Annotated in this window: 55 protein-coding genes and 1 pseudogene (2 of these 56 cut by a window edge); 22 read left to right on the top strand and 34 right to left on the bottom strand. The window is 71.7% G+C overall.

What is annotated here, in order from left to right:
* Positions 1 to 572 carry the 5' end (the start) of a glycosyltransferase gene (locus tag ACWEN6_RS03310; RefSeq protein ID WP_452568738.1) on the bottom strand. It extends 580 nt beyond the left edge of the window, so 572 of the gene's 1,152 nt are visible here — the first part of the coding sequence; its start codon is at positions 570 to 572; its stop codon lies off the left edge, out of view.
* The gene (locus ACWEN6_RS03305; protein ID WP_452568737.1) at positions 569 to 1,822 is read right to left on the bottom strand and encodes a hypothetical protein; all 1,254 of its coding nucleotides are present in this window, start codon (positions 1,820 to 1,822) and stop codon (positions 569 to 571) included. Before ACWEN6_RS03305 ends, ACWEN6_RS03310 begins: the two co-directional genes overlap by 4 nt.
* A gap of 485 nt (positions 1,823 to 2,307) precedes the next feature.
* Between ACWEN6_RS03305 and ACWEN6_RS03300 the strand changes: the two genes are divergently transcribed.
* From ACWEN6_RS03300 to ACWEN6_RS03280, 5 genes are read left to right on the top strand one after another with little or no spacing between them, the layout of a single operon-like run.
* Complete coding sequence (locus tag ACWEN6_RS03300; protein WP_452568736.1) at positions 2,308 to 3,465, top strand: glycosyltransferase; 1,158 nt, start codon at positions 2,308 to 2,310, stop codon at positions 3,463 to 3,465.
* Positions 3,462 to 4,415, top strand: coding sequence for an NAD-dependent epimerase/dehydratase family protein (locus ACWEN6_RS03295; protein ID WP_354927173.1), 954 nt, complete (start codon positions 3,462 to 3,464; stop codon positions 4,413 to 4,415). Before ACWEN6_RS03300 ends, ACWEN6_RS03295 begins: the two co-directional genes overlap by 4 nt.
* Before the next feature lie 12 nt (positions 4,416 to 4,427).
* On the top strand, positions 4,428 to 5,417 hold the full coding sequence (locus tag ACWEN6_RS03290; RefSeq protein WP_452568735.1) for an NAD-dependent epimerase/dehydratase family protein: 990 nt from the start codon (positions 4,428 to 4,430) through the stop codon (positions 5,415 to 5,417).
* Positions 5,414 to 6,454 carry a glycosyltransferase family 4 protein gene (locus ACWEN6_RS03285; RefSeq protein ID WP_452568734.1) on the top strand — a complete coding sequence of 347 codons (1,041 nt, stop codon included), beginning with the start codon at positions 5,414 to 5,416 and terminating at the stop codon, positions 6,452 to 6,454. Before ACWEN6_RS03290 ends, ACWEN6_RS03285 begins: the two co-directional genes overlap by 4 nt.
* 4 nt (positions 6,455 to 6,458) lie before the next feature.
* Complete coding sequence (locus tag ACWEN6_RS03280; protein WP_452568733.1) at positions 6,459 to 7,838, top strand: polysaccharide biosynthesis tyrosine autokinase; 1,380 nt, start codon at positions 6,459 to 6,461, stop codon at positions 7,836 to 7,838.
* Here the strand turns inward: ACWEN6_RS03280 and ACWEN6_RS03275 are convergent.
* From ACWEN6_RS03275 to ACWEN6_RS03260, 4 genes are all read right to left on the bottom strand, one after another.
* On the bottom strand, positions 7,828 to 8,511 hold the full coding sequence (locus ACWEN6_RS03275; protein ID WP_452568732.1) for an arsenate reductase/protein-tyrosine-phosphatase family protein: 684 nt from the start codon (positions 8,509 to 8,511) through the stop codon (positions 7,828 to 7,830). The genes ACWEN6_RS03280 and ACWEN6_RS03275 overlap by 11 nt on opposite strands.
* Positions 8,512 to 8,697: 186 nt before the next feature.
* Positions 8,698 to 10,419 (bottom strand): DUF4012 domain-containing protein, encoded by a 1,722-nt coding sequence (locus tag ACWEN6_RS03270; protein ID WP_452568731.1) that lies wholly within the window; start codon positions 10,417 to 10,419, stop codon positions 8,698 to 8,700.
* 31 nt (positions 10,420 to 10,450) lie between these two features.
* Positions 10,451 to 11,344: a hypothetical protein gene (locus ACWEN6_RS03265; RefSeq protein WP_452568730.1), complete on the bottom strand. Its 894-nt coding sequence runs from the start codon at positions 11,342 to 11,344 to the stop codon at positions 10,451 to 10,453.
* Positions 11,345 to 11,650: 306 nt separating this feature from the next.
* Positions 11,651 to 12,871 carry an ABC transporter ATP-binding protein gene (locus tag ACWEN6_RS03260; RefSeq protein WP_354927185.1) on the bottom strand — a complete coding sequence of 407 codons (1,221 nt, stop codon included), beginning with the start codon at positions 12,869 to 12,871 and terminating at the stop codon, positions 11,651 to 11,653.
* A 167-nt stretch (positions 12,872 to 13,038) separates the two neighbouring features.
* On the opposite strand from ACWEN6_RS03260, the gene ACWEN6_RS03255 reads away from it, so the two are divergent.
* Positions 13,039 to 14,037 carry a LacI family DNA-binding transcriptional regulator gene (locus ACWEN6_RS03255; protein ID WP_452568729.1) on the top strand — a complete coding sequence of 333 codons (999 nt, stop codon included), beginning with the start codon at positions 13,039 to 13,041 and terminating at the stop codon, positions 14,035 to 14,037.
* Positions 14,038 to 14,514: 477 nt separating this feature from the next.
* Positions 14,515 to 15,339, top strand: a complete 825-nt coding sequence (locus tag ACWEN6_RS03250; protein WP_452568728.1) for an aggregation-promoting factor C-terminal-like domain-containing protein — start codon at positions 14,515 to 14,517, stop codon at positions 15,337 to 15,339.
* 48 nt (positions 15,340 to 15,387) lie between these two features.
* Here ACWEN6_RS03250 and ACWEN6_RS03245 read toward each other — a convergent pair whose 3' ends face one another.
* Positions 15,388 to 16,110, bottom strand: a complete 723-nt coding sequence (locus tag ACWEN6_RS03245; protein WP_452568727.1) for a TetR/AcrR family transcriptional regulator C-terminal domain-containing protein — start codon at positions 16,108 to 16,110, stop codon at positions 15,388 to 15,390.
* An 89-nt stretch (positions 16,111 to 16,199) separates the two neighbouring features.
* Between ACWEN6_RS03245 and ACWEN6_RS03240 the strand changes: the two genes are divergently transcribed.
* The gene (locus ACWEN6_RS03240) at positions 16,200 to 17,315 is read left to right on the top strand and encodes a ferritin-like domain-containing protein (RefSeq protein ID WP_354927191.1); all 1,116 of its coding nucleotides are present in this window, start codon (positions 16,200 to 16,202) and stop codon (positions 17,313 to 17,315) included.
* Between the two features lie 19 nt (positions 17,316 to 17,334).
* Here ACWEN6_RS03240 and ACWEN6_RS03235 read toward each other — a convergent pair whose 3' ends face one another.
* The 3 genes from ACWEN6_RS03235 to ACWEN6_RS03225 are packed head-to-tail and all read right to left on the bottom strand — an operon-like array spanning position 17,335 to position 18,607.
* Positions 17,335 to 17,817, bottom strand: a complete 483-nt coding sequence (locus ACWEN6_RS03235; RefSeq protein WP_452568726.1) for a DUF202 domain-containing protein — start codon at positions 17,815 to 17,817, stop codon at positions 17,335 to 17,337.
* A gap of 24 nt (positions 17,818 to 17,841) precedes the next feature.
* Positions 17,842 to 18,183, bottom strand: coding sequence for a YidH family protein (locus ACWEN6_RS03230; protein WP_354839219.1), 342 nt, complete (start codon positions 18,181 to 18,183; stop codon positions 17,842 to 17,844).
* Positions 18,184 to 18,238: 55 nt separating this feature from the next.
* On the bottom strand, positions 18,239 to 18,607 hold the full coding sequence (locus ACWEN6_RS03225; protein ID WP_354839216.1) for a hypothetical protein: 369 nt from the start codon (positions 18,605 to 18,607) through the stop codon (positions 18,239 to 18,241).
* Positions 18,608 to 18,785: 178 nt separating this feature from the next.
* Between ACWEN6_RS03225 and ACWEN6_RS03220 the strand changes: the two genes are divergently transcribed.
* Together ACWEN6_RS03220 and ACWEN6_RS03215 are read left to right on the top strand one after the other, a co-directional pair.
* Complete coding sequence (locus tag ACWEN6_RS03220) at positions 18,786 to 19,535, top strand: YqjF family protein (RefSeq protein ID WP_452568725.1); 750 nt, start codon at positions 18,786 to 18,788, stop codon at positions 19,533 to 19,535.
* 42 nt (positions 19,536 to 19,577) lie between these two features.
* A complete protein-coding gene (locus ACWEN6_RS03215) occupies positions 19,578 to 19,835 on the top strand; it encodes a UBP-type zinc finger domain-containing protein (RefSeq protein ID WP_452568724.1) in 258 nt (85 codons plus the stop codon).
* A 78-nt stretch (positions 19,836 to 19,913) separates the two neighbouring features.
* Here the strand turns inward: ACWEN6_RS03215 and ACWEN6_RS03210 are convergent, their stop codons facing one another.
* Complete coding sequence (locus ACWEN6_RS03210; protein ID WP_452568723.1) at positions 19,914 to 21,512, bottom strand: Na+/H+ antiporter; 1,599 nt, start codon at positions 21,510 to 21,512, stop codon at positions 19,914 to 19,916.
* A gap of 27 nt (positions 21,513 to 21,539) precedes the next feature.
* Positions 21,540 to 23,774, bottom strand: a complete 2,235-nt coding sequence (locus tag ACWEN6_RS03205) for a hypothetical protein (RefSeq protein ID WP_452568722.1) — start codon at positions 23,772 to 23,774, stop codon at positions 21,540 to 21,542.
* A gap of 294 nt (positions 23,775 to 24,068) precedes the next feature.
* On the opposite strand from ACWEN6_RS03205, the gene ACWEN6_RS03200 reads away from it, so the two are divergent.
* The gene (locus ACWEN6_RS03200; RefSeq protein WP_452568721.1) at positions 24,069 to 26,573 is read left to right on the top strand and encodes a helicase C-terminal domain-containing protein; all 2,505 of its coding nucleotides are present in this window, start codon (positions 24,069 to 24,071) and stop codon (positions 26,571 to 26,573) included.
* Between the two features lie 69 nt (positions 26,574 to 26,642).
* Here ACWEN6_RS03200 and ACWEN6_RS03195 read toward each other — a convergent pair whose 3' ends face one another.
* The 7 genes from ACWEN6_RS03195 to ACWEN6_RS03165 form a co-directional block, all read right to left on the bottom strand.
* Complete coding sequence (locus ACWEN6_RS03195) at positions 26,643 to 27,428, bottom strand: SGNH/GDSL hydrolase family protein (RefSeq protein WP_452568720.1); 786 nt, start codon at positions 27,426 to 27,428, stop codon at positions 26,643 to 26,645.
* The gene (gene aroQ, locus ACWEN6_RS03190) at positions 27,425 to 27,859 is read right to left on the bottom strand and encodes a type II 3-dehydroquinate dehydratase (RefSeq protein ID WP_452568719.1); all 435 of its coding nucleotides are present in this window, start codon (positions 27,857 to 27,859) and stop codon (positions 27,425 to 27,427) included. Before aroQ ends, ACWEN6_RS03195 begins: the two co-directional genes overlap by 4 nt.
* A 97-nt stretch (positions 27,860 to 27,956) precedes the next feature.
* Positions 27,957 to 29,033, bottom strand: coding sequence for a 3-dehydroquinate synthase (aroB, locus tag ACWEN6_RS03185; RefSeq protein ID WP_354925142.1), 1,077 nt, complete (start codon positions 29,031 to 29,033; stop codon positions 27,957 to 27,959).
* A complete protein-coding gene (locus ACWEN6_RS03180; RefSeq protein WP_354839189.1) occupies positions 29,030 to 29,536 on the bottom strand; it encodes a shikimate kinase in 507 nt (168 codons plus the stop codon). Before ACWEN6_RS03180 ends, aroB begins: the two co-directional genes overlap by 4 nt.
* Positions 29,533 to 30,711 (bottom strand): chorismate synthase, encoded by a 1,179-nt coding sequence (gene aroC, locus ACWEN6_RS03175; protein WP_354839186.1) that lies wholly within the window; start codon positions 30,709 to 30,711, stop codon positions 29,533 to 29,535. The genes ACWEN6_RS03180 and aroC overlap by 4 nt, the downstream gene beginning before the upstream one ends.
* A gap of 67 nt (positions 30,712 to 30,778) precedes the next feature.
* The gene (locus ACWEN6_RS03170) at positions 30,779 to 31,594 is read right to left on the bottom strand and encodes a prepilin peptidase (RefSeq protein WP_452568718.1); all 816 of its coding nucleotides are present in this window, start codon (positions 31,592 to 31,594) and stop codon (positions 30,779 to 30,781) included.
* Positions 31,595 to 31,641: 47 nt separating this feature from the next.
* The gene (locus ACWEN6_RS03165) at positions 31,642 to 32,217 is read right to left on the bottom strand and encodes an SseB family protein (RefSeq protein ID WP_452568717.1); all 576 of its coding nucleotides are present in this window, start codon (positions 32,215 to 32,217) and stop codon (positions 31,642 to 31,644) included.
* Between the two features lie 144 nt (positions 32,218 to 32,361).
* Here ACWEN6_RS03165 and ACWEN6_RS03160 point away from each other — a divergent pair, with 144 nt between their 5' ends.
* The 3 genes from ACWEN6_RS03160 (at position 32,362) to ACWEN6_RS03150 (ending at position 34,944) form a co-directional block, all read left to right on the top strand.
* Positions 32,362 to 33,270 carry a carbamate kinase gene (locus ACWEN6_RS03160; RefSeq protein WP_452568716.1) on the top strand — a complete coding sequence of 303 codons (909 nt, stop codon included), beginning with the start codon at positions 32,362 to 32,364 and terminating at the stop codon, positions 33,268 to 33,270.
* 76 nt (positions 33,271 to 33,346) lie between these two features.
* Entirely contained in the window at positions 33,347 to 34,459 is a 1,113-nt protein-coding gene (gene bar / locus ACWEN6_RS03155; RefSeq protein ID WP_452568715.1) for a barbiturase, read from the top strand.
* A gap of 146 nt (positions 34,460 to 34,605) precedes the next feature.
* Positions 34,606 to 34,944, top strand: coding sequence for a hypothetical protein (locus ACWEN6_RS03150; RefSeq protein WP_452568714.1), 339 nt, complete (start codon positions 34,606 to 34,608; stop codon positions 34,942 to 34,944).
* Between the two features lie 141 nt (positions 34,945 to 35,085).
* Here the strand turns inward: ACWEN6_RS03150 and ACWEN6_RS03145 are convergent, their stop codons facing one another.
* From ACWEN6_RS03145 to ACWEN6_RS03135, 3 genes are all read right to left on the bottom strand, one after another.
* The gene (locus ACWEN6_RS03145; protein WP_452568713.1) at positions 35,086 to 35,466 is read right to left on the bottom strand and encodes a type II toxin-antitoxin system death-on-curing family toxin; all 381 of its coding nucleotides are present in this window, start codon (positions 35,464 to 35,466) and stop codon (positions 35,086 to 35,088) included.
* 25 nt (positions 35,467 to 35,491) lie between these two features.
* On the bottom strand, positions 35,492 to 35,689 hold the full coding sequence (locus ACWEN6_RS03140) for a ribbon-helix-helix protein, CopG family (protein ID WP_354839165.1): 198 nt from the start codon (positions 35,687 to 35,689) through the stop codon (positions 35,492 to 35,494).
* Positions 35,690 to 35,777: 88 nt separating this feature from the next.
* Complete coding sequence (locus ACWEN6_RS03135; protein ID WP_452568712.1) at positions 35,778 to 36,950, bottom strand: pyridoxal phosphate-dependent aminotransferase; 1,173 nt, start codon at positions 36,948 to 36,950, stop codon at positions 35,778 to 35,780.
* A 266-nt stretch (positions 36,951 to 37,216) separates the two neighbouring features.
* Between ACWEN6_RS03135 and ACWEN6_RS03130 the strand changes: the two genes are divergently transcribed.
* From ACWEN6_RS03130 to ACWEN6_RS03105, 6 genes are read left to right on the top strand one after another with little or no spacing between them, the layout of a single operon-like run.
* Positions 37,217 to 38,236 carry a DUF418 domain-containing protein gene (locus ACWEN6_RS03130; protein WP_452568711.1) on the top strand — a complete coding sequence of 340 codons (1,020 nt, stop codon included), beginning with the start codon at positions 37,217 to 37,219 and terminating at the stop codon, positions 38,234 to 38,236.
* 9 nt (positions 38,237 to 38,245) lie between these two features.
* Positions 38,246 to 39,079 (top strand): carbon-nitrogen hydrolase family protein, encoded by an 834-nt coding sequence (locus ACWEN6_RS03125; RefSeq protein ID WP_452568710.1) that lies wholly within the window; start codon positions 38,246 to 38,248, stop codon positions 39,077 to 39,079.
* A gap of 10 nt (positions 39,080 to 39,089) precedes the next feature.
* Positions 39,090 to 39,548 carry a hypothetical protein gene (locus tag ACWEN6_RS03120; RefSeq protein ID WP_354839153.1) on the top strand — a complete coding sequence of 153 codons (459 nt, stop codon included), beginning with the start codon at positions 39,090 to 39,092 and terminating at the stop codon, positions 39,546 to 39,548.
* Positions 39,545 to 39,973, top strand: a complete 429-nt coding sequence (locus tag ACWEN6_RS03115; protein WP_452568709.1) for a hypothetical protein — start codon at positions 39,545 to 39,547, stop codon at positions 39,971 to 39,973. Before ACWEN6_RS03120 ends, ACWEN6_RS03115 begins: the two co-directional genes overlap by 4 nt.
* The gene (locus ACWEN6_RS03110) at positions 39,970 to 40,482 is read left to right on the top strand and encodes a SigE family RNA polymerase sigma factor (protein WP_452568708.1); all 513 of its coding nucleotides are present in this window, start codon (positions 39,970 to 39,972) and stop codon (positions 40,480 to 40,482) included. Before ACWEN6_RS03115 ends, ACWEN6_RS03110 begins: the two co-directional genes overlap by 4 nt.
* Positions 40,475 to 41,692 carry a hypothetical protein gene (locus tag ACWEN6_RS03105; RefSeq protein WP_452568707.1) on the top strand — a complete coding sequence of 406 codons (1,218 nt, stop codon included), beginning with the start codon at positions 40,475 to 40,477 and terminating at the stop codon, positions 41,690 to 41,692. The genes ACWEN6_RS03110 and ACWEN6_RS03105 overlap by 8 nt, the downstream gene beginning before the upstream one ends.
* Before the next feature lie 112 nt (positions 41,693 to 41,804).
* On the opposite strand, the gene ACWEN6_RS03100 is transcribed toward ACWEN6_RS03105, so the two are convergent.
* From ACWEN6_RS03100 to ACWEN6_RS03090, 3 genes and pseudogenes are all read right to left on the bottom strand, one after another.
* Positions 41,805 to 43,517: a carboxyl transferase domain-containing protein gene (locus ACWEN6_RS03100; RefSeq protein ID WP_452568706.1), complete on the bottom strand. Its 1,713-nt coding sequence runs from the start codon at positions 43,515 to 43,517 to the stop codon at positions 41,805 to 41,807.
* Positions 43,518 to 43,717: 200 nt separating this feature from the next.
* Positions 43,718 to 44,881: pseudogene (locus tag ACWEN6_RS03095) on the bottom strand (CaiB/BaiF CoA transferase family protein); the annotation flags it as partial.
* 418 nt (positions 44,882 to 45,299) lie between these two features.
* Complete coding sequence (locus ACWEN6_RS03090; RefSeq protein ID WP_354839138.1) at positions 45,300 to 45,455, bottom strand: hypothetical protein; 156 nt, start codon at positions 45,453 to 45,455, stop codon at positions 45,300 to 45,302.
* A 393-nt stretch (positions 45,456 to 45,848) separates the two neighbouring features.
* Here ACWEN6_RS03090 and ACWEN6_RS03085 point away from each other — a divergent pair, with 393 nt between their 5' ends.
* The gene (locus ACWEN6_RS03085; RefSeq protein WP_452568705.1) at positions 45,849 to 47,390 is read left to right on the top strand and encodes a recombinase family protein; all 1,542 of its coding nucleotides are present in this window, start codon (positions 45,849 to 45,851) and stop codon (positions 47,388 to 47,390) included.
* A gap of 422 nt (positions 47,391 to 47,812) precedes the next feature.
* Here the strand turns inward: ACWEN6_RS03085 and ACWEN6_RS03080 are convergent, their stop codons facing one another.
* The 4 genes from ACWEN6_RS03080 to ACWEN6_RS03065 form a co-directional block, all read right to left on the bottom strand.
* Complete coding sequence (locus ACWEN6_RS03080; RefSeq protein WP_452568704.1) at positions 47,813 to 49,459, bottom strand: replication initiator; 1,647 nt, start codon at positions 49,457 to 49,459, stop codon at positions 47,813 to 47,815.
* A 325-nt stretch (positions 49,460 to 49,784) separates the two neighbouring features.
* Entirely contained in the window at positions 49,785 to 49,982 is a 198-nt protein-coding gene (locus ACWEN6_RS03075; protein ID WP_452568703.1) for a hypothetical protein, read from the bottom strand.
* Entirely contained in the window at positions 49,979 to 51,415 is a 1,437-nt protein-coding gene (locus ACWEN6_RS03070) for an FtsK/SpoIIIE domain-containing protein (protein ID WP_452568702.1), read from the bottom strand. The genes ACWEN6_RS03075 and ACWEN6_RS03070 overlap by 4 nt, the downstream gene beginning before the upstream one ends.
* A 197-nt stretch (positions 51,416 to 51,612) precedes the next feature.
* On the bottom strand, positions 51,613 to 51,993 hold the full coding sequence (locus ACWEN6_RS03065; protein WP_452568701.1) for a plasmid replication, integration and excision activator: 381 nt from the start codon (positions 51,991 to 51,993) through the stop codon (positions 51,613 to 51,615).
* A 409-nt stretch (positions 51,994 to 52,402) separates the two neighbouring features.
* Here ACWEN6_RS03065 and ACWEN6_RS03060 point away from each other — a divergent pair, with 409 nt between their 5' ends.
* On the top strand, positions 52,403 to 52,822 hold the full coding sequence (locus ACWEN6_RS03060) for an STAS domain-containing protein (protein WP_452568700.1): 420 nt from the start codon (positions 52,403 to 52,405) through the stop codon (positions 52,820 to 52,822).
* Between the two features lie 203 nt (positions 52,823 to 53,025).
* On the opposite strand, the gene ACWEN6_RS03055 is transcribed toward ACWEN6_RS03060, so the two are convergent.
* The 5 genes from ACWEN6_RS03055 to hemC form a co-directional block, all read right to left on the bottom strand.
* Complete coding sequence (locus tag ACWEN6_RS03055) at positions 53,026 to 53,274, bottom strand: hypothetical protein (protein WP_452568699.1); 249 nt, start codon at positions 53,272 to 53,274, stop codon at positions 53,026 to 53,028.
* A gap of 149 nt (positions 53,275 to 53,423) precedes the next feature.
* Complete coding sequence (locus ACWEN6_RS03050; RefSeq protein ID WP_452568698.1) at positions 53,424 to 53,846, bottom strand: hypothetical protein; 423 nt, start codon at positions 53,844 to 53,846, stop codon at positions 53,424 to 53,426.
* Positions 53,847 to 54,300: 454 nt separating this feature from the next.
* Positions 54,301 to 54,642 (bottom strand): hypothetical protein, encoded by a 342-nt coding sequence (locus tag ACWEN6_RS03045; RefSeq protein WP_452568697.1) that lies wholly within the window; start codon positions 54,640 to 54,642, stop codon positions 54,301 to 54,303.
* 214 nt (positions 54,643 to 54,856) lie between these two features.
* Positions 54,857 to 55,303 carry an NUDIX domain-containing protein gene (locus ACWEN6_RS03040; protein WP_452568696.1) on the bottom strand — a complete coding sequence of 149 codons (447 nt, stop codon included), beginning with the start codon at positions 55,301 to 55,303 and terminating at the stop codon, positions 54,857 to 54,859.
* Positions 55,300 to 56,099 carry the 3' portion of a hydroxymethylbilane synthase gene (hemC, locus tag ACWEN6_RS03035; protein WP_452568695.1) on the bottom strand. Its footprint extends 199 nt past the window's final position, so 800 of the gene's 999 nt are visible here — the last part of the coding sequence; the start codon falls outside the window, past its right edge; its stop codon occupies positions 55,300 to 55,302. The genes ACWEN6_RS03040 and hemC overlap by 4 nt, the downstream gene beginning before the upstream one ends.

Below are 56,099 nucleotides of genomic sequence, written 5' to 3'. Positions count from 1 at the left end.
CGCCGCGCCGCCCAGTGCCGCAGCTCCTCCACGTCCACCCCGTGCAGGCGGGTCAGCACGCGTCTGGCGCCCCGCGTGGACGGCGAGCGCGCCACCTGCGAGGAGACCGCGACCGTCCCGTCGTCCAGCCACCGGGTCAGGCGGTCCAGCGCGGTGCTGACCGCCGAGGTGACGCGCTCGGCGAACACCGTGCCGGTCCGGCGGCTGTAGTGCACGGTGGACACCAGGATCGGCCGGCGGCGGCTGAGCCGCACGAACGGCCGCAGGACGACGGCGGGCATCGGCGAGTGGACGTTCAGCACGTCGGGGGCCAGGCGGCGCACCGTGACGACCAGGCGCGCGACGGCCAGCGGGCGCGGGCCGTGCCCGAGGTTCACCACGGGCACGCCGGCGTCGCGCAACTGGCCGATCAGCTCGGCGGTCGAGGCGCGCAGGCACACCACCGTGTAGGCGGTGCCGCCGCTCGCGGCGCGGCGGAGCCGTTCGACCAGGAGCGTCTCGACGCCGCCCACGTCCAGCGTCTTGACCACCTCGCACACGCGCAGGGCGCGCCGGGCGGGCCGCCCGCTCATCGCGGCGACCCTTCGGGCACCGGCCGGTGGGCGCCCGGGCCCGCCCCGGCCCGCGCGGCCTTGCGCGCGTCCCGCACATGCCCGGACCAGGCGACCGCGGCCAGCAGGCTGGTGACCATGACGATCGGCATGCGCTGGCGGAAGATCAGCCCCACGTTGGCCATCGTGGTCGCATAGACGATGGTGCTCGGCACGATGAACAGCAGCAGGAAGCAGGCGGTCGCCCGGTCCTCGCGCCACAGCCACACGACTCCGCGCACCGCCCAGAAGAGCAGGAAGTACCAGACCAGCACCTCGATCTTCCCGAGCTGCAGGGTCAGGCTGCCCCCGGTCCACGGGAAGGGGGACAGCAGCGTGTACATCAGCTTCGGCCCGAGCCGGTTCCACGGGTTGCCGCCGTCGTCGAAGATCACGCCCGAGCCGCCGACGGCGTTGCCGCGGCGCACCAGCTCCGACTGCCCGTAGTCGAGCTGCTCCTGCATCGCCTCGACCGGCGGGGTCTCGGCGAGATCGGCGAACGGCAGCACCATCAGCAGCGCGGCGACGATGAGCAGAGAGCGCACCGACAGCACCCTGCGCAGTCCCGCGAAACCCAGGGCGACCGGCATCGCGCACATGAACACCATGTACGGGCGCACATACCACAGGGCCCACAGCGCCACGGCGAGCAGCGCCACCTTGCGCATGTCGAACCGCCGCAGGTTCCAGGCGCCCAGGCCCAGGCAGGCGACGACGAGCAGGGCGTTGAAGCCGTCCTTGAACATGTCGGAGGTGTGCAGGACGAACGCCGGCATGAAGGCGGTCAGCACCATCAGCTGGAACGCGGCGCGGCGGTCGGCGCCCACGAGCAGGGCGAAGCGGTACATGACCAGGCACAGCGCGCAGGCCAGGAACGCGACCAGCGCCGTGCAGGCCAGCGGGGCGGGGCCGCCGCACACGTACAGCACCAGGGCGAAGGCGTTGCACGGGATGGCCGCCGCGTACAACGACGGGATGTCGTCGGAGGTGACGAACTGGAAGCCCTCGCGCTTCCAGAAGGCCACGACCTCGAGCGCCCTGGACTCGTAGGTGATGTTGTCGCCGCCGTAGGGGATGACGTGGTTCTGCATCACCAGGATCTGCACCGCCAGCCGGACGGCGAAGGCGAGGAGCAGCACCGGCAGCACCCGCCGGGCCGCCTCGGCATCGACGCTCGTCTGGATCGTGCCGATGAGCAGCAACGCCGCGGCGGCAACGATGACATATTCCATGGAAGGGCACCCTCAGTTCGAGATCACGCCGCGGCCGTCCGGTCGCCCGCGACGGGCCGCCGGGCACGGACTCCGCGAGGCGACGCTAGCCGCCGTGAATACGGGGCGCCGTGCCCGGCGGACGTCGGCGGTTCGACCATTACCTTGGTTTGCGGACTCTTTTCGCTCACCCTGGTGCGCCGAATTCGGGGCCGCGCCGCTTTCGACGGCCATGCATGGGATTTCCGGGGTCACGACCCGCTTTCGCGGTAATTCAGGGGATTCCCCGCGCCGCCCCGGGCCACCGTTCACCGCTGTCACCAGCGACAATGCGCCAACACGAGCCGCCACCCGCCGGCGCCCGCCACACGCATACGGTGCCGGGAATGCCGATCGATCATGCGCAGGTAGGGATAGGGAAAACATTTCGCCACCACCATGACGGTGTCGGCGAACAGAGCAAACGGCCAGCTAGCTTCTCGGAGGTGACCAGTCGGATACGTGTCATGGAAATCATCGCCCGGATGAACGTGGGCGGCCCGGCCACCCAGGTGTCGGGGCTGTGCAAGCTGCTGGACGCCGAGGAGTTCGACCACCGCCTGTACACCGGCCACGTCGACGACGGCGAGGGCGACCGCCTGGTCTTCGGCGACGCCGGCCTCGCCGTGCACCGCGTGCCCGGCCTCGGCAGGTCGGTCAACCCGGCCGGCGACCTGCGCGCCCTGTACCGGCTGGCCGGCACGATGCGGTCCTTCCGCCCGCACATCGTCCACACCCGCACCGCCAAGGCCGGCGCGCTCGGACGGCTCGCGGTCTCGCTGTCGGGGGTCGGCGCCGCGCGGGTGCACGTCTTCCACGGCCACCTGCTCGAGGGCTACTTCTCGCCGCCGAAGCGGGCCGTCTACGTAAACGCCGAGCGCTTCCTCGCCACCCTGTCGGACCGGCTGGTGACCGTCGGCGCGCGCGTCCGCGACGACCTGCTGCGCAACCGCATCGGCCGCCCGGAGCAGTACGTGGTGATCCCGCCCGGCGTGCGCCTCGGCCCGGTGCCCGACCGCGCCGCGGCGCGCACGGCGCTCGGGCTGCCGCCCGGCGCGCCCGTCGTCGCCTACGTCGGCCGGCTGACCAGGATCAAGCGTCCCGACCGGCTCCTCGAGGTCGCCCGCGAGGTGCTCGCCCGCGTGCCCGGCTGCCGGTTCGTCGTCTGCGGAGGCGGCGAGCTGCGCGAGCAGGTGGAGCGCGAGGCCCGCTCCCTGCCCGGCCCGGTGGACCTGCTGGGCTGGCGCCGCGACGTGGAGACGGTGTACGCCGCCGCCGACGTGGTGCTGCTGACCTCCGACAGCGAGGGCACCCCGCTGAGCCTGATCGAGGCGGGCATGACGGGCACGCCCGTCGTCGCGACGCGGGTCGGCAGCGTCGCCGAGGTCGTCCGCGACGGGCGCACCGGCCTGCTCGCCGCCCCGGACGCCGGGGAGCTGGCGGCGCACACCGTGCGGCTGCTGTCGGACCAGGAGCTGGCCCGCCGCATGGGCCGGGCGGCCCAGGCGTGGACGACCTCCGCGTTCGCCGTGGAGCGGCTGGTCGCCGACACCGAGACCCTGTACCGATCGCTGCACGGCGCGTCCGACCACCGCCGCTCGACCCCGGAGACGAGCACCCCATGAGAATCCTTGTGACCGGAGGCGCCGGCTTCGTCGGCGCCAATCTGTGCCGCGCGCTCACCGCCCTGCCCGAGGTGCGGCGCGTGACGGTGCTGGACGACCTGAGCACCGGCCGCCTGAGCAACCTCGCGGGCCTGGACGTCGACTTCGTCCAGGGCAGCATCCTGGACGCCGACCTGCTGGCCCCGCTGGCGGGCGAGGCCACGACCGTGGTCCACCTGGCCGCGCGGCCCTCGGTGCCGCGCTCCCTGGAGGACCCGCTGGCCTCGCACAACGTCAACGCCACCGGGACGCTGCAGGTGCTGGAGGCGTGCCGCGCGGCCAGGCCGCACGTGATCGTCGCCTCGTCCTCCTCGGTCTACGGCGACTGCCTGGAACCGCGCAAGCACGAGGACCTGCCGGCCCGCCCGCTCAGCCCGTACGGCGCGAGCAAGCTGGCCACCGAGGCGTACGCGCTGGCCTACGGACGCAGCTTCGGCCTGCCGGTGCTGCCGTTCCGCTTCTTCAACGTGTACGGCCCGCTGCAGGCGGCCGACCACGCCTACGCGGCGGTCATCCCCACGTTCGTGTCGGCCGCCCTGGACGGCAGGGCGGTGCCCGTGCACGGCGACGGCCGCCAGGCGCGGGACTTCACCTACGTGGGGTCGGTGACCGACGTCATCGTGCAGGCGACCCAGCGCCGCGTCACCAGCGCGACGCCGGTGAACCTCGCCTTCGGCACCCGGGTGTCGCTGCTGGAGCTGCGCGACATCCTGTCCGCGGTGCTCGGCGAGCCCGTCGAGACGGCCTTCCTCCCGGCGAGGACGGGCGACATCCGCGAGTCACAGGCCTCTCCCCGCCTGCTTCGCGACCTGTTCCCGGGCGTGCGTCCCATGTCGCTGGCCGACGGGCTCCGCATGACCGTGAGCTGGTTCGAACAAGCCATGAGATCCCAATCTGCGTCTCACATGTAATGGGAGAAGTCGGTGAGCACCCTGACAAGGAACACCTACTTGATCACCGGAGGCAGCGGTTTCGTCGGCTCGCATCTGGCCGACGCGCTGCTCGCCCGCGGCGACCGTGTCGTGATCTTGGACAACCTGTCCACCGGGCGGCTGGCGAACCTGCGCCCGCACCCCGACCTGCGCTTCGTCCAGGGCTCGGTCCTTGACGAGCTCGTGGTCGACGAGCTGGTCCACCAGTGCGACATCGTGGTACACCTGGCGGCCGCGGTCGGCGTCAAACTGATCGTCGAGCAGCCGTTGCGGTCACTGACCACCAACATCCGCGGCTCGGAGATCGTCATCGAGGCCGCGCACCGGTACCGCCGCAAGATCCTGGTCACCAGCACCAGCGAGATCTACGGCAAGAACTCCTACGGCCCGCTGCGGGAGGACTCCGACCGCATCCTGGGCAGTCCGGCCGTGGTCCGGTGGGCCTACAGCACCGCCAAGGCCGTCGACGAGATCCTGGCCAACGCCTACCACAAGGAGCGCGGCCTGCCGACGATCATCGTGCGGCTGTTCAACACCGTCGGACCCCGGCAGAGCCCGGCCTACGGCATGGTCATCCCGCGCCTGGTCCGCCAGGCGCTCAGCGGCGATCCGCTCACCGTCTACGGCGACGGCACCCAGACGCGCTGCTTCGCCCACGTGGCCGACGCGGTCGACGCGCTGCTGCGGCTGCTGGACCACGAGGCGGCGATCGGGCAGACCTTCAACGTCGGCTCCGCCGACGAGATCAGCATGCTGGAGCTGGCCAAGCTGATCATCGAGCACGTCGGCTCCACGTCGGGGATCGACCTGATCCCCTACCACGAGGCCTACGAGCAGGGCTTCGAGGACATGACGCGCCGCGTGCCCGACACCGGCAAGCTCCGCGCGCTCACCGGCTGGACGCCGCGCCGCGACCTGGACGAGATCCTCTCCGAGATCATCGCCGAGGCCCGCGAGGACCTCGCGGTGTCCGCGCGGTGAACGCGGCGATCGGCCTGGCCTCCATGGCGAGCGCCTGCGTGCTGAGCGCGGCGGCCACCCCGGCGCTGAGGCGGCTCGCGCTGCGCTGGAACCTCAGCGACCGTCCCGGCGGCCACAAGGCCCACGACCACCCGACCCCCTACCTGGGCGGCCCGGCGATCGTCCTCGGCACCGTCGTGCCGACGGCCGCCGCGCTCGGCCTGGCCGACCTGCGGATCACCGCGATCGTCCTGGCCGCGACGGCGATCGCCGCGCTCGGCCTGATCGACGACATCGCCTCGCTGCCCGTCGTGACCCGCCTGACGGTGGAGTCGGTCGCCGCGGGCGGCGTCGTGCTGTCCGGCGTGCACGTCACCGTGACCGGGCAATGGGTGGACGGGTTGATCACGGTGATGTGGATCGTCGTGATGACCAACTCCTTCAACCTGCTGGACAACATGGACGGCGCCCTCGGGACGGTCACCGCGGTCACCGCGGCCTTCCTGGCCGCGGCCGCCCTCATGAGCGACCGGCCGGCGTTCGCGGTGCTCCTCGGCGCGCTGGCGCTGTCGTGCCTGGGCTTCCTGGCGCACAACTGGCCGCCCGCGAGGATCTTCATGGGCGACTCGGGGTCGCTGTTCATCGGCTTCACCCTCACGTGCTCCTCGGTCGCCGTGGAGACCGGCCGGGCGGCCGGCACGACCGCCGCCGGGCTGCTGCTGTGGACCTTCGTCGCCGTGGTGGACACCGGCGTGGTGCTGGTGTCGCGGATCCGCGCGGGGCGCTCCCCGCTGTCGGGCGGCACCGACCACCTGTCCCACCGGCTGCGCCGCATGGGGCTCGGCTCCCGTGCCGTGCCCGCGGCCCTCGGCGCGGTCGCGGCGGTGCCCGGCGCGCTGTGCCTGGCGATCGCCGTGGGATGGGTGCCCGCGCTCGCCGCGGCCATCGTCACCGGCGGCGTCGCCACCCTCCTGATCGGCCTGCTGCAGGGCGTGCCCGCCTACGCGCCGGCCGGTCCTGCCGACAACCTCGCAAAAATCACCGAAAGGCGGCGATGACCAGGTGGATCTGCTCTACTTCGTACGACTTGCGCGCAGAGGCTGGATGGTGCTCGTGCTGTCGCTGGTCCTGTCGGTGACCGCCGCGCTCGTCCTGACCGCGCGGACACCGCCGAAGTACGTCGCGACGATCACCATGATGGTCTCCGGCTACGACAAGGTGGGCAGCCTGACCACCGCCTACCAGGCCGGGATGCTGTCGACGCAGCGCGTCCAGTCCTACGCCAACCTGCTCACCAGCCGCCGCGTGGTGGGCCAGCTCGCCGGCGGCGAGCAGGTCACGCGCCTGCAGGAGGCCATCAAGGCGGAGGCCATCCCGGCCACCATGCTGCTGCGCGCCACCGTCACCGACGCCGACCCCGTGCGCGCCGCGCGCCTGGCCAACACCCTGGGGGCCAGGTTCACCCGGGTGATCGACCAGATCGAGCGGCCCACCCGCGACAGCCGCCCGGCCGTGCGGGTCACGGTGGTGGACAGCGCCGACGTCCCGAAGGTGCCGGTCACCCCCCGGCCGCTGGTCAACCTCGGCCTCGCCCTGCTCATCGGGCTGCTGGTCGCCTTCAGCACGCTCGTGCTGCGCGACCGGCTGGACACCACGGTGAAGTCCTCCGAGGCGCTGCAGGAGAGCGCCGGAAGCTCGGTGCTGGGCGTGATCGGCTACGAGAAGGACGCGCGGCACCACCCGCTGATCGTCCGGGAGAACGGCCGGTCCACGCGCTCGGAGGCCTTCCGCTCGCTGCGCACCAACCTGCAGTTCATCGGCGTCGACCGGCGGCCGAAGTCGCTGGTCGTCACCAGTTGCCTGCCGAACGAGGGCAAGTCCTCCACCTCGGCCAACCTGGCGATCACCCTGGCCCAGGCAGGCTGGCGGGTGATCCTGGTGGAGGGCGACCTGCGCAGCCCGCGCATCCCCCACTACCTGGGCATCGAGGGCTCTGCCGGGCTCACCGACGTGCTGATCGACAAGGCGGCCCTCAAGGACGTCATCCAGCCGTGGGGCCCGAGCGGCCTGTCGGTGCTCCCGGGCGGCCAGATCCCGCCCAACCCCAGCGAGCTGCTCGGCTCCAAAGGGATGCGCGCGGTGCTGGCCGAGCTCGTCGCGGACTACGACCTGGTCATCGTCGACGCGCCGCCGCTGCTGCCGATCACCGACGCCGCTGCGCTGGCCGCCGTCTGCGACGGCACGCTGCTGCTCGCGCGCTACGGCAAGACCCGCCGCGAGCACATCGCCCGCGCCGTGGAGACGCTGGCGTCGGTCAACGCCCGCCTGGTCGGCACGGTGCTGAACTTCGCTCCGGGCAGGCGCGGCGGGTACTACGGCTACGGATACGGCTACGGGGCCGAGACCGCGCCGCGCGAGATCAGGACGCCGGTCAAGGTGTGAGCAGCCAGAACGGGACGGCGAGCGCTCCGGCGATCAGCCGTCCCGCCGCCCGGTAGGCGCGCAGAGAGCGGCCGTAGGGGTCGCCGATGTCGGGCTGGTCCACCCGGACCAGCCCGCGCCGCGTCCGGGCCTCGGCGACCAGCGCGCGGGCACGCGGCCCGAGATCCAGGTGGCGGTCCACCGCCCCGGCGGGCACGGCCCCCGTCAGCACGCCGAACTCGGCGATCGTGAAGGCCCGTCCCGCGGCGGCCGGGCACATCGCCACCGCCGCCGCCCGGTGCTCGCGCGCGGCGGCCAGTACCAGGTCCGCCGCCTCCACCATCTCGGCCGTCAGTCGCCGGGCGCGGAATCCCGCGTGGTCGCCGCCGAGCTCGGCGAGGACCCGCGCGGCGTGCCCGGTCATCGGCTCCCCCGCCAGGGCATGGCTGCCCGCGCTGGCGACCTCCAGCGCCGGACAGGGGCCGAGGGCCGACCGGGTGAGCCGCTCGGCGAGCGGGGAGCGGCAGATGTTCCCCGTGCACACGAACAGGATGCGGAACCGCGTCAGGCCGGCCGGGTCCGGCGGAGCGCCGAGGTCCCTCCAGCACCGCCGCCCGCACCCCTCGTGCCCGGGCGGCACGACACCCGCCGCCCCGCCGCCGCTGCCGCCGCTCACCGCCGCCGAATGCCCCATGAGGCGACGCTAGATCGGCCCCGCGCGGCGGCCGGAGCCGACGCGCCGTCCTTGGGTCTTTCCTGCCGCGGGGACCTCGCGCCGGCGGCCGGACGCCGCACGCGGCGGGCCGCGCGCGGCGCGATGGCGGCCCTAGGATGCGCGGCCGCCCGGAGCCGGCTCTAGGAGGCGCGGCGGGAGCCGGCTCTAGGAGGTGCAGCCGCCCGGGGCGGTCGTGACGCTGGTCCGCTGCGGGCGGGCCAGCGGCTGCACCGGGGTCAGCGGCGGCTCGGCGGAGGCCGGCTCGACCAGGTCCAGGCGCACGGTGCGGGTCTGGCGGGGCCCGAGTTCCAGCAGCGTCGAGTAGACCGGATGCGAGCGCTCGACGTCGGTGGACATCTGCACGGGCACGCCGTCGACCGACGCGCCGCTCAGCTCGGCGCCGACCCCGGCGTACAGCGACACCCACAGCAGGTTGGACCCCACGGGGTGGGTGTCCGGGCCGCGGTCCAGCCTGCCGGTCACGTAGGTGGGCAGCGTCACGGCCGGCACGTTGTTGGTCAGCCGGACCTGCACGCTGCTCGTCCGCCGCCCGTCGCGGCACGGGCCGAGCTCGTACGAAAGCGAGCGGTCGAGGTAGTAGTCGAGCTTGCCTCCGGCCGAGTTGTTGACCACCAGCCCCGCGTACGGTCCGGGCCGCCGGGGCAGCACGCCGCCGATCGCCGAGGAGGACAGGCGGCGCTGCTCGGCGTCGTGCCGGCTCCAAACCTGGATCCTGCGGTCCTCGACCATGGGCTTCAGCACGGGCAGCACCTGGGCCGGCTCGGCGAACGAGCGGGGCAGCGCCTGACCGACGGCCCTGGCGATCGAGATGAGGTAGCGCTTGCGCTCCAGGGGGTCGGGGTAGCGGGCGTAGGCCGCGCGCTCGGTCAGGTCGACGACGTTGGCCGCGGTCACCTTCTCGCCGCCCGGCAGCGTGACCGGCCCGATGAGACCGAGGATGTAGGACAGGCCGACCGGGTCGATGGCGATCGCGCCGTCCAGCCGCCGGCCGGTCCGGCGCTCCCACAGCGCGGTCCAGGTCCTGGCGGCGTAGGGGAAGTGCGGGGAGAGGTTGGAAATGGACAGCATCTCCAGCGCGCCCGGGCCGTAGCGGGCGCGGAAGGCGCGGCCGTGGTCGGCGACGGGGCCGGGGCCGGGGCCCATGCCGGTGTTGGCGGCCAGGCGCGTGACGCGGGTCCGGCCGCGGTCGGCGGACAGGATGCCGAAGGCGCCGACCAGCCCGCCGGTCCCCCGCGACTCGGCGTTGGTCTGGAAGGCCAGGAAGTAGCGGCGCGGCCCGTCGTTGCCGAGCATCGGCGGGATCAGCGCGGCCGCCGTGGCCGCGCCGCCGATCCAGCGGCGCAGGCGGTCCAGCTCGTACAGAGCGGCGCCGCGCGCCTGGTCCACCGAGGCCGCGCCGGTGCGCGCCGGGGTGGCGGCCAGCCGGGCGTGCGCCCGGGCGAGCCGGGCGGCGGCGCCGTCGAGAACCGGTGCCGCCGCCGTGAGCCCGTCCAGCAACTGGCGCATGTCGTCGGTGGAGCCCGGCGCGGCCGTGAAGAACGACGTGCCGGTCCGCTGCACCCCGGTCAGCGCCTCGGTGATCTCGGCGGCGCTCTCGGCCAGCCCCCGCACCGTCGTGGCGCCCTCACCCACCACGGGCAGGTGGGTGAGCAGCGTCCAGTCGGGCCCGCTGGTGAGGCGCCGCGCCTCGGCCGCGTGACGGCGGGCCTGCGCCAGCGTCACGGCGATCCGGTCGAGGTCGCGGGCGCTCATCACCGCGCGGAGGTGCACCAGGGAGTCCCTGGTCGCCTGCAGGTGGTCGCGGACGCCGAGTCCCAGGTGTGCCGACCATCCCGCGGACGAGACCAGGGCCAGTGCGGAGAACACCGAGCCGGCGAGGATGAGCCGGCGTCGCCGGCTAGCGCGCACCAGCGGTTCGGCGGCGCCGCTTGGAGATCACCACACCGGCCGCGCCCGCCACGAGCAGGACCACGCCCGCCCCGGCCACCGCGGCCACGGGCGCGCCGGTGAAGGGCAGGCTCCGGCCGGCCGGCTGCGCCGCGGCGTGCTCCTGGCCGCCGCCGCCCTGCCCGCCGCCGTGGTCGCCGTGGTCACCGCCGCCGTGGTCGCCGCCGGCCTCGGACTCGGCGCCCTCGTGGCCGGGGCCGCCGAACTCGTGGCCGCCGTAGCCGTCGTGGCCGGACCAGTCACGGTGGCCGCCGCCGTGGTCGTCGGCGCCCTCGACGTGGAAGAGCTTGTCGGCCTTGATGATCTCGTTGTGGTCGTCGGAGTGGTGCTGGTGGTCGTCCACATTCCGGTCGATGTCGTCGACGGAATTCGGCGTCGTCTCGATTTCCTCGTCATGGTGACCGCAGAATCGGTGCGGGTGACGCGTGACGACATTGCTCGGCGGCGAGACGTTTCCCGCGGCATCCCTCGCCCGCACGAAATAGGACACCCTCTCGCACAGGCGGCGCCGGTCGATGAAGGTGGTCACGTTGCCCGGCACGCTGCCGATGAGCCGGAACGGCGAGGTGCTGGCATAGATGTCGTAGGCGACCACGCCGCTCGGCGGCGGGTAGAACGGCGGGTCCGTGGAGGGATCCCACCTCAGGATGATGATCCCGGGAATCCTCTCGAACAGCCGCAGGTTTCTCGGCGCGGTCGGCGGCTGGGTGTCGGGTGCCGCCTGCGCGGCGAGTTTCAGTGCGGACGAGTGGGTCTCCACGGCCGCCATCGCGACCGATCCGGTCGCGGCCCCACCCGTGAGCACCGCTGCCAGAAGAATAGGTACCGCATATTTCCGGGCCATTCAGGACTCCCCGATGGACAATGATTCGGGCCATAGAGACATCGCCCATCAGCAGGGCGACATGTCGATGCATCCCGTTGTATCCACTTGGGCCGAATGGCCGTGCGCCGCCGCACGCCTATTACGGAAAGATCGATCCCGGTATTCCCCCCCTTTGCCGGACAGGAAAAGCCCCCGCCGTGGGAGGGGTGCACGGCGGGGGCTTTCCTGTCGGGGAAGGTGTCCGGTTCTTCCCGTTTCCGGGCCGGGCCGCCCCGGAGGACGGACCGGTCCGGCGGTCCGGCCCGAGGGGCCGGACCGGCGGGCTCAGCGGCCGACGTTGGCGGCGTGGCCGATGGCCAGACCGCTGTCGGTGTCGAAGAAGTGGAAGTTGTGGGTGTCCACCACGAGCTCGATGTTCTGACCGGAGCGGGCGTGGCTGCGGGAGTTGACGCGGGCCGTCCACAGCGACTTGTCGCCGACCAGGGGCAGGGCCGCGTCGTCGTCGTCGCCGGTGTCCTGGGCGGCCACGGTGTCGCGGTGCTCCACGGGCGGGGCGTCGATGAGGAACAGCACGTTGATCTCGCTGCCCAGCTCCTCGGTGACCTCGACGCGGGTCGGGATGTGCGCCCAGCCGTTGGAGTGGCCCGAGGCGGAGGCGGCGTCCTCGAAGTCGGAGGGGCGGATGCCGAGGATCAGCTTCTTGCCCAGGTACTGGTCCAGGCCCGGCTTCTCGGCGAAGCTGGAGTCGGGCACCGGGAGCTTGTATCCGCCGAAGACGACGGCGGCGCCGCCGTCGTCGCGCACCAGCTCGGCGTTGACGAAGTTCATGGACGGGGAGCCCATGAAGCCGGCGACGAAGAGGTTGACCGGGGCTTCGAACAGGTTCTGCGGGGTGTCCACCTGCTGGAGGATGCCGTCGCGCAGCACGCAGACCCGGTCGCCCAGCGTCATGGCCTCGACCTGGTCGTGGGTGACGTAGACGGTGGTGACGCCGAGGCGCTCGTGCAGGGTGTTGAGCGAGGCGCGCATGGAGACGCGGAGCTTGGCGTCCAGGTTGGACAGCGGCTCGTCCATGAGGAAGGCCTGCGGCTCGCGGACGATGGCGCGGCCCATGGCGACACGCTGGCGCTGACCACCGGACAGGGCGGCCGGCTTGCGCTTGAGATACTGCTCGAGGCCGAGCATCTTGGCGGCTTCCTGCACCCGCTTGGAGATGTCCGCCTTGGGCATCTTGCGAAGCTTGAGGCCGAAGGCGAGGTTCTCCTCGACCGTCATGTGCGGGTAGAGGGCGTAGTTCTGGAAGACCATCGCGATGTCGCGGTCCTTCGGCGGCAGGTGGTTGACCACGCGGTCGCCGATGGCGATCTCGCCGCCGCTGATGTCCTCAAGACCGGCGATCATGCGCAGGGCCGTCGACTTGCCGCAACCGGACGGGCCGACGAGGACCATGAACTCGCCGTCGCGGATCTCGAGGTTGAGGCCGTTCACGGCCTTGACACCGCCGGCGTAGATCTTGTCGACGTTGCGCAGAACGATATTTGCCATGGCCGTCCTTCGTGCGTCCGGGGTGCCGCCGGATGTGGATACGTTTTCATGAATCTCACCGGAACCGGACATCTCTGTCAAGCCCTTCCGGAATAGTGGCTTCTCACACTCTTCGGATGGGCCCCCTGGCTTGGCTTGCCGGTGGAACTCATGATGGAATCGTTTCCATGAGACCGATCGGGCAGCGTCGCACGACCATCAAGGACGTGGCCGAGGCGGCCGAGGTGGGCGTCGCCACCGTGTCGCGGGTGCTGTCGGGCACGGGGTCGGCCAGCCACGAGACCAGGGAGAAGGTCCTGGCCGCCGCGGCACGGCTCGACTACCGGCCGAGCGCGCTCGGGCGCAACCTGCGCCGGCGCCGCACGGGCGGCATCGGCCTGCTCGTCCCCGACATCACCGACGTCTTCTACGGACGGCTGGCCGACGGCGTCCTGTCCTGCGCCCGGTCGGCGGGTGAGCCGGTGATGATCGGCACCACCGGCGACGACCCCGAGCGCGAGGCCCACCTCATCGGCACGCTCATCGAGGAGGGCCTGGACCGGGTGATCGCCGTGCCCTCCGGCGACGGCGAGATGTGGGTGCCGGCCCTGCGCTCCGGGCTCGGCGTGGTCTTCGCCGAACGCCCGGTGCGGGGCGCCGAGCACGTCCCCTCGGTGGTCACCGACGACCGCACCGGCGTGCGCACGGCGGTGGAGTACCTGGCCGGGCTCGGGCACCGGCGCATCGCCCTGCTGGCCCGGCACGGCCAGGCGCAGCGCGTGCGCGCGTTCCGCGAGGCGCTGGCCGCGCGGGCCGTGCCCGTCGACGAGGAGCTGATCGTGCACGCCCACGCGACGCGCGACTCCGCCTACGCCGCCGCCGCCGGGCTGCTGCAGCACCGCTCCGACATCACCGCCCTGGTGGCGGGCGGCAACCTGCTCGGCGAGGCGGCCGTCCTGGCGGCGCGCGAGCTGGACGTGCGCGTGCCGCGCGACGTGTCGCTGATCATGTTCGACGACGTGCCGTGGGCCGAGCTGTGCCATCCCCCGCTCACCGTCATCTCCCAGCCAGCGCAGGACATGGGCTACCGCGCCGCCGAGCTGGTCCTGCGCGAGGGCCGGCGCGCGCGCACGGTGACCCTGCCCACCGAGCTGATCGTCCGCGCGAGCTGCGGCCCTCGCCGCTGACCCGCCGGGCGTCCGGGTCATGTTCCGGGCATCGCCCCCTCACGTACCACCGCCAATCCCACGAAACCTTCCGGAAAACGGCATGCACCGCGGACGCGGCTCGCCGGGCGGGATGTCGCGGTAGTCCGGTATTCGCGGGTGGTGTCGCCCGAAACCTCAACTGTGCGGCATTTCCGCGTCATCCGCGGATCACGGCGGGCGCCTCACGGGGCAACCGGGCCCCGCGAGACGGCAGAGATGTGCCGCGCCGATCGCAAACAACCGTCCGAGGCGTGTCGCGGATCGCCGGCGGCGGGCGCGGCGGCTACTAGAAACCGCCCTAGAACCCGTCGCGGCGCCTTCCGGGGACACCAGGTGTGTCTCAACCGATTCCGGAACGGCCACGCGGACGTCCTGCCGCCCGAGCCATGGGCGGGGGACGACGGCGGCCGCCGCGTGCGGCCGCCTGCCGCACGCGACCCGACGAATAGGACCGAGTTGGACAGTAACCGCGCTTTTCGTGGCGCAGTCGCGGCCGTCATCGCCGCCACCGTCCTGAACGGGACGGCCGGAGCGGCCCAGGCCATCGCGGAGTCGGAGGCGACCCCCGGCTCCACCACCGTCGGAGCGGCGGAGCGGGCCGTTCCTGACACCGGACCGGCCGAGCCGGTCTCGGCGGCGCCGGACGGCGCCCGGTCGCACACCACCACCGCCTGGCCGGGGAACTCGGCCTGGTCCCTGAGCCGGCCCCGGGTGCCGGTCTGGACCCGGGCGGGACTCACCACCGGCCTCGTCGAGGCGGCCCGGCCCGCCAAGGCGGGCAGGGCGGCCACAGCCGCCGCGACGGCCGGCGCCGCCAAGAAGGCGGGAGCGGTCAAGAAGGCCGGAGCGGCCGAAGCCGCCACGACGGCCAGGGCGAGGGCCGCGAGCGGGACGGCGCGCAAGGCCGCCGTCGTGCACCGCGGGACCTGGCGGACCTCCGCGCGACCACAGATCCGCGCGTGGGCGCCCACGACGCCCAAGGGCAGGAACAAGGCGATCGCCTACCGGCTGCTCACCCAGCGGGCCTGGCCGGTGACCCAGTTCCGCTGCCTGGACAGCCTGTGGACCAGAGAGAGCAACTGGAACCACCGGGCGCAGAACCCCTCGTCGGGGGCCTACGGAATCCCGCAGGCGCTGCCGGGGCGCAAGATGGTCGGCATCGGGCACGACTGGCGGGTCAACCCCGCCACCCAGATCAGGTGGGGCCTGAACTACATCAAGGGCCGGTACGGCTCACCGTGCGGCGCCTGGGGTCACTTCCGCTCGCACAACTGGTACTGAGCCGACGGGAGTGCCCAGGGGAAGGGCGCACTCCGCGCCCGGGGAGGCTCACCCCCGGGCGCTTCCCTCCTTGGCGGCCGTGGACTCCTTCGGCCGCGTGGCGACCGGGTCCTGGAGTCGCGCCGGGTCCTGGAGTCGCGCCGGGTCCTGGAGTTGCAGGGCGATCGCCCTGATCAGCAGGTCCAGCCCGTACTCGAAGGCCTCCTCGTGGTCGCGCGCGACCAGCAGAGGCGCGAGGGCGCCCACCTGCGGGAACAGCGTGGCGTCCACCTCGGCCAGGTGCCCGTCCTCAGAGTCGTGCACGGGGGCGAAGGCCGGGGTGACGCCGACCTCGCGCATCAGCGAACCGACGAGGTAGGCGATGAACGTGCGCACGACCCTGACGGCGTCCTCGCCGGAGAAGCCGGCCTCGCGCAACGTCGCCAGCGCCCGCTCCAGGGGGAACATCCCGGCGGGCGAGCGGACCGGGCGGCTCATCACCAGCATGGTGGAGCGCGGGTAGTCGTGGGCGATCTGCCGGACCGCGCGCGCCTGCACCCGGACCCGCTCGGTCCACGCGTCCCCGGGATCGTCGGTGAAGGAGATCTGCGACAGCACGAACTCGGCGACTGCGTCCAGGAGCGCCGCCTTGCTGCTGACGTGGTTGTACAGGGACATGGCGCCGACGCCCAGATCGGCCGCGATGCGCCGCATCGAGACGGCGTCGGCGCCCTCCCGCTCGATCAGGTCGATGGCGGCGGCGACGATGCGGGGACGGGTGAGAGGCGGCATGTGAGCATTCTTACCGGGGCGATTGACGTACGTACAGCGTACGTGCCACGCTCCAGAGACGTACGGTGTACGCCCCCCTGGAGGCCCCTGTGTCGACCCACGAGCTCTACACCATCCCCGCCGAACTCTCCACCTGGGACGTGGAGATGAAGGGGTCCACTCGGTTCACCTGGGAGTACGACGAGGGCCGCGACCGCATGCTCGCTCTGTACCAGAAGGGCAAGGACAAGCAGTGGGACTCGGTCAGGCGCATCGACTGGGGCCTTGAGGTCGACCCTTACAACGTGCTGGGGATCCCCGACCAGTCCATCGCCATCTACGACACCCCGCTGTGGCACCGCATGGACGATAAGACGCGCAAAGAGGTGCGCCGCCACGGCGCCGCCTGGCAGTTCTCCCAGTTCCTGCACGGCGAGCAGGGCGCGATGATCTGCTCGGCCCGCATCGTCGAGTCGGTGCCCGACCTGGACTCCAAGTTCTACGCCGCCACGCAGACCATGGACGAGGCCCGCCACGCCGAGACCTACGCCCGGTTCCTGCAGGAGAAGGTCGGCATCGCCTACCCGATCAACAAGTACCTCAAGTCCCTGCTGGACGACACCCTCAGCGACTCGCGCTGGGACATGCCCTACCTCGGCATGCAGGTGCTCATCGAGGGGCTGGCGCTGGCCGCGTTCGGCGTGATGCGCGACATGACCACCAAGCCGCTGCCCAAGCAGATCCTCGCCTACGTCATGCAGGACGAGGCCCGGCACGTCGCCTTCGGCCGGATGGCCCTGCGCGACTACTACAAGCAGCTGTCGCAGGCCGAGCTGCGCGAGCGCGAGGACTTCGTCATCGAGGGCTGCTACCTCATGCGCGACCGCCTGCGCGGGGTCGAGCAGTGGGAGAACCTGGGCCTGTCCCCCGCCGAGGTCGAGGAGGCCATGCGGGCCACCGACGAGTCGCAGTACCTCCAGCTGTTCCGCTCGCTGCTGTTCAGCCGCATCGTCCCCTGCGTCAAGGACATCGGGCTGTGGAGCGAGCGCCTGCAGAAGGCCTACGCCGACATGGGCGTGCTGGAGATGGCCGGGCAGAACCTCGACGCGCTGATGAAGCAGGACGAGGACATCGCCGAGCGCCTGGACGCCGAGCGCTTCGCCGCCGAGGAAGCCGAGCGCGCCGAGGAGATCGCCGAGACCATCACCCTCGGCTCCGGCGACTGACCGCCGCCCGGCGCCGTCCTCAGGCGGAGACCAGGACGAAGGCGACGGCACCGGAGACCACGGCGAGCACGCCGAGCCAGGCCAGCAGGGCGTCCGCGCCCGCGTCGAGCGGCAGCCCCTCGGTGGCGGCCCGCTCGACGCGCCGGTACCGCACGCGGGTCCTGGCCAGCAGCAAAGCCCCGCACAGCGCCGCCAGCACGAAGGGGACGGCGGCCCGTCCGTCCCCGGTGTGCCGGCCGGCGACGCCCGCCGCGCCGAGCCCGCCGGCCGCCAGCGCGGTGCCCGTGCGGATCCACGCCAGCAGCGTCCGCTCGCTGTGCAGGCCGGGCCGCTCCCGCGGTCCGGGCCGGATCACCGGGTCACCATGGTCGTCCGGGTTCCCTGTGTCGTCCGGGTCACCATGGTCGTCCGGGGCCCCTCTGCCGTCCAGGTTCCCTCTTTCGTCGGGGCCCTCCCGGTCCTTGGGATCACCCCGGTCGCCCGGGTCGTCATCATCGGTCACCCGGCATCGGTCACCTGGCATCGGTCATCCGGCGAGCAGGATGAGGATCAGCGCGAGGACGGCCACCGCCGCGACACCGTAGCCGAACAGCGGGGCCAGGGCGAGCGGCGGAAGCGGCTGCTCATGGCGCAGCGCGCGCTGCACGTTGCGCCACCGGGGGTAGGACAGGACCGCCGCGAGCGCCGACAGCAGCACCAGCACGACGGCGAGCGACGTGCGGACCCACGGCACGAAGACGTCCCGCGGCAGGGCCGCCATGGCCACGCCGCCGGCGCTCAGCGCCAGCGATGTGCTGAGCCAGGTGAGGAACGTCCGCTCGTTGGCCAGCGTGAACCGGGGGTCCGGCTCCTTCCCCTCGACAGACATGAGGAAAGGCTAATTCAGCGCCATTCCCCCTAGAGATCTCGGGTTTTGGCGCTCGTCAGGTGCATTCCTCGGCGATCGCCTTGAGCGTCGAGGCGGTGTCGGTCGCCACCTTCTGGGCGGCGTCCACCGCGTCGTTGGCGTCCTTGATGTTGAGGTCCTTGAACCGGTCGGCCAGGTCGCCCAGCGCCTGGTTCAGCGTGGTGTTCCCGGCCTTGTCGGCCACGTCCTGCAACTTCGCGGCCCCGTCCTCCAGGGCCTTGTCCATCGCCTTCGGGTCGTTGGCCAGGCTGGTGATCTTCGAGCCGGTCTCGGCGATGACCTTGTTGGCCTCGATGCACGCCTGTGCCTTGTCGACGGTGCTGCATCCCGTGGTGAGCAGGAGGAATCCGGTCGCGGTCGCTGCGGCGAGGGGGATGAGTCGCATGAATTCGACCCTATCCAACTCCCCGGAACCGGACGCGCGCGCTTGTCTGAAAGGTCGGATCCGGCCCGCCGCGAAGGAGGCGGCCGGTTCGGGATCGACCGGCGGCACGTCCATGGGCATTGAGAGCACCATGTCCCCGCCGCGCGCATGAGACCGCCGCACCGGGTAGGAGCAGGCCATGCGCACGACCTGGTCACCGAAGGTCTCCCTGCCGGTGATGCACCAGCGGTGGACCGCCCTGACGTTCATCCACTGGCGCTACCCGCCCGCCACGGTGCAGCGTCTGCTCCCCGCGGGCCTCACCGTCGAGACCTTCGACGAGGCGGCCTACGTCGGCCTGGTCCCCTTCCTCATGGAGGGCGTGCGGCCCCCCGCCGTGCCGGCGCTGCCGTGGCTGTCGCGCTTCCCCGAGACCAACGTCCGCACCTACGTCCGGGACGGCGACGGGCGCCGGGGACTGTGGTTCCTCTCGCTGGACGCCGGGCGGCTGCCGGCCGTGCTCGCCGCCCGGGCCGGGTTCTGGCTCCCCTACTACTGGTCGCGCATGGCCGTGCGCGTGGAGGACGGCCTCTACCGGTACCGCTGCCGCCGCCGCTGGCCCGGCCCCGCCGCCGCCGCCCGGGGCGACGCGGACGTCGAACTCGGCGCGCCCCTGACCCCGGACGAGCGGGACGAGCGGGTGAGCTTCCTCACCGACCGCTACCGGCTGTTCAGCGTCGTCGCCGGCCGGCTGGTCCACGCGGAGGTCGAGCACCCTCCCTGGCCGCTGCGCCACGCGCGGCTCCGCCACCTGCGCCAGGACCTCGTGCGCGCCGCGGGACTCCCCGACTCGGGCGAGGAGCCGCTGGTGCACGCCTCCGCGGGCGTCGCGACGCGCATCGGCATGTGGCGCCCGCCGCGGACCGCCGCGCCCGGCCACCTGCACTAACATCGCTACCCATAGGGGGGTCGAATGGGTCACTGTGAAGACATGACGATCAGGGCTGAGGCGGAGGCGCGCACGCCAGACGGGTGCGAGGAGTGCCTGGCCGAGGGCCGGCGCTACGTCCACCTGCGCAAGTGCGTCGAATGCGGCCACGTCGGCTGCTGCGACTCCTCGCCCGGCCGCCACGCGACCCGGCATTTCGAGCAGACCGGTCACCCGGTGATGCGGTCCTTCCAGGACGGCGAGGAATGGCTGTGGTGCTTCGTCCACGAGACGGTGGGCATGTCACACCTGGCCCGATAGCCGGGCACCGAGGAAGACCCGGCGCGGGCCGGGCGCGGACGGTCGGGGTGAGCCGCCCACGGGCATCGGGGGGCGCGGTCAGTCGCGCGCCAGGGTGGCCTCCTCGTAGTCGAGCTCCATGGTGACCCGGCGCAGCACCTCGTCGTCGATGCGGCGCTCGTCGCGCATGCGCACCAGCACCGACCGCTCCGCCGCCAGCATCTCGCGGCGCAGCCGGCGGTACAGGGAGCTCGGCGTCTCCTCGCCCTCGGGGCCGACGCCGCCGCCCAGGCGTTCCCAGGCGCCCATCGCCCGGCGCTCGGCCTGCACGCGCAGGCGGTCGACGACGTCCGCGTGGGTCTCCAGCACGCCTTCCTTGGTCAGCTCGTCCAGCCGGGCCAGCGCCGCGCCGGCCGCCGCCTGCTGGGCCGCGGCCTCGGTCAGGTTGTCCCGGTAGACCTCCTGCTCGCTGGAGACGCCGAGCTTCCTGATCAGCAGGGGGAACGACAGGCCCTGCACCAGCAGGGTGGCGATGACGACGACGAACGTCAGGAACAGCACCATGTCGCGGGCCGGGAAGTCGGCCGGCAGGGCGAAGGCCGCGGCCAGCGACACCACGCCGCGCATGCCCGCCCAGCCGATCACCGCCACCGACGAGGCGGGCGGCCGCTGCTCCCGTTCGCGGATCTTGCGGAACAGCACGCGGGGCAGGTAGGTGCTGGGGACGACCCAGACGACGCGGGCGACGACCACCGCGGCGAAGACCGCGACCGCGTACCCGGCGACGTGCCAGGGGTTCTCCCCGCGCAGCCCCTGCAGGATGAGCGGGAGCTGCAGCCCGATGAGCAGGAAGACCACGATCTCCAGGAAGAAGTCGAGCACCTTCCACATCGAGTGCGAGACCAGCCGCGTGCCGTAGCTGGTGCGGTTCATGCGGTGGCCGAGCAGGATGCCGACCACCACGACCGACAGCACGCCCGAGGCGTGCACCGCCTCGGCGGTGAGGTAGGCCACGAACGGCACCAGCAGCGAGATCGTGTTGCTGATCAGCGGGTCGCGCAGACGGCCGAACAGCCTGCCGACCAGGAACGCCAGCACCAGGCCGATGGCCAGCCCGACGCCCGCCGCGTACGCGAACTGCCCGAAGGCCGCGAGCGGGCTGACGCCCACGCCGACCGCCGCGGCCACCGCCACGCGGTAGGCCGTCAGCGCGGTCGCATCGTTGAACAGGCTCTCGCCGACGAGGATGGTGATGACCTTGCGGGGCAGGCCGAGCCTGCGCCCCACGGCGACGGCCGCCACGGCGTCCGGCGGGGCGACGATGGCCCCGAGCGCGAACGCCGCCGCCAGAGGGATCCCGGGGATCAGGGCGTGCGCGAGCAGGCCCACCACGGCCGCCGTGAACAGCACCAGGCCCACCGACAGCAGCCCGACCGGCCGCCGGACGGCGCGAAGGCGCAGGTAGGAGCTGTCCAGCGCGGCCGAGTACAGCAGCGGCGGCAGGAAGACCAGCAGCACGATATCGGGGTCGAGACGGTACTCGGGGACGCCGCGGAACTGGGAGGTGACCAGGCTGGCGATGAGCCCCGCGAGCACCAGCAGCAGCGGCGTGGGCCAGCCGCGCCAGCGGGCCACGGCGGCGACCCCCAGCGCGCCGGCGGGGAGCAGCACGAGCTGAAGCGCCGTCGTAATGTTCATCGTCCCAAAGGATATGCCGCGCGATCCCTACCAGTCGCGGCCGGTCTCCTGCGGGTAGGGGCGGCCGTGCTCGTCGGTGCGCGGCCGGCCGTCGGGCCGCACCCGCTCACCGGTGGTGAACATGTTGTCCTGCACGTACGGGCGCGGCAGTTCCGGGTCGGTGGAGTCGGCCGGGCGCTGCCCCATGGCCCCGAGACCCAGCGGGTCCGAGGGGTCCACGGCGGCCTGCGAGGGCAGGTGCGGGTTGTCGCCGTAGCCGCCGCCCGGCGCCTCGGCCCGGTAGGGCCCCTCCGGCCGGCCGCCGGGCGCCTGGCCGAACGGCAGGGAGTCATTGACGATGAGGTTCTCTGGTGGCACCGCGTCCAGGTCGCCCGCGCCGTAACGCGCCCCGCCGTACTCGGCGGGCGGCGGGTACTCGCCCGTGGAGCCGTAGCCGGGTGGTGGCGCGGAGTAGTCCAGCGGCGGAGTGGCGTACCCGCCCGGGCGGCCGTACTCGGCCGTCACGCCGTACTCGGGCGCGGCCCCATAGACGGCACCGGGGGTGTAGTCGGGCGAAGCGGTACCCGAGGGGTAGTCGGAGGAGGCGGTGTAGCCGGACGAGGGCGCCGCACCGTACTCCGCCGCGCCCGTTTGGCCGGAGCCGCGGGCGTAGTCCGTCCCCCGCCCGTACTCGGCGCCGCGTCCGTACTGGGTGCCGGCCCCGTACTCGGCTCCCGCGCCGAACTCGGCGCCGGCGCCGTATTCGGTCGCCGCGCCGTACTGGGCTCCCGCGCCGTAGTCGGTTCGCGCGCCGTACTCGGTCCCGGCGCCGTACTCGGTTCCCGCGCCGTACTCCGCCGCGGCGCCGCGGCGGGCGGGGTCACCCTGGACGGCCGGGCCGGCGGGGCCGACGTGCTCGTGCGGGCCGGAGTGCTCGCCGCGCGCGCCGAAGTCGCCACGCGCCGACGGGTCGGCGGGCGCGCCGTACTCGGCGCGCGGGGCGCCGCCCGCGGGCGGGACGTAGTCGGCCTGGTAGGGCGGGAAGCCGGAGGGAGGGGTGTAGTCAGGGTGCGCGGCGTACTCCGCGGCGGCCGGTTGGGGGCCCGTGCTCGGCCCCGGCCCGGGGAGGTGATGGACGGACGGCACGCCCTGGTGGGGCACCTGGGGCAGGGCCGTCCCGAAAGGCTGCTCAGGGCGCGCGGACAGGCCGCCTCCCCGTCCCGGAAGCTCGCCGGGCGCGAGACCGGGGACGGGGTGGTCGGCGGAGGCCGGGTGACCGGCCTCGGGACGGTAGCCGGCCCGCGCCCCCAGGTCCGGCGCGGCGTACTCGGGGCCCACCGCGTACTCGGAACCCGCCGGGCGATCAGGGCCGGCGGGGAACTCGGGGCGGGCGGGGAATTGGGGGCCGGCGGGGAACTCGGGGCCGGCGGGGTGACCGGCGCTCGCCGGGTACCCGGGGCCCGCGGAGTGACCGGGATTGGCGGGGTACTCAGGGCTCGCGGAGTAAGCGGGGTGCTCGGGGTGGCCGGAGGCCGCCAGACGGTCCGGATGGTCGCCGCGGGCCGGGTAGTCGCCCTGCGGGACCTGGGCGGGGTAGTCCAGGCCCTGGGTCGGGTACTCCGCCTGCGGCGCCTGCTGGGCGTACGGCGAGTGCTCTGCGTGCTCTGTGTGATCGGCCTGCCGGGCCGCCCGGGGCGCGGGTCTCGAGGGACGGCGGCCGCCGTGCGCGTCGTCCGCGCCCCGGCGGGGACGGGGGGCCACGAGCTTGTCCGGGACGGGCGCCGCGCCGCGCGCCACGAGCACGTCCTTCGGGCCCAGGGAGCCCACGGGGCCGGCGGCGTCCTCACGCGGGTAGCCCTGGGCATGGTCGGGCTGCCCGTCCGGATAGGAGTGGGGGTCGGCGTAGCCGTGCTCGTCGGGGTAGGCCTGGTCGTCGGCGTAGTGGTCCTCGTCGGGGTAGCCGTCCTCGGCCGGCACACCTGCGGGCCTGGCGTACTGCCCGGTGCCCGGGTACTGGGGGTACTCGGCGTCCTCGGCCTCGTCGCCGTAGTCCTCCTCCCCCTCGGCGTACTCGCCGCCCGCCTCCGCGTACCCCTCGTCGAGCGTGTCCAGCAGACGCCCGACGTCCTCCATCGGCATGCGGAAACTGGCGGTGCACATCTCGCCCCGCCAGAGACTGAGGACGAGCGTGCCGTCGTGCCAGGTGACCCGGAGCACGCGCTCCTGGCCTCGGGCGTCGAAGAACACCTCACCGAACGACGGCAGTGGGACAACTTCCGACATGGCAGACATCGTGCTTTAACCAGCCTTTATTCGTCCACTCAACCTCAAGAAACCCTACCGAACCGTACATGTCGCCGTCATGGCACACCCCGTCGGTCACAGCTCGCACACTGGCCCCAGAAGCGGGCACGCGAACGGCGGATCGTCCTTGACCCCCCGAGACCCGGCCCCGCCAGTCTGCCACGCCGTCCGCGGCCGGGGTTCCGGAATGCCGAGATGGACCCGGAACGCACCGCGGGTCGGCTGAGCGCTCCGGGCACGGCGACCCCCGTGGGGCCGGTAGCGTTGCATGCCGTGCTCGACGACTCCCTCAGCGCCCTCGAAGGCGTCCCCGACGACGTCACCGGCCACGCCCCCGGCCGCACGACCGGCCGCGCCCGCGACGCCGCCGCCCCCGGGGAGGACGGCCCCGGCGGGGACGACCTGGACGGACACGACGCCGGGTACGGCGGGCACCCGAAGTCCGGCGCGGGCGACTCCGAGTCCGGCATGGGCGACTCCGGGGAGGAGTTCGAGAACTCCGAGGACTCGGAGGAGGACTTCGAGAACCTCGAGGACCTCGAGGAGGAGGAAGACCTGCCGCCCGTGGGCGAGCTCCTGCGGGCCGCGGTCACGGGCGTCGGAGGCGCCGAACGGCCTGGCCAGGTCGCCATGGCGGAGGCCGTCCGGCACGCCATCGAGCACGACGAGCACGTCGCTGTGCAGGCGGGAACCGGTACGGGCAAGTCCCTCGCCTACCTCGTACCGGCGGTCAGGCACGCCATCGAGTCCGACAGCGCCGTCGTCGTCTCCACCGCCACCATCGCCCTCCAGCGCCAGCTCGTGGACCGCGACCTGCCCCGGCTCGCCGCTTCACTGGCCGACCATCTGCCCCACGAGCCACAGTTCGCCATCCTCAAGGGCAGAAGAAACTATCTCTGCCGCTACAAGCTGACCGCCGCCTGGCCGGACGACGAGGGCGACCAGCTCTTCGACCCGCGCGAGGTCAGCGCCACCGGCCGCATGGTCCAGCGCATCCAGGAATGGGCCGAGGAGACCGAGACCGGCGACCGCGACGAGCTGGTGCCCGGGGTCAACGAGCAGGCGTGGCGGCAGTTCTCCGTCAGCGCCAAGGAGTGCCTGGGCGCGCAGCGCTGCCCGAGCGGCGCCGAGTGCTTCGCCGAGCAGGCCAGAGAGCGCGCGGGCCAGGTCGACGTCGTGGTCACCAACCACGCGCTGCTGGCGATCGACGCCATGGAGGAGTTCGCCGTCCTGCCCGACCACGACGTCGTCGTCGTGGACGAGGCCCACGAGCTGGTCGACCGGGTCACGAGCGTCGTCACCGACGAGCTGTCCGACGTCACGGTCTCGGCGACCGTGCGCCGCGTCGGGCGGCTCATCGAGCAGGGCGTCGCCGACCGCCTCCAGGAGGCGGGTGAAGATCTCAAGGCGCTGCTCGCCGCCGCGCCGCCGGGACGGCTGGACCAGCTCCCGCAGGTCCTCGGCGTGACGCTGTCGGTCCTGCGGGACGCCGCGTTCGCGTGCCTCACCGCCATGGGGTCGCGCGGCGGTGACGGCTGGGGCGGCGGGCGCGACAAGGACGACCCCGAGACGGCCGGGCAGCGCAAGGCGGCCTTCACCGCGCTGGACGACGTGCACGACACGGCCGTGCGCATCCTGGATGCCTTCGGCGGCGACTCCGAGGTCGACCGCGCCGAGGTCGTATGGCTGGAGGGCGCCACCGAGCGCCGTCCCGCCGCGCTCAAGGTCGCGCCGCTCAGCGTCGGCGGGATGCTGCGCGACAAGCTGTTCGCCGACCGCACCGTCATCCTCACCAGCGCCACGCTCGCCCTCGGCGGCACCTTCGACGGCATGGCCCGCCAATGGGGCCTCGGCCCCGCCCGCCCGGCCGCCGCCCCCGACCGTCCCGCCGGCGAGGAAGATCTGCGGCCGGCGCCCACGGCCGAGAGCGGTCCGGCGCGATCGGCCGCCGAGCGGCAGCAGTCCTCCGAGACGGCGGGGCAAGGTCCCGGCCGGCAAGGCGCCACAGGCCAGGGCCGAGAGCCAGGCCAGCAAGGCGCCACAGGGCAGAACCGAGAGCCAGGCCAGGAGGGCGCGCCAGGCCAGGGCGAGGGGCCGAAGCGCAAGGCGTGGACCGGCCTGGACGTCGGGTCGCCGTTCGACCACGCCCGCAGCGGCATCCTCTACATCGCCCGGCACCTGCCCCAGCCGGGCCGTGACGGTCTGCCCAAGGAGTACCTCGACGAGATCGCCGAGCTGATCGAGGCCGCGGGCGGGCGCACGCTCGGCCTTTTCTCCTCCATGCGGGCCGCCAAGGCCGCCACCGAGGCGCTGCGCGAACGGCTCGGCGTGCCGCTGCTGTGCCAGGGCGACGACTCGACCTCCCTGCTGGTCAAGCAGTTCGCCGAGGACCCGGCCACCTGCCTGTTCGGCACCCTGTCACTGTGGCAGGGGGTCGACGTGCCCGGCCCCTCGCTGAGCCTGGTGATCATCGACCGCATCCCGTTCCCCCGGCCGGACGACCCGCTGGCCTCGGCCCGCCAGCGGCACGTGGCCGCACGCGGCGGCAACGGGTTCATGGCCGTCGCCGCCACCCACGCGGCCCTGCTGCTGGCCCAGGGGGCGGGGCGGCTGCTGCGCGGCCAGGACGACAAGGGCGTGGTGGCCGTGCTCGACCCCCGCCTCGCGACCGCCCGCTACGCCGGCTTCCTGCGCGACTCGCTGCCGCCGTTCTGGGCCACCACCGACCCCCAGAAGGTCCGCGCCGCCCTCCGCCGCCTCACCACCACCCCGTCATAGAACGCTGCCCCATCCACCGTCGGCCCCGGCGCCCGACGCGGGAACGGGCGGAATGGGTGCCCTTCGCCGTCAGGCGTAGGGTTCGAGGCCCGGACGCTTGGGGGTGACGGTGTCGCCCGAGGAGGTGCCGCGCAGGCGGCGGCCTACCCACGGGAGCAGGTGCTCGCGGACCCAGAGCCGGTCCTCGCGCAGCTTGGCCCTGCGGTCGACGTGCTCGCGGGGCGGCCAGATGTGGCGCCAGTCGTCCTGCGACGGCACCCCCAGAACCTCGCACACCTTCGCGGCGACGAAGCGGTGGCCCTCGGCGTTCATGTGCAGGCGGTCCTCGCTCCAGGCCCGCCAGTCGCGCAGCGCCTGCATCGACCACTGGTCGACCAAGTGACAGCCGTACAGGTCGGCGATGGACCGGACGTGCAGGTAGAAGACCGCGCACCGGCCGCGCACCTGGCGCATCAGCGGCGTGTCGCGCGGGTCCACGCCGGTGAACAGCACGACGTCGGCGCCGGCGCCGCGCAGGTCGCGGACGGCCCGCGCGAGGGTCTTGGCCATGCGGTCGGGGTCGGCGCCCGGCCGCAGCAGGTCGTTGCCGCCCGCGCACAGGCTGACCAGGTCGGGCTTCAGCTCGATGGCGGCCGGCACCTGCTGCTCGACGATCTGGTCCAGCAGCCTGCCCCGCACGGCGAGGTTGGCGTACCGGAAGTCGGGCCGCAGCGCGGCGAGCCGCTCGGCCACGCGGTCGGCCCAACCCCGGAAGTGCCCGTCGGCGCCGGGGTCGTTGAGCCCTTCGGTGAAGCTGTCACCGATCGCCACGTACGAGGTGTACGGGCTGCCGGAGAGGTGGAGTTCCGTCGTCACCGTGCGTCCTCCGCGATGGCGCGCAGGGCCAGCTCGTAGGAGCGAAGCCCGAACCCGGCGATCGTGCCCGTGGCCACGCCGGCGACGACCGAGGTGTGCCGGAACTCCTCGCGGGTGGCCGGGTTGGTGATGTGCACCTCGATCAGCGGGGCGGTGCGCTGGGCGATGGCGTCGCGCAGAGCGTAGGAGTAGTGGGTGAAGGCGGCGGGGTTCAGCACCACGGGGATCGCGCCGTCGGCGGCCTCGTGGAGCCAGGAGACCAGCTCGGCCTCGTCGTTGGTCTGCCGGACGTCGACCGACAGCCCGAGCTCCCTGCCGGTCTGGCGGCACAGCGCCTCGAGGTCGGCGAAGGTGTCCGCCCCGTACACCTCCGGCTCGCGCGTGCCGAGACGCGACAGATTGGGACCGTTGAACACGAAGACCGTTCTCATCTCACCTTCGCCGCCTGCTCGTACCCGCCAACGCCGCTCTCATCTCACCTTCGCCGCCTGCTCGTACCCGCCAACGCCGCCGTCCGCGTGCCCGCCGTCATCGCGCGATCTCGCGGAACGCGGCCTCCAGCAGTTCCTCCGAAGGATCCTCCAGGCGGGTGACCTCGGCCACCTCGTCCAGGATCACGAAGCGCTGCCGGGCCCCGCGGTTCTTCTTGTCGACCCGCATGTGGTCGCGCAGCTGGGACCACACCTCCGAGCGGTAGGCCGTCGGCAGCCCCACCGAGGCGAGGATAGAGCGGGTGCGCTCGACCAGCCCCGCGGGCGCGTGCCCGGCCAGCCGCGACAGCTCGGCGGCGTAGACCATGCCGATGGACACGGCCTCGCCGTGCCGCATGCGGTAGTCCTCGACGCGCTCGATGGCATGGGCCAGCGTGTGGCCGTAGTTGAGGATCTCGCGCACGCCCGACTCGCGTAGGTCGGCCCCCACGACGTCCGCCTTGACCTGAACCTTGCGCTCGATCAGCTCGCGGGTGTGCCGGCCCTCGGGCGTCCGCGCGCCCTCGGGGTCGTCCTCGACCAGCAGCAGGATCTCAGGGTCGGCGATGAAGCCGCCCTTGATGATCTCGGCGAGACCGGCGACGTAGTCCTCCCGGGGCACCGACACCAGCGTGGCCAGATCGCACAGCACCCCTGCCGGCGGGTGGAAGGAGCCGACGAGGTTCTTGCCCTCGGGGGTGTTGATGCCGGTCTTGCCGCCCACCGCGGCGTCCACCATGCCGAGCAGGGTGGTGGGCACCTGCACGACCTTGACGCCGCGCAGCCAGGTGGCCGCGACGAACCCGGCCAGGTCGGTGGTCGCCCCTCCGCCGACGCCGACGACGGCGTCCGTGCGGGTGATGCCGTGCCGGCCGAACGCCGACCACAGCTCGGCGGCCACATCGACCGACTTGGCGCGCTCGCCGTCGGGGACGGGCAGCGGCACGACCGTGTGCCCGGCCGTGGACAGGGCGCCGCAGACCGGGCGGGCGATCTCGGGAAGGCCGGCCGGATGCACCACCGCGACCGTGCCGACGCCGTCGCCCAGCAGGCCGGGCAGCTCGGCGAGCACCCCCGTGCCGACGACCACCTCGTAAGGGCGCTCGCCCTTGACCGTGATGCGGGTGCTCGTCATGCCGGCAGCCCCTTGACGATCTCGTCGGTGATCTCTTCGGGCGTGCGGCCGTCGGTGGCCACGATGAGCGAGGCGAGCCGCTCGTAGACCGGGCGGCGTTCCTCCATCAGCCGCTTGAGCTGACTGCGCGGGTTGAGCACCAGCAGCGGGCGGGCCTGCGCCAGGCCGACGCGCTGGACGGCGTCGGCCAGGCCGACCTGCAGGTAGACCACGGGGTGCCCCGCCAGGAGCTCCCGGGTCGCCTCGCGCAGGATGGCGCCGCCGCCGAGCGACAGCACGCCGTCGTGCTCGGCGAGCGCCCGGCGCACGGCCTCGGCCTCCAGCTCGCGGAACCGCTCTTCGCCGTCCTCGACGAAGACGTCGGAGACGGGCTTGCCGGCCACGGCCTCGACGTCCTCGTCGGTGTCGCGGAAGCCGGCGCCCAGGCGGCCGGCCAGCAGGCGGCCGATGGTGGACTTGCCCGACCCGGGCGGGCCGATGAGCACAGCTCTGGGAGAGGTCACTTGATCACCATCGACGACAGGTAGCCGGAAAGGTTGCGGGCGACCTCCTCCACGGAGTCGCCGCCGAACTTCTCGACGGCCGCGTCGGCGAGCACCAGCGCGACCATCGCCTCAGCGACGATACCGGCGGCGGGGACCGCGCACACGTCGGACCGCTGGTTGATGGCCTTGGCGGCCTCGCCGGTGCGCACGTCCACCGTCGAGAGCGCGCGGGGCACCGTGGAGATCGGCTTCATGGCGGCGCGCACCCGCAGCGGCTCGCCGTTGGTCATGCCGCCCTCGACGCCGCCCGCCCGGTTGGTGATGCGGCGCACACCCTCGGCGGTGTTCTCGATCTCGTCGTGGGCCTGCGAGCCCCGGCGGCGCGCGGTCGCGAAGCCGTCCCCGACCGCCACCCCCTTGATCGCCTGGATGCCCATGAGCGCCCCGGCCAGGCGCGAGTCCAGGCGGCGGTCCCAGTGGACGTAGCTGCCGAGCCCGGGCGGCAGCCCGTACGCGATCACCTCGACGACCCCGCCGAGCGTGTCGCCGTCCCTCTTGGCCGTGTCGATCTCGGCGATCATCGCCGCGCCCGCCTCGGCGTCCAGGCAGCGCACCGGACTTTCGTCCACGGCGGCCAGATCGCCGGGCATGGGGATCATGCCGTCCGGCGCGTCGGCCGTGCCGATGGACACCACGTGGCTGACGATGTCGACGCCGAGCGCCTGCTTGAGGAAGTTGCGGGCGACCTGGCCGAGGGCCACCCGGGCGGCCGTCTCGCGGGCGCTGGCCCGGTCGAGGATGGGACGGGCGTCGTCGAAGCCGTACTTCTGCATGCCCGACAGATCGGCGTGCCCGGGACGCGGACGCGACAGCGGCGCGTTGCGGGCCTGGGCGGCCAGCAGGTCGGGATCGACCGGATCGGCCGCCATCACCGTCTCCCACTTGGGCCACTCGCTGTTGCCGACCCTGATCGCCACGGGGCTGCCGAGCGTGCGGCCGTGGCGCAGGCCGCCGACGATGGTCACCTCGTCCTGCTCGAACTTCATGCGCGCGCCGCGGCCGTACCCGAGGCGGCGCCGCGCCAGGGCCTGCTCGACGTCGGCGGTCGTGACCGCCACTCCGGCGGGCATCCCTTCCAGAATCGCGACGAGTTCAGGGCCGTGGGACTCACCTGCGGTCAACCAGCGCAACATGATGACAAGTCTTCCATGCACGGCCCACTGCCCTCACCCCGCCGTCCACCATGTGATCACGCGCCGGTCAGGGGGACGGTGAGACCAGCAGGGCGGTGAGGGTGCCGAGCAGGATGAACGGCCCCAGGGGGAACTGGCTCTTCAGCGTGCCGCGGCGGGTCGCGAGCAGGCCGACGGCGTACAGGGCCCCGAGGAACTGCCCGGCGATCGCGCCCGCGAGCCAGGCGTCCCAGCCGAGGGCGCCGGTGAGCATCCCGGCGAGGCCCGCGAGCTTCACATCGCCCAGCCCGAGCGAGGCCGGGCGGGCGAACCACAGCACGGCGTAGGCGCCGGCCAGGGCGAGGCCGCCGAGCAGCGCGTCCCCCAGCCGTCCCGTGGGGACCAGCAGGGCGGCGACGATCGGGTACGAGGGCAGGGTCAGCACGTCGGGCAGCCGCTGGGTCCGCCAGTCGATCAACGCGAGCGCGCAGCCCACCAGGGCCATGTACAACCAGGCGGCGACCAGGCCATCGCCCTCCAGTCGCCACACGACCGGCGCGACCACGGCCGCCACCGCCGCCTCGACCACCGGCGGCCACGCGGGCACGGGCGCGGCCCGCACCACCCGCCGGAACGCCTCCCGCCCCTCCGCCCAATACGCCCCACGCCCCGGCCCCTGGGACCCGGCCTGATCGTGAGGCCCGGTTCGGTCGTGAGGTCCGGCCTGGTCGTCAGGCCGGGACACGTCGTCAGGTCCGGCCTGGTCGTGAGGGCGGGACTCGTCGTGAGGGCGGGACTCGTCGTGAGGGCGGGTGGCGGCAGGGGTGAAGGCGCCGGCCAGGACGCGGACGTAGGCTCCGGCGAGCAGACCCGCGAGCGCGGCCTCGGCGACGATGAGGCTCACCCGCCGACCTTAGTGCCCCGGCGGTCGCCTCTCCCGCGAAACGCCGGTCATCTCGCGTGTCCGCGCAGGCGGGCGAGGAGGCCGGGTTTGTGTTCGGGGACGCGGGCCACCGTCACCTCGGCGTGCCGGGACAGCTCTTGCAGCATCGGCGCGAGGCCGTCGTCGCCCGCCGGCATCCGGCCGATGGACGCCAAGGCGTGCAGCAGGCCGCCCTCGATCGCGAACGGCACCGGGCCCGCGACGTCGACCATCACGGCGGCGGCGTCCTCGCTCAGCGCGGCCCGGCAGACCTGGGGCGTCACCGCCTGGATGGGCCGGGCGTCGGCGCGCCACAACCGGAGCGACGCGACGCCGGTGAAGGCCGGGACGGCCTTCCTGCCATCGGCGCCGACCAGCACCGGCAGCGCCATCTCGCTCTCTTTCTCCTGCTTGAGCCCGTGTTCGCCGACCTCGGCCCGCGTCAGAAGCGCGACCACCGGGACCAGCAGGCGCGCGGTGCTCAGCGCGGACGCCACCGCGGCCGCGTCCCCCGTGCCCGCGGCGAAGGCGGCCAGCGCCGCCGTCACGGACGCGTCTGCGCCGCCGTCGTCGTCGGGGACCAGGGGCTGCGGAATGCTCGGCACGACTCACGAGCCTACCCACCTCCGCTCTCCTCCCCGGTACGCGGCCACAGGACGGCTGAATCGGCGGATGTATCCGAAGGGACGGCTCTTCGTGGGCAGATGTCGCCAATGAGGGGGACGTGCTGCTCTCGATAGCTTCGGGCTGTGGGTGAACGCGTCCTGATCGCTCTCGGCGGCAACGCGATGACCGCGCCCGACGGCAGCGCCTCCCCGCTCGACCAGCGCCGGGCCATCGAGCGGGCCATGGCGCAGGTGTCCGCGCTCATCGCCGGCGGCCACCAGGTCGTCCTGACCCACGGCAACGGTCCCCAGGTCGGCAACCTGCTGCTGAAGAACCAGCTCGCCGCCGAGGTCGTGCCCCCCGTCCCGCTCGACTGGTGCGGCGCGCAGACCCAGGCCACGATCGGGGTGCTCATCCTCAACGCCCTGGGCCACCCGGCGGCCGTCGTGGTGTCCCGGACCCTGGTCGACCTCGCCGACCCCGCGTTCGCCGCGCCCGTCAAGCCGATCGGCAGGTACTTCACCGAGGCCGAGGCGCGCAGGTTCGAGCAGTTCGGGCAGACCTGGCGCGCGTTCCCCGGCAGGGGCTTCCGGCGCGTCGTGGCCTCGCCGGAACCGCTGGAGATCCTCGACGCGCCCGCCGCCCTGGCCCTGATGGACGCCGGGTACACCGTCGTGGTCGCCGGAGGCGGCGGGGTTCCCGTCGCCCGTCAGGCCGACGGCTCGCTGAAAGGCGTCGAGGCCGTCGTCGACAAGGACGCGGCCGCGGCGGTGCTCGCGGGCGCCGTACGGGCGACCGTGCTGGTCGTGGCCACCGACGTGCCCGCCGCCGTCGTGGGGTACGGAACCGGACGGGCCCGCCCCATCGGCCGCACCACCGTCGCCGAGCTGCGCGAGTTGCAGGCGGCGGGGCACTTCGCGAGCGGCAGCATGGGACCCAAGGTGGAGGCCGCGCTACGGTTCGCCGAGGGCGGCGGCCGGTCCGTGATCACCTCCCTGGAGCACCTCGGCGAGGCGCTGAACGGCACCGCCGGCACGGTGGTCGGCCGGTGAGCCGGACCGGTCGACGCCGCGACCGGTGGGGAAGATGGACCGACGTAGCGGAGCGAACGACCGAAGGGTAGGAGACATGCCGGATCCGATCGAGGTGCGCAAGGTCACCATCGAGAGCGTCACCGACGCCTCCGGGCTGGAGAGGCTCATCGACGACGGGGTGATCGACGCCGACCGGGTGCTCGCCGTGATCGGCAAGACCGAGGGAAACGGCGGCGTCAACGACTACACCCGCATCCTGGCCGACCGCGCGTTCCGCGAGGTGCTGATCGCCAAGGGCACCCGGACTCCGGAGGAGGTCGCGCAGGTACCCCTGGTGTGGTCCGGCGGTACTGACGGGGTGCTCAGCCCGCACGCCACGATCTTCGCGTCGCTCGACCCGTCCGAGGTGGAGCCGTCGGACGAGCCGCGCGTCTCGGTCGGCGTGGCCATGAGCGAGGTCATCCTCCCCGAGGACATCGGCCGCCCGGCGATGGTGGAGAAGGTCGCGGCCGGCGTGCGCGAGGCCATGAAGATCGCGGGCATCGAGGATCCGGCCGACGTCCACTACGTGCAGACCAAGACCCCGCTGCTCACCCTGGCCACGATCACCGAGGCCAAGTCGCGCGGCCAGGAGGTCGTGATCGAGGACACCGGCCCCTCCATGGACATCTCCAACTCCACGACCGCCCTGGGCGTCGCCGTCGCCCTCGGCGAGATCGAGATGCCCACGGCCGGGCAGATCCACAAGGACCTCTCGCTGTACTCCAGCGTCGCCTCGTGCTCCTCCGGCGTCGAACTCGACCGCGCCCAGATCGTCGTCGTCGGCAACGTGCGCGGGATCGGCGGGCGCTACCGCATCGGGCACAGCGTGATGAAGGACGCGCTCGACGCCGACGGGATCTGGGAGGCGATCCGTGGCAGCGGCATCGACCTGCCCGACCGGCCGCACCCGAGCGACCTCGGCGACCGGCTCGTCAACGTGTTCATGAAGTGCGAGGCCGACCCCGGCGGCCGGGTGCGCGGACGCAGGAACATCATGCTCGACGACTCCGACGTGCACTGGCACCGGCAGATCAAGGCCACCGTCGGCGGCGTCGCGGCCAGTGTCACCGGCGACCCGGCCGTCTTCGTGTCCGTCGCCGCCGTCCACCAGGGCCCCTCTGGCGGCGGCCCCGTAGCCGCCATCGCCGACCTCGGCCGACAGTGAGGATGGAGGTGAGCGCCTCCCGGTGGGTGCGCCCCGTCGCCTGACGGCGAGGCACCGATCTGATCCGGGCACCGGGGGCGAGCATCCGGGAACATTCGTTGCGCCGGATATCACCACGAGGCCGGCGTACAGGGCAGAATCGGGCCGTGGAGTCTCAGGGATTAGAGCGCGATGAAGTCGCCGCCGCCATGGCCGCCCGCCGCGAGCTCGGCCCACAGTACGAACTCGAGCTCGCCGAGTCGCTCGTCGACCGCGTCAACGCGGTGATCGACGCGCGGCTCGCCGCGACCCCGGCCAAGCGTCAGAGGCCCGACTGGGCACAGATGGCCCTGGGCCTCGGGTCGCTGGCCATGTCGATCCCGCTGACGGCGATCGTGGCCCGCGTCCCGTCGCCCGGCCCCGCCCTTCTCCTATTGTTCGCGCTCATCGCCGCGGTGAACGTGGCCTACGCGCTGAGCAAGATCACCAACCGCCGGCGAGGCTGACCACTGGGCCGCAGCACCGCCCCCGCAGCAGCCCCGGGCCGCAGCACCCGGACCGCTCACCGCCCGAGCCGCGCCTCCGCCGCCGTTCCGCGCCCTCGGCCGCCGCTCCCGCGAGCCCTCGGCCTTGGAGCGCGCCGCGCCTCACACCGGTACGGCGAACCCCCACAGGACCTGGGCGATCTCGTCCACCTCGGTGAACGCGCCGGAGGCCACGGAGGTGACCAGGTCATGGACCGCGTCGTCATCGCTGTCCACCTCGACGCCGTTGCAGGCGAGGAACACCACGGTGCAGACCCAGGCGACCTGCCGCGCGCCACGCTCGAAGGGATGGTGGACGGCCAGCGAGTGCAGCAGTGCCGCCGCCTTGACCAGCACGTGCGAGTAGGCCTCGTGGCCGAACATGGACGCCTGCGGCCGGTGCACGGCCGAGTCGAGCAGCCCGATGTCACGCAGGTGAGGCGGAGCACCGAGCGTCACCCGTGCCAGATCCACCACCTGCTCCATGGTCAGGTAGCGCGTCACCCGCGCGCCGGTGGGGTGTGGCCGGTCATTCGGCGAGCCGATCGAGGACCGAACGCCAGCGGCTCGCCGCCGCGAGGCCGAGGCGGCGGACCTCCTCGTCGGCGTCGTGCCGGGCGATGTACTCCTCGACGGCCGACTGCACGACCTGCTGGAGGCTGCGCCCCTCCTTCTCCGCGCGCCGGCGCAGGGCCTCGGTCTGCTCCTCACTGAGGCTGAGCGTCATGGCCAATACCTCCACGGTACGCATACGGTGTCGGCGTCACGCTTGGACACGGTGAGTGTATGACCATTTACACCGGGTGTCAGTGCTTTTACTCGGCCCGTCCCAGGCGGGCCAGCCGCATGACGGCCTCGTCGATGATCTCGTCCTTCTTGCAGAAGGCGAAGCGCAGGAAATGCCTGCCGAGCTCGGGGTGGTCGTAGAACACCTGGGTCGGGACGGCGACGACGCCCGCCAGCTCGGGCAGCCGCCTGGCCAGCTCGGCCCCGTCGGTGAAGCCGAGCGGCCGGATGTCGGTCTGCACGAAGTACGTCCCCGCCGGCCGGTAGACGCCGAAGCCCGCCGCCGACAGCCCCGTCATGAGCCGGTCGCGCTTGGCGGCGAGCGCGTCGCGCGCCCCGGCGACCCAGCCGAGCTCCTCGCGCAGGGCGTGGGCGACCGCGACCTGCCACGGAGCGCCGGAGGTGAAGGTGAGGAACTGCTTGACCGACTGGACGGCCGCGACCAGCTCCGGGGGACCGCACACCCAGCCGATCTTCCAGCCGGTCGCCGAGAAGGTCTTGCCGGCCGAGGAGATCATGACGGTGCGCTCGCGCATGCCCGGGAGCGTGGCCATCGGCACGTGTTCCACGCCGTCGAAGGTCAGATGCTCATAGACCTCGTCGGTGATCGCGATGAGGTCGTGTTCCTGGCAGACGGCGGCGACCAGCGCCAGCTCGTCGCGGGTGAAGACGGTGCCGGTGGGGTTGTGCGGGGAGTTGACCAGGATCGCCCGGGTGCGCGGGCCCACGGCCGCGCGCAGTTCGTCGGGGTCGAAGGTGAACCTGTCCCCCGCAGGGCGCAGGGCCACCGTCCGGCGCACCGCGCCGGCGAGCGCGACGGCCGCGGCGTAGGAGTCGTAGTACGGCTCGAACAGGATGACCTCGTCACCCGCCTCGCACAGCGCGAGGACCGACGCCGCGAGCGCCTCGGTGGCACCGACGGTGACCAGGATCTCGCCGTCCGGCTCGTACAGCAGGCCGTAGTGCTGCTTGCGGTGCTCGGCGACGGCCTGCCGCAACTCGGGCATCCCGGGCCCGGGCGGGTACTGGTTCAGCCCTCCCCTGATCGCCGTCACGGCGTGTTCGAGCATGGAGGCGGGGCCGTCGGTGTCGGGGAAGCCTTGTCCCAGGTTGATCGACCCGGTGCGCACGGCGAGCGCCGTCATCTCCGAGAAGATCGTCGTGCCGAACTCGCGCATGCGGGCGACCAATGGCTCGTTCACGCCGGCAAGCCTACCCAGCCGCCCTTCCCCGCACCGAACCCTCCGCCCCCCACCCACCGGAGGCGTCCGCGAAGCCTATCGACCGAATCGGTCACCGGTCACCGGCCACCGGTCACCGGTCACCGGCCACCGGTCACCGGCTTCACGACCCCCACACCCCACCGCTTCGCCGTCAAAGGCGGACAAATACCGAAATAAGTCATGTCAGGCGGAAAATCCACACACACCGAAAGACGCGGGTGACGTAGCGGCGTTAGCCTGCTGAGGTGGTCGCCAGGTTTGTCCGCTATGCCGAGGAGCGCCGGGAACCGGCCCCCGCCCGGATCCGGGAGCTGGACGTGCTGCGCGGCCTCGCCGTCTGCGGGATCACGCTGGTCAACACCTGGCAGCACACCTCCGACGCCGCCCACCGGACCACCACCACGCCCACGGACTGGCTGGTCGAGAACCTCCTGCAGAGCCGCTTCTTCCCGATCTTCTCATTGCTGTTCGGCGTCAGTTTCGTCCTGTTCCTGCGCTCGGCGGCCCGCCGGACGTCCCATCCCCGGCTCGTGCTGCTCCGCAGGCTGTCGGCGCTCGCCGTCCTCGGGCTGCTCCACCGGACGCTCAGCCCCGGCGAAGTGCTGCTCCCCTACGCCCTGACCGGCGCGCTCATCCTGCTGCCGGCCTCCTACCTGCCCAGGTGGGCGGTGCTCACCGCCGGGACCGCCGCCACGTCGTGGGCGGTCCTGTTCCACGCGGGCGGCGTGTGGCTGATCCCGGGACTGTTCCTGCTCGGCATGGCCGTGATCGCGTACGCCCCCGGGCGCCGCGCGCTGCGCACGGCCTTCCTGGTGAGCGCGCCGCTGGCCGTCGCGCTCACCGGGGCGTGGCTGTACCTCTTCGCGCACCCCGCGACATTCCGCTTCCCCTTCACCGTGAGCGTCTACCCGCTGGCCGGTCTCGCCGCGGCCACCGCGTACTGCACCGGGTTACTGCTGGCCGCCAGGCGCCTGCCCTGGCTCACGGCCGCGCTGGAGCCGCTCGGCCGCATCGCGCTCACCGCGTACGTGGCCGGCACGCTGATCACTTTGGCGGCGCTCCCGCTGCTCACCAGGAACGGCAGCCGCGCGGGCGTGCTCGTGGTGTCCGCGGTCGCCGTCCTGGCGCTGGTGGCCTTCGCCCGCTGGTGGACCGCCCGGTACAGGTACGGACCGCTGGAGTGGGCGTGGCGGTGCGTCACCTGGTGGGAGCCGCTCCCCAACCGCCGCCCGCGCTCCTCGGCAGCCGGGGGTCCGGACCTTTAGGCTTGTGGGGTGACCCGCATCGCCCTGTGCCAGCTTCCGGTGTCCGCCGACCCCAAGACCAACCTCGAACGCGTCCGCGACGCTCTCGGCCGGGCCGCCTCGCGCGGCGCGACGCTCGCGGTGTTCCCCGAGGCGATGCTGACCCGGTTCGGCAAAGAGATCGCCGAGTCCGCCGAGCCGGTCGACGGCCCGTTCGTGACCGCCGTGGCCGACGCCGCGCGAGCCCACGAGATCGCGGTCGTCCTCGGCACGTTCGAGTCCGGGGACCCCGACGGCGACGGGCGCGTGCACAACACGGCCGTCGCGCTCGACCGGTGCGGGCGGCTGCGGGCCGCCTACCGCAAGATCCACCTGTTCGACTCCTTCGGCGCCCGCGAGTCCGACCTGGTCGCCCCCGGCGAGACGCCGGTGGTCGTGGAGCTGGAGGGCCTGCGCCTCGGCCTGATCACCTGCTACGACGTGCGCTTCCCCGAGCTGGCGCGCGCCCTGGTCGACCAGGGCGCCGACGCGTTCGTCGTCATCGCCGCCTGGAGCGCGGGCCCGATGAAGGAGGAGCACTGGGCGACCCTGGTCAGGGCGCGGGCCATCGAGAACACCATGTGGACGATCGCCGTCGGCCAGGCCCCCGACCCGGAGGCCAGGGACGGCTTCGGCGTGGGCCGCAGCATGCTCGTCGACCCTCTGGGCGTGGTCCGCGCCGATCTCGGGCCCAGCGGCGCCGTCCAGGTCGTCGAGATCGACCCGGCCGAGACCGACCGGGTGCGCGCCACGCTGCCCTCTCTTTCCCACCGGCGCCCAGATATTTATCGCTCCGTGCGGAACGCCGAGGTCGGCAGATCGTAAAATGCGGGATGTGAGCGAGCCCGCACCAAGCACCCAGATGCAAAAGGTCATTCCACCCCGGCTGCTGGTGCCCTACCTCGCGGGCCAGCGCACGATCATCTCGGGCTACGTCTACCGCGTCCAAGACTGCTCGCGGCTGACCTCCCCCGAGCAGCTCGTGTCCGCGCTCGACCTGACCTTCGAAGGGTCCGAGCTCGAACCCTCGGTCCCCGAGCTGTACATCCTGCGGTGGCTGGTACGCGACACCGACACCTACGACGTCCCCTACGGGCCGCACATGGGCGGAGATTGGAACGATTCGCCACCCTTCGCGGGCAACGGGTTCACCACCTCCCGCCAGCACGTGGTACCCCAGTTCCACACCCCGCCCATGCCCATCCCGGCGGGGGCCGAGATCCGTCACCTGACCACCCGCGGCGAGCGGCGCTTCGCCGACTACGACGGCCTGACCTGGCGGCCGGCCGCATGACCGACATCGAACCCGTCGGTCTCGGCTTCATCGCCCACCAGCACGACCAGACCTACGCGGCCGCCCTCGGCCCCGGCCCCGACGACGTGATCCTGTTCAGCGAGGAGCCGTGCGAAGGCTTCGAGCGCGCCGGCGCGTACTGGCGGCGGCAGGTCCGGCGCGAGGACCTCCAGTGGCTGGTGCTGCTGCGCACGGTGGGCGCGTTCGGCGGCGAGCCGTGCGTGGTCCTGGACGAGGACGACGACGGCCTGCACATCGCCTACACCGGTCACAGCGGGCTCAAGGCCGAGGCGCTGGGCTACTGGATGGTCGACCACGGAGCCTACGAGGTGGTCGTGCCCCACGAGGAGGTCCACTCCATCCGCGTCGAGCGCGTCCCGATCCCCTGCCAACCGGCCCAGGGCTTGAGTGTCTCTGGAGTGTGACAGAAACGCCCGTGCTGTCGCCGGGCAGGCCGTCATTCGCCGAGATCTTCGCCGCGCACTATCCGGCGATGGTACGGCTGGCGGGCCTGCTCGGCGCCGACGATCCCGAGGACATCGCGCAGGAGGCCTTCGCGCGCCTGCACCCGCGGCTGGCGCGCCTGCGCGATGACGCGGCGGCGGTGCCGTACCTCCGCGCGATCGTCTGCAACCTCACCCGCAACCGGATACGCCATCTCCGGCTGGTACGCCTGCGCAGACTCGAGCCTTCGCCCGCCCAGGGAGACGGCGAAGAGGCGTACCTGACCGCCGAACGCCACCGCGACCTGCTCGCCGCCGTGGACCGGCTGCCGCGCCGCCAGCGCGAGGCCCTGGTCCTGCGGTACTGGCTCGATCTGTCCGAACGCGAGATCGCCGATGCCATGGGCGTGTCCCCCGGCTCCGTCAAGAGCCACACCAGCCGCGCCATCGCGGCCCTCGGTCGTGCCCTCAGGGAGAGCAACGATGATTGACGACGACCTCCGCGAGGCCCTGCGCGCCCGCGCCTCGACCTACCAGACCAGTCCGCACGCGTGGATCGGCGTCCAGCGGCGCCTCGGCGGGGCCCGGCGTCGCAGGTTCGCCGCCCTGGCCGCCTGTTCGCTGTCGGTGGCCGCGCTGGCCGCCGGCGTGCCGCTGGTGCTCTCGGGCGCCGGGCCCGGCAACGCCACCACCCGCGCGACCGCCACCATGGTCCCGTCGAAGGAGGGCGAGGACGCCTTCGAGCGCGAGTCACGGGAAAGTCCTCCCGTCGGAGACACCGTGACCCTGGTCAACCCCACCGACGGCCGATACCTGCGCCTCTGGTTCAGCAGGAAGCCGCAGCAGCAGCGCATCGACCAGCCGGTGCCGCCCGGCGCGCCCAAGTACGACGTGCTGTGCTGGGCCATGCAGTCAGGCCTGGACGGCGGGACGATCGCCAACTGCCCGATGGACGCCGACCCCGGCCACTCGGGCGAGTACGCCTGGTACGTCGGCGGCACGGCGGAAGATTGGTCGCGCGGGGAGACGGTGCTCTCCTATGGCGTCGCCCGCTCCAAGGTGGGGAAGGTGTCGGCCATCGCCGCGGACGGGACCCGGCTGCCCGGCGTGATCTACCGGCCGAAGGGCGCCCCCGCGGCGGTGTGGGCGGTGACCTACCCGACGCGGGCACGGGTGCGCGGCTTCGAGTTCCGGGACGCCGACGGCGAGGTCCTCGGCCGCACGACGCCCGATCCGTTCCTGCTCTCCCCGACGAGCGCGGCCCCCGTGACGCCCCCTGTCGACCTGCCCGGCGGGCTCACCGCGCGACTGCACAAGGACGGGACGTTCACCTGGCTGCGCGACGGGGTCATGGTCGCCGCGACGGAGATCCTGTGGACCGGCGCGACGGCGGGCGCGCCCGCGAGGATCATCTCCTGGCACTTCGGGCACGGCCGGTGGTTCGGCCTGGCCACCGCGGGGACGGCCAAGGTCGAACTGACCGCCGGGACGGGCGCCCCGATCTGGGCCGCCACGGCCCGCGACCCCTGGAGACGCGGTCTCGCCCTGTTCTCCGCCCCCAGCGGGCGCGAGAGCGACCTCTACACCGGGGGGTACACGATCGTCGGCTTCGACGCCCGCGGCAAGGAGATCTGGCGGGAGAAGGTGCCTCCCCATCCGCCTCTGTGGACCGGTGTCCCGCTGTCCACACCGGCGCGGTGAACAGCGGCCGCCAGTGCCGCTGTTCACCGCGCCGACGGGCCGACGATCGGCCCGTGGAGTGCGGTGACGGCCAGACGACCGGGCCCGGACAGCGGGTGAGGGAGGCGGGCGGTCAGGTTGGAGTGCCGAGGTAGCGGTAGCGGGCCAGGCGGGTCGCCAGGCGGTCCTCGGGCGGGCTCCCCATCAGGCCGAGGATCTCGTGCTCGATCGTCGCGCCGACCCGCTCGCAGAAGGCCTGCGGCTCGTAGGCCGCGTCCGGGAACTCCGGGATGACGCGGTCGACGATGCCGTCCCGCCGCAGGTCGCGGGCTTGCACCCCTTGAGCTTTGGCGATCTCGGGCGCGAAGTCGATGGTCCGGTACAGGATCGCCGACGCGCCCTCGGGCGACAGCGGCGACAGCCAGCCGTGCTGGGCGCACAACACGCGGTCGGTCGGCAGCAGGGCCAGGGCGCCGCCGCCCGCCCCCTCCCCGAGGATCAGGCACACGGTCGGCGTGTTCAGCGACACCAGGGTGGTCAGCGCGCGGGCGATCTCGGCTGCCAGGCCGCCCTCCTCGGCCGTCCTGGACAGCGCCGCCCCCGCCGTGTCGATCACCGTGACGAGCGGCAGCCCCAGCTCGGAGGCCAGGTGCATGCCCCGGCGGGCCACCCGCAGCCCGGCGGGGCCGAGGTGACGGCCGGCGCTCTGCCGGCGGTCCTGGCCGAGCACCACGGCGGGCGCCCGGCCGAACCTGGCCAGCGCGAGCAGCAGGCCGGGATCGTTCTCGCCGGCGCCGGTGCCGTTCAGGGGGGTCACGTCCGAGGCACCGAGCTTGAGCAGAGCCTTCACGCCAGGACGGTCGTCACGCCGGGAGCGGCTGATCGCCTCCCAGGCGCCGACCTCGGCGACCCGTTCCTCCGGCTCCACCCGCCAGGCCGGCCCGCCATCGCCATGTCCGCCCTCTTCACGTCCGCCCTCTTCACGTCCGCCCTCGCCGCGTCCGCCCTCGCCGCGTCCGCCCTCGCCGCGTCCGGCCTCGCCGCGTCCGGCCTCACCGCGTTCTTCCTCGCCAGGTTCTTCCTCGGTGGCGGTGGCGTTGTGGTGAGGCGGCCGGGGCAGGCTCCGCCGCTGTTCGCCGGGGGCCGCGTCCCGCGTGTCCATCGAGGAGCACAGGACGGCGAGGGCGCGGATCGCCACCTCGCGGGCGCTCGCGGCCGAGACGACGGCGTCGACCAGGCCGTGCTTGAAGAGGTTCTCGGCGACCTGCACGCCCTCGGGGAACGGGTATCCGTGCAGGGACTCGAACACCCGTGGGCCGAGAAAGCCGATGAGCGCGCCCGGCTCGGCGGCGGTGACGTGCCCGAGCGATCCCCACGAGGCGAACACCCCGCCCGTGGTGGGATGGCGGAGATACACGATGTAGGGCAACCCGGCGGCGCGGTGGGCCGACACCGCGGCGCTGATCTTGATCATCTGGACGAAGGCGAGCGCGCCCTCCTGCATCCGGGTGCCGCCCGACGCCGGCGCGGCCAGCAACGGCAGCCGCTCCGCCGTCGCCCGCTCCACCGCCCGCACGAGCCGCTCGGCGGCGGCGACCCCGATCGAGCCGGCCAGGAACGAGAACTCGCAGGCCATGACGGCCACGCGGCGGCCGCCCAGCAGCCCCTCCCCGGTGACCACCGACTCGTCGTAGGGCGTCCGGGCCCGCGCCGCCGCCAGTTCCTCGGCGTACGGCGAGCCGGGGGGCGCGGGATCCACCGTCGGCTCGTCCCACGACTTCCACGACCCGGGGTCCAGGACGATACGGATCAACGTGTACGCGTCGGGGCGTGCGACGCCGCTCACCGGACCGCTCACCCTTCCCGCTTGTCCGCATCCGCGAGGTGGACCGGCCTCCCGGACGTCTCCGGCGCGTCCGGTACCCCTGGCACTCCCGGACCGCTCGGTACCGCGTCCGTCCCGGTCAAGCCCGGTACCACGTCCGTCCCCGTTAGGCCCTGTTCCGGGTCCGATCCGTTCTCAGGTCGCCCCGCGACCGTCGCGGTCGCGCCCTGCTCCTCGCGCCCGGCCAGCCAGTCGCGGACCGACCGGTCGTCCTGACCGAGCGAGGGCGGCGGCAGATGCTCGGCGGGTGGCGCGCCGTCGAACCGCAGCGGCGACCCCGGCAGCTCGATGGTGCCGAGCACCGGGTGGTCCACGGTGACCACCAACTCCTGCGACCGCGTCTGCTTCCAGGCGTAGACCTCGTCCAGCGTGCGGACCGCCCCGGCGGGGACGCCCGCCTCGCTCAGCACGGCGAGCCAGTGCGCCCGGTCGTGGGCGCCCAGCGCCTCCTCCATGTCGGCGACCAGCTCGTCACGGTGGGCACGGCGCTCCCGGTTGACCGCGTATTTCGGTGTCGCCGGGTCGATGCCCAGCAGCGGGGCGAGCCGGCCCCACTGGGCGTCGTTGGCGACCGCGATCTGGATCACCCCGTCGGCGCAGCGGAACGCCCCGTACGGCGCGATCGAGGCGTGGTGGTTGCCGCTCGCCCCTGGCACCTTGCCGCCGACCGTCCACGCCGTCCCGTGGTAGGAATGCACGCCGACCACCGAGGCCAGCAGCGAGGTGCGCACGACCTTCCCCACGCCCGTGCGCTGGCGTTCGTACAGCGCCGCCAGCACGCCGTACGCGCCGTGAATGCCGGCGAGCAGGTCGGCGATCGAGGAGCCCACGCGGTACGGCTCGTCGGGCGAAGGGCCGGTGAGGCTCATCAGGCCCGCCTCGCCCTGCGCGATCTGGTCGTACCCGGGCCGCCCGCCCTCGGGGCCGTCGTGGCCGAAACCGGTGATCGACAGGATGACCAGGCGGGGGTTCAGCTCGTGCAGGCGCTCCACGGAGAAGCCGAGCCGGTCCAGCACGCCGGTGCGGAAGTTCTCGACCAGGACGTCGCTCTGCCGCACGAGCCGGGTGAGCAGGGCGGCGCCCTCCTCGGACTTCAGGTCCAGGGTGATGGACCGTTTGTTGCGGTTGGCCGCCAGGAAATAGGTGGAGATGTCCCCCTCGGGCCCGACGAAAGGCGGCCCCCAGCCACGCGACTCGTCGCCGCCGTCGGGATGCTCCACTTTGATCACCATGGCGCCGAGGTCGCCGAGCATCTGCGCTCCGTGCGGCCCGGCCAGCGCCCGGGACAGGTCGAGGACCACGATGTCGCTGAGCGGTCCCTGCAAGGTCAGCCTCCACGGGGGTGTGAGGAGAACGTGTTCTCGTCCACAGGCAAGCCTGCCAGGTGACACCACCGTCCCGACACCCAGGTGCCGCCCCGAAACACGCCGGTTACCCCCGCCATCCCTCTGGACCGTCCCATTCGGGACGATCTACGCGCGCCGGCCGGGAGAACCCGTCCCGACCGGTCGCGTCGCGTCGGCCGCCGTCCATCCGGGGGAACCGTCTCAGCCCGTTCGGGAGGAACCGTTTCAGCCCGTTCGGGAGGAACCGTTTCAGCCCGTTCGGGAGGAACCGTCTCAGCCCGTTCGGGAGGACATCTGGGCCCGCCCGGGAGAACCGTCTGGCTCGTCCGAGAATCGTCCCGGTTCGCCCGAAGAGGAGCTCGCGACCGCGCGGGGGCGCTTCGCGAGCCTTGTCTGCCTAGTGGTGGGTCCTGCGCGTACGCCAGCGGTCCACGAGTTCGCGGAGTTTGCGCTGGTTCTGCGGGTCCCTGGCCATCGTCTTGACCTTCTCGACGTGCTCATGCCCCTTCGGGCCGCGCAGGTACTCCTTGATGCGGTCCATCATGGATGCCATCGTGTCACCACCGCCTGTCGATCGCCGTTTCCCTCGAACGGCTACCCTCGACATCCCCCGCCAATCACGCATTGTGCTCGCAAGCCGATAAAACAGGACAAGCGATGACGATTGTGGGATACAGCCACGACCATCCGGCGATGCCCGCGTGACCAATTGAGGATTTATCCCGACAAAGCGTGGCGAGGGCCGCTTTATCGATGATCACGACCGGGACGACCGGCGCCCCTAGAGCGGTGACCACATACGTTCACCGGGCACGGCTCTCCACCCCCGGCTCCGTGCTGCAGTGATCGGCGCCGGGTCGGCGGGTCGTGGTACGGCGATCCCGATTATCGATCTGAAACGCATAATTGAAGTAGATCGATTCAGACCGGGACAAGGGGTGACGAGATGGGCGAGCTGCTTCGGTGCGTCTGCGATTACACGCGCAAGAGCACGGACCGCGCGGGCACGGGTGACGGGGTCACCAGCCAGCACGAGGAGAACCAGGAGTTAGCCGACGAGTTTGACCTGGGCACCATCACGGTGACCTATGAGGACAACGACGTTTCGGCTTATCAGGATGTGGAGCGCCCGGCGTATCTGCGGCTTCTGGCCGACATGCAGGCGGGGAAAGTCGGCGTCGTGATCATCTGGCACGCCAAGCGGTTGCACCGCAAGGTGGAGGAGGTCACCCAGTTCATCAAGATTGCTCGTGCGCATGGGGTGCGGTTGTTCAGCGTCTCGCGTGGCGGGGAGTACAACCTGAACAAGGCTCAGGGGCGCAAGGACCTTATTGACGACACCTCCGAAGGTGAGCACGAGAGCGCCGAGCGTGGAGAGCGTGTGGCAATGGCACGCAAGCGCCAGGCCCGCCGGGGCGACTTCGGCGGGGGTATCCGCCCCTATGGGTGGGGTGTGGACACCGGCCGCGTGCGCAGTGTGTGTGTCAATCCCAAGGCCCCCACGATGGAGCGCATCTATGAGGATCGCGTAGTGCTGGACATGACCCAGCACCAGCCGAGCGAGGCGGCCGAGATTCGCAAGTGGGCGTCTGATCTGCTGGCCGGGGTGTCCATGCGGCAAGTGCTGGCCGATCTGCGGGCGCGCCAGGTGCCCACGGCCGCGCAGAGCGACGGGCGCACGCTGCGCAGAAAGGGTAAGCCGGTGCAGTCCGAGGGATGGAACGCCCGGACGGTCAAGCAGATTCTTTGTAGTCCCCGGACGTCTGGGCATTCGGTCTACCAGGGGGAGATCGTGCGACGAGATGTGTTCGAGCCGATCATCTCGGAGGAGACGCGCCAGGCGTTGATCACGATGTGGGCCGACCCGATCCGGCAACGGCACACGGCGGGGAACACGCCGAAGTGGCTTGGGTCGCTGATCTACCGGTGTGGGATCTGCGACGACGGGAGCCTGATGGTGGTGATGAACAACTCTGCTGGTCAGCCAGGCTACCGGTGTAGGAGCAAGCACCACTGTCGCCGCAATGTGGCACAGGTGGACGCCTTCATAGAGAAGGTGATCATCACTCGGCTTTCTCGCGGCGACGTGGCCGATCTGCTGCCCCGTACCGATCCGACCGTCGATGTGGCTGCGCTTCGTGAGGAGCTGGCCCTGCTGGATCAGAGCGAGATCGAGCTGGGATTGTTGATCGCCCGCCGCAAGCTCGGGGGTGTCGCCGCTGAGGTGGCACAGGCAGAGATCGACAAGCGCCGTGCCGAGATTCACGCCGATCTCAAGAGCGCGACCGCTGAGAGCCCGTTTGCCGACTTCGCGCACACCGACGATCCGGCCCGGACGTGGCGTGATCTCAGTCTGGGCCGCAAGCGCGAATGCCTGCGCCTGCTAGTCAAGGTGACCCTACTCCCGGTCCGGGGACGGCCCGCCCAAGGGCAGATCGACCCGCACAGCGTACAAATCGAGCCGATCACCAGCCATACCGCCGTGTAAATGCGCGTGGGCACCCCCGCCCAGCAGTAGCAGGGGTGCCCAACACGACGATCTATCGCTTGACGTTGAGCAGCAGACCCAGCCGGTCACGCTGCCGATCAGTCAACGGTGGCCAGTCCGCCACCAACGCCCGTACGTACGCATCTAACTCGCTGTCACCATCGTCATCTTCTGGCGTGCGCTGACGCCCCAGCCGCGATCCCTCCCGTTCATCTGCGCGTCTCCCAGGCCAGCCCGCTCGCTGGCCGCTAACCGTGCCACCCCGCCTCAGCGGCCCGCCCACCCACCCGGGGGTAAGTGGAGCGCCTACGGCGCGCGCCCTCCCAGACGCGACATTCACCGACCCCGATACCGCGCCGACCCGCAGGCCCCGCGCGCCGGCAGAACTCGCTCCACGCTCGCCCCTGCGGGGTGACCTACGGTCATTCAGCCGGCCCGCTCACCCCCGCATCAGGAGACACCCCCTCCGCCCTGGCCTGTAAATCGTGCAGATACCGTCGCCACCGCTGGCGTTCGGCCACCAGCCGCAGGGTCCGCACCGCGCGCGGTTCAAGGCTCGCGTCCCCGTCCGGGATTGGCGCCCACAGAAACCGGCCCGGTTCGCTGACCGCCTGCTCATCGGCGATGCCGAGCACGCCCAGCACCCAGGCCCGCCGGTCGCGCTTGTGCTCCGCGAGCGTCTTGCCCGACCACTTGCGCGACACCAGCACCCGCCGCCCCGCATAACCGAGATGCTCGGGCTTGTGCGCCTTGCTGCGGCACCGGCCAGGAGCCATGCCCGCCCTGGCACCCTTCGGCTGCACCCCATACCGCAACCAGTTCGGGCAACGGGGGGAACACGGCTCGAACCGCAGCGCCGCCACCATCCGGGAAGCGTGCGCCCGCCGCGCCGTCTCTTCGGCGTCAATGCCACCGCCCAGGCTCTTGGTCAGATACTTGGCCAGATAGCGGATGCACTGGTCAGCATCCCGCGTCCCCGCTAGCACCCCTTGAATGTCGGCCTGCTTGCCGAACCGCGCCACATGCAACGGCTCAGCGTGCTCCGCCTCGCCCAGCTCATCCAACGCGTCATCCCACGTCGGAAGAACCTCACCGCTGTCGGGATCGACGTAATCGCCGCTCTGGCCGTCGGCGTACGCCTTGCCGCCGTCCCGGCCCGGCCGCTCCACCCACACCGGAAGCCGCTCACCCTCGAACCGGACATGATCGGTGGCAGGCCACCACACCTGATGGTAGGTCGCCGCCACCACGGCCCGGATGTCTGCCCGGCTCATCGTCCCGCGGATTGCCATGTGCAGATGCGGAGCCAGCCTCTTCTGCGGCTCCACCGTCGCGAAGTACTGCACATCGAACCCCGCCACGCGGCGAAGGTTCTGCACGAACCGATCCACCAGCTTGGAGAAGTGCAAGGCATCGCGCGCCGCCCGCCGGTAGTCATACCGAGCCGGATCAACCGGCACGCCGTCCTTAACCCGCCCGTACGACGGAAGCGTGAGCGTGATGAACATCGACGGCCGGAACCGCTTCCCATCGCAGGACACATACAGCCGCCCCAGCGTCGTATCCGACATCGCCCGGCGGGGGAGATCGGGGGCGTCCTGGCGACGGCGCGTGGACCTCACCCGGCGCTCACCCGGCTCCGGGCCGTCCAGCACGTTCCCCCGCATCCCCGCAGCATTGATCTCCGCGTCGATCTCCTCAATCGCCGCATCCCACACGCCCGCATCCGGGTCACCCGCCGCGTGCGCCGCATCCCGCTTGGCCTGCACCTCCGCCCGCCAGGCCACCAGCCACTTTTGATCCTCATCCGGCTCCGCCGCTTCGGTGACCGGCTCGGTCTCCAGATGCCAGCCCTCCTGGCACTGCGCCATCCGAAGCTGACGATTGCGCCGCGCGCAGGGGCGGCACTTAGCCTCCAGGGTCGCCCCGCACGGAATTTCCACCACCCGCGACGTCCCCGTTGTGGTGTCACTCACCCGAAACGCCAGCGTGCGCACACACACGCCGTTCTCCTCAGCCACCGTCGCGGCGACATCCGCCGCCAGCAGCGCCCGCACCTTGCCCGTCATGCCACGCGTCCCCGCGTCGGTCACACGTCCTCCGGTTCTCTGACCGTGCATCCACTGGACTTCGCGCCCTCCGGCGCAGCGCTCTCCGCCGCGCTGTCGCCGGCCGAACTCCCTCGCGGTCGCCCTACGGGTGCCTTCGGCATTCCGCCGGCCACACCGCTACCGCCGCCATCACTGGCCCCCGCCGGTCCGATCTCGGCGTCACTCAGCAGAGCCGACTGCCCGCACGACTCACACCAGGCGACGCCTCGCACGTGATCGGCCACCAGGTGATCCCGGCGCTTGCACACCGCGCACCGCAGCCCCGCCAGCCGCTCAGCCGCCGTCACACCGGCTCCCAGCCGCCGCCGTCGTACAGGTCCCACCCGTAGGACTCCGGCCGCGAAGGGTCGTCATCGCCGACCACGTTGCGGTCCCCGCACGCCCGGCACTCCACCACGCCGAGCACCGTGTCGTGCCACAACTCGTCTTCGGCCTCACAGGCCGGGCACACCAGCCCATGCAGAACCACCGGGAGACTCACACAACCTCCGTCGAGAGAATGACCATCTGCCGAATGTCGGCATCGCTCACGTACGCCGCGCGGACCCGGACCGGTGTCGGCGCGTTCTCCAGCCGCACGAAGCCCACCCCGGCCCCCACCGTCGGGTCCGAAGGATGACGGGGGATCTGATCGGCCAGCGCGCCACGATCACGCGCCCCGTCGCCGAGAACCATGTCCACCTGTTCCGGCTCGTCCAGCCGCAGCGCCACCCGATCGGGAAACAAGTTCCGGATCGACAGCACGTCTTTGCGCGGGTCCTGCAACGCCGCCACCACCCCGACCCCCACCGCGCGACCCTGCGTGGTCAGCGTCGCCAGCGCCGCCGAGATACGAAGCTTGAGCCCCTTGTCCGCCTGATAGGCCGTCAAGAACGCGATCTCATCCACGATCACCAGCACGAACGGATCAGCCACCGAAGGGACGTGATCGCGCCGCACTCCCGCATACCGGTCCGCCCGGTCCTGCATCACCTGAACCGCCGCCTCCAGCAGCTTCGCGCAGTCCTCCGGAACCGCCGCATACCGATCGAACAGGCCCCGCCCGAAAGACAGCTCCATGAGTTTGGGGTCCAGCGCCCACAGCTCCACCAGGCCCGCCCGTCGCGCCGGGAGCAGTCCCCGCACCAGCGACCACAACCAACTCCCCTTACCGGCCCCGGTCGCCCCCGCGATCAGCACATGCGTGCCATGCACCCGCAGGCAGAACGGTGATCCGTCCTCACAGACGCCGATGTCCACCGGCCCCACCGACGCCTGATCGGGCAACGGGCGTGCGGGCACCACCGAGGCCAGCGCATCCCGACGCGGAAAGGTCAGCGTCAGCCACCCCGGCCGCTCCACCTCCACCCGGCACCACGCCGCCCCGAACCCATGCGCCAGATTCGGCGACCGGTCCGCCCAGTCCTGGTCAGACTGGCCCTCCAGCATCCGCACCCGCACCCGATCGGCGACCCGGTCGCACCCCACCCGCACCAGCTCAGGCGCATACCCACGCCCCCCGACACTGACCGCCAGCCCGGCGACCGACATCACCGAGCGCCACCGCCGCCGGTAGACCCACATCCACCGACCCCACGCGACCATCCGCCAGCCGACGACGCGCACGAACACCGACGGCCACAGCCCCGCCCAGGCCGACAGGCCCAAGCAGGCCCCAGACGCCCCGAGCACCGCCACCCGCCAGCCGAACAGCCAGGTGACCCCGCCCAGCACGGCCACCAGCCCGCACGCCCACGGATGCCGGACCACCGTCTTGACCGTCCCGGCCACCAGCCGCCACAACCACACGACCAGGACCACAATCGCCGGAGTCCGCACCACCGTCGGCCGCCACACCACCGCCGTATCCGGGGTAGTGGAAACCACGTTCTGAACCTCGCTGCCGGGCAATTTGCGCAGCACGAAGAAAGTCACCCTCTCCGATGACTGGAGGAACGCAAAGAAAAACAGGGACAGGAAAGGGACCGCCGACGACCAGAAACAGTCAGCGGTCCCCGTCCCGCATCACCTGAACCGAGGACTCATGCCCCGCGAAGAAAGCGCGCCCCACGCGCGCAGCAGACCCGCCCACCGGCGGATGATCACCCGGGCAACCTCACCGGGCCCCGGCTCTACCCAGCCTTACGCGACGAACCCGCCGCCCGCATTCCACGAGCCTTGAACGAGTACGCCATCCGGTTCGTCGCCTGATTGACGTACGGCGTAACCGTCAGGCCATCGAACACCACCGGCACGAACGGCAACCCGCCCAGCTCCGCAGGAGCCGCCGGGATCTCCGGCTTCACCGCAGCGACGATCTTGACCGACACCGACTTCGCGGCGGCCTTCAACGTCGTGTCCCCGTCCATCACCGGCACCGCCCACATCAGCTCACCGCTGACCTTGTCCCGGGCCGGAACCTGATTGTCCTTCGTGCTCGCCTCGAAGTCGAACACCTGCGTAACCTCCGCCACGACGTACGCGCCGTAGGGGAACACCACCTCATGCGTCACAGGGATACCACCCTGTAAGGCCAACGCGACCACTCCATCTCTGCCGACGAACTAACACACGGCCCAACGGATAAGCACCGCATAAAGTTCCCCATTCGACTCACAACTCGCACATTTACCAGGGATGACCGTAACTGGAAATTAGGGACTGTTCGCAACCATCCAGCCGCCTGAAGGAAAGGCAAAGCGATAACCACGCCCCCCGTACAGCACGTCCGCATAGCCCGCCGCAGCACGACGTGGTATGACCTGCATCACAGCGAGGGCGGAATCCCATCACCCAAGAACAGATGCACCGCCTCACGCCAGGACACCCCCAGCGGCATACACTGAGCGTCGCATGCACAACATCGAACGCCCAGGACAACCCGTAAGTTGATCTAGGGCTCGAACATAAGGGCGTAGCGCGATGGCCCGTGATCTGTACCCTCCGCCTGAGGTCCGAAGCTGGCGGATAGGTCACCTCTGGGTCGTGCGCATCCACGGCGAGGTAGACGTACTCACCGTCCCAGACATCCGCCGACATCTGGACAAAGCCGTCTTAGGCCCCCAGCCCCCCATGGTCGCCGTGGACCTCACCTCAGTGACGTTTATGTCCTCGGCAGGCATCGGCGTGCTTGTAGAGCTACACCACCTCATCGCAGCCCGCAAAGGGTCCCTGACCGTCGCACTCCCACCCCAAGGACGCGCCCGACGCCTGTTCGAGCTCACCCGTCTGACCGACCTATTTCGCGTCCGCGAAACGCTTCAGGAAGCCGTCGAGGAACTCCGCAACGCGCAGCCCGCAGCCGTACATGACCAAAGCATCGATCTGCCAGAGCAGCCGTAGACACCACCACCGGTCCCACTGCACTGCCGAATTAATCTCATAAGGGTCAAGGCGGCGCGCACGCGCGCCGCGCGGCCGGAGCCCTCCCCGGCCGGGCATGCGGCCTGGCGGCCGGTCCCGGCCGGGAGCCCCGGCCGCTCCGCTCAGCCGAGCATCCTCAACAGATCGCCGACAGGCACTCCGTCACAGCAGCGGTTGCCGAATCAGTTCGGCCCATAGCCCACGGCTTGCTTTCGGTCGGCGTCAATCCGCCGTGCTACATAGATCCACAGCGCTGCGACCGTCGCGGCCAATGCGCAGACGACCCCCGCGATACCGAACACCGCCGCGATCGCATCCGCCTGCCCGAAGCCCAGGTCATCGGCGGAGATATCGTCCAGCACATGCACCGCCTTGGCCACGAAACCGATCACCCAGAGGACCGGAGTAGCCAGATACAGCAGCACGGGCACGACATAAGCCCACGCACTAGGACGGATTGCGGGCCGCATATGCACCGGTCCGTCACTCCACGCGTACGGCGGGCCGGGATACGGCCTCGAAGGAGGATGCCCGCCCGGCGGAACCTCGGCCGGAGGCTGCGACTGCCCAATGTCCATGCCTACGACCTCTCCTCGTACGACCGTTGCGCTTTCGCCTCGATGGCCGCCCGCTCCCCATCAGTGAGATACCTGTCAGCCCTGACCTCCCACAGGTGAAAGGTCTCGCGATTGGTCGCCTCACCGTTACGCCACGTCCAGACCCTCACCCGGTCCCGGCTTGCCGCGCGGCGCGCCCAGGCGCACACCGTCCCATACCGCGAGGACTCCCGCTCGGCCCAGGTCTTCACGTCATACCAGGTCGCTGACATCTTGCGTGTTTGTGACGTGCCGTCCTTGCGCTCTATCCCGACCAGCCACAACCACTTTTCACCGTCGGGCGTATACAGACCACCACCGTTCCGCCTTTGATACGGCGTCCCGGTGCGCTGGTGGTAGATGTGGCTGATCACCGACACCACCACGATGCACACCATCAGCACCACAAGCGCTACACCCGACCCCGACAGACCCAACCCCGCCCCCTCCGCAGGAGACGGTGACGGCTCCACGCAGGGACCGAATAACCCACACTGCGGTGACCCCGCCACCAGCCACGGCAGAGCCACCACCACTAAACCCGCTGTCGTCAACAGCCCTCACATCCTCGGCGTCTGGGTCACAGCACCAAACGAGCCACCACACACCCGAGATCCGCCCCATAAACGACCGGCATAACAGCACACCACACCCGCCAGTCCGACACCGCCACGAGAAACCGGCCGCAGTGGCGCCGGCCGAACTCCCTCACGGTCGCCCCTACGGGGTGGCCTACGGCCATTCCGCCGGCCCCACCACTCCCACCCCTCATAAGGCCAGCACCGTAGGCACCAGACGATGAATCCTCAGACGTCACCGCCGCCCACTCGGCGATGAGCGGCGATATCGGATCAGCGGAAACTACTGCGACGCCTTCTCAATGCGCCCCCGCTCACCATCGACCCAGTAGACCCGGACCACGCCACCCTCCGTCACCCGCGAGATCCATGCCTCGACCACGTCAGCATGCACGGACATATGCCTCGCCCATGCCTCCAGGCCCGCGACCCCGTCACCGTCGAACGCATCTTCGATGTAGGTGACTCCGTCGGTACGCAAGTAGCCCAGCTTCACCCCCGGCCACACATCACCCGGCCGCGTCTTGCTGGGACCACCCCCGAATCCCCGAATGGCAGCGATCATCACCGTAATCGAAAGGCCGATTACCACAAACAGCACAAACATCCCGGGTGAACTGACCATCGCAGGCACTCAACCACCGCCCGGTCTCACTGCCACCAACTCACTGACGCGATACCGGCTCATCCTGGCTAATCGGAACACAAGCCGTCAACGGCCCCGGTCATACCAGCGTTCCCGCCACTCAAAATCTTCAGAGTAAACACCCAGCGCTCGCACGACACCGCCACAGCGGCGCAGGCCGAACTCCCTCACGGTCGCCCACAGAAAGACCGACTCAGTTCACGATCTCGCGGGCCCGGGCCGAGCGCTGTTCGGTGTAGCGATTGCCGAGCTGCGCGGCGATCAACCGCTCAGCGATAAGCGGATGCAGCAGCCCGACCGCTTGCGCTGGAGCGGCCAGCCGCCACGCGTTGATTTCCGTGGCCTGAAGGCAGACGTCCGGCACATCCAGGCGAGCGCTGAAGACGAAGGCCAACCGGCCCCCACACCCCCGCCGCCCCGCATCCACCCAGGCCACCGTGACCAGATCCCGCGCCTTCAACGGCAGCCGGATCTCCTCCAGCGTCTCGCGCTCCGCCGCAGCCCGAGGCGATTCCCCCCACTCCACCAGACCCCCGGGAAGCTGCCAGCGATCACGATGGCGCACCAGCAGCCACCGGCCCTGCTCGTCACTGGCCAGCAGATATGCCGCCGCCGGTAACGCCGCCGCGCCACCGGTCATTTGCGCGTCGCGGTGATCAGGAAACGCGCCCCCTGGTGCAGCAGATCCGACGCCACCCGAGACCCCAACGTCGCAGGGTCACCCGGATCACCCCACAGATGCGAACGCACCCACTGTGAACCGTCCCGGTTGAACACCATCCCGAACAGCGACAGTTGACCATCGGGCGTCTGGCACGCATACCCGGCAATCGGGCTGTTGCAGTGCCCGCGCAACATGTGCAGCATGGTCCGCTCCGCCAGAACATCCCGGGCCGTCTGCGCATGGTTCAACTCATCAAGAAGCCGCATCACCGGTTCATCGGCCTGCCGGGCTTGTATCCCGATTACCCCGGCCCCAACAGCAGGCACCATCGCCACCCTGCCGCCGTCAGCCGGAAGGAACTCGATCGGCAACACTTCCGCCACCCGATCAAGCAGGTCCAGACGCGACAACCCCGCACGAGCAAGGATTAGCGCGTTATACCGGTCCCCGCCATCCAGTTTGCCGACCCGGGAACCGACCGCGCCCCTGATGCGCTCAGTACGAAGATCAGGCCGATACAGCCCAAGCTGCGCCCGACGGCGGACACTAGAGGTCCCCACCAGCGCCCCCGCAGGCAAATCCGCCAGCGTCCCGCCATCGCGACTGACGACCACATCATGCACATCGTCACGAGGCAGATAGGCACCAAACGCCGTACCGGCGGGCAACGGCACATCACCGGGTACGTCCTTCATGCAATGAACCGCGATATCTACCTGAGCGCCCATCAGCGCACGATCGATCTCCTTGGTGAAGGTGCCCTTCCCGCCCA

Source organism: Sphaerisporangium sp. NPDC004334, from assembly GCF_053602655.1.
This window is presented reverse-complemented; position numbering and strand designations above follow the sequence as displayed.

Excerpts from the sequence above, each read along its gene's own strand:
- bar (WP_452568715.1), top strand. The coding sequence starts at position 33,347 with ATGCCGGATCCGATCGAGGTGCGCAAGGTCACCATCGAGAGCGTCACC.
- ACWEN6_RS03260 (WP_354927185.1), bottom strand. The coding sequence starts at position 12,871 with ATGGCAAATATCGTTCTGCGCAACGTCGACAAGATCTACGCCGGCGGT.
- ACWEN6_RS03045 (WP_452568697.1), bottom strand. The coding sequence starts at position 54,642 with ATGGTCAGTTCACCCGGGATGTTTGTGCTGTTTGTGGTAATCGGCCTT.
- ACWEN6_RS03080 (WP_452568704.1), bottom strand. The coding sequence starts at position 49,459 with ATGACGGGCAAGGTGCGGGCGCTGCTGGCGGCGGATGTCGCCGCGACG.
- ACWEN6_RS03275 (WP_452568732.1), bottom strand. The coding sequence starts at position 8,511 with ATGGGGCATTCGGCGGCGGTGAGCGGCGGCAGCGGCGGCGGGGCGGCG.
- ACWEN6_RS03210 (WP_452568723.1), bottom strand. The coding sequence starts at position 21,512 with ATGAACATTACGACGGCGCTTCAGCTCGTGCTGCTCCCCGCCGGCGCG.
- ACWEN6_RS03060 (WP_452568700.1), top strand. The coding sequence starts at position 52,403 with ATGGCCCGTGATCTGTACCCTCCGCCTGAGGTCCGAAGCTGGCGGATA.
- ACWEN6_RS03105 (WP_452568707.1), top strand. The coding sequence starts at position 40,475 with ATGATTGACGACGACCTCCGCGAGGCCCTGCGCGCCCGCGCCTCGACC.
- ACWEN6_RS03245 (WP_452568727.1), bottom strand. The coding sequence starts at position 16,110 with ATGCCGCCTCTCACCCGTCCCCGCATCGTCGCCGCCGCCATCGACCTG.
- ACWEN6_RS03115 (WP_452568709.1), top strand. The coding sequence starts at position 39,545 with ATGACCGACATCGAACCCGTCGGTCTCGGCTTCATCGCCCACCAGCAC.
- ACWEN6_RS03215 (WP_452568724.1), top strand. The coding sequence starts at position 19,578 with ATGACGATCAGGGCTGAGGCGGAGGCGCGCACGCCAGACGGGTGCGAG.
- ACWEN6_RS03255 (WP_452568729.1), top strand. The coding sequence starts at position 13,039 with ATGAGACCGATCGGGCAGCGTCGCACGACCATCAAGGACGTGGCCGAG.
- aroQ (WP_452568719.1), bottom strand. The coding sequence starts at position 27,859 with ATGAGAACGGTCTTCGTGTTCAACGGTCCCAATCTGTCGCGTCTCGGC.
- ACWEN6_RS03225 (WP_354839216.1), bottom strand. The coding sequence starts at position 18,607 with ATGCGACTCATCCCCCTCGCCGCAGCGACCGCGACCGGATTCCTCCTG.
- ACWEN6_RS03040 (WP_452568696.1), bottom strand. The coding sequence starts at position 55,303 with ATGACCGGTGGCGCGGCGGCGTTACCGGCGGCGGCATATCTGCTGGCC.
- ACWEN6_RS03205 (WP_452568722.1), bottom strand. The coding sequence starts at position 23,774 with ATGTCGGAAGTTGTCCCACTGCCGTCGTTCGGTGAGGTGTTCTTCGAC.
- ACWEN6_RS03305 (WP_452568737.1), bottom strand. The coding sequence starts at position 1,822 with ATGGAATATGTCATCGTTGCCGCCGCGGCGTTGCTGCTCATCGGCACG.
- ACWEN6_RS03265 (WP_452568730.1), bottom strand. The coding sequence starts at position 11,344 with ATGGCCCGGAAATATGCGGTACCTATTCTTCTGGCAGCGGTGCTCACG.
- aroB (WP_354925142.1), bottom strand. The coding sequence starts at position 29,033 with ATGACGAGCACCCGCATCACGGTCAAGGGCGAGCGCCCTTACGAGGTG.
- ACWEN6_RS03295 (WP_354927173.1), top strand. The coding sequence starts at position 3,462 with ATGAGAATCCTTGTGACCGGAGGCGCCGGCTTCGTCGGCGCCAATCTG.
- ACWEN6_RS03085 (WP_452568705.1), top strand. The coding sequence starts at position 45,849 with ATGGGCGAGCTGCTTCGGTGCGTCTGCGATTACACGCGCAAGAGCACG.
- ACWEN6_RS03140 (WP_354839165.1), bottom strand. The coding sequence starts at position 35,689 with ATGACGCTCAGCCTCAGTGAGGAGCAGACCGAGGCCCTGCGCCGGCGC.
- ACWEN6_RS03230 (WP_354839219.1), bottom strand. The coding sequence starts at position 18,183 with ATGTCTGTCGAGGGGAAGGAGCCGGACCCCCGGTTCACGCTGGCCAAC.
- ACWEN6_RS03090 (WP_354839138.1), bottom strand. The coding sequence starts at position 45,455 with ATGGCATCCATGATGGACCGCATCAAGGAGTACCTGCGCGGCCCGAAG.
- ACWEN6_RS03220 (WP_452568725.1), top strand. The coding sequence starts at position 18,786 with ATGCGCACGACCTGGTCACCGAAGGTCTCCCTGCCGGTGATGCACCAG.
- aroC (WP_354839186.1), bottom strand. The coding sequence starts at position 30,711 with ATGTTGCGCTGGTTGACCGCAGGTGAGTCCCACGGCCCTGAACTCGTC.
- ACWEN6_RS03300 (WP_452568736.1), top strand. The coding sequence starts at position 2,308 with ATGGAAATCATCGCCCGGATGAACGTGGGCGGCCCGGCCACCCAGGTG.